The organism is Yoonia sp. F2084L (genome assembly GCF_023015625.1).
Taxonomy (GTDB): Bacteria; Pseudomonadota; Alphaproteobacteria; order Rhodobacterales; family Rhodobacteraceae; genus Yoonia.
In genome coordinates, this window is record NZ_JALKAH010000001.1 from 115,344 (window position 1) to 171,437 (window position 56,094).

Below are 56,094 nucleotides of genomic sequence, written 5' to 3' on the forward strand. Positions count from 1 at the left end.
TTCACCTATACCTGCGACGGGAAGCCGGAAACGATTGCTGAGCCGCGGTCTTGGGAACGCGTTGGCAAGGTTGCCCGTATCTTGATTGACGGCGTTCCGCGCGCATTGACCGGTGGTGCGACGCACTATCACACAAAATCCGTGAATCCGTCTTGGGCACAACGTTTTCCGCGCACCGCAGCGATTGGGTATCACTATTTCTACCGTCAACCTGTGCGCACAGCGTCCAAGTAACGTCGCATGATTGCGGGTGAGCGTCGCGCTGACGCTTGCCGCTATCTGCTCCTCTTAGTATCTGGAGAGGAGATATCTGCGATGGAACGCCACAATGACCGATGACATTCGCCTTGCCTTTGCCCACCCAAGCGAGCGTGCAGAGGCCAGCAGCCAAGCCCCTTGCGACCGCATTTCATTGCGCGATTACACTGTCGAGGTCGAAATCGGTGCGTTTCAGCAAGAGCGCGGCACTCTGCAGCGGGTCCGGTTCAATGTGGTTGTTGAAGTGCTTCCTCTCAGCGGACCTATTGACGACGATGTTGATCGCATCTTGTCCTACGACAAGGTGACCGAAGCCATTAGTATTGAGCTGGAAGCCGAACGCATCAACCTGCTTGAAACGCTCGCCGCGCGGGTGGCGGAACGGATATTGCTGGAACCGCAGGCAGAGCGCGTCTTTGTCCGCATAGAAAAATTGGATCGTGGGCCATTTTCACTGGGTGTTGAAATTGTCCGCTCGCGAGATGGTGTTGATCTGGCTGGCCAAGACCATGTGGAGGCGCCGCATCCGCGTGTGGTTTATCTGTCAAATGGGGCTGCCAGTTCACCGCATCTGACCACGTGGATTGATCAATTGGCTGCGATGGATGCCCCTTTGATTGTCTGCGTTGGTCCGGCCGATGTGGTGGCCCCGCAGGCGGGCAATGCGCTGGCGCAACGCCGGATTGATTTACTGGCGATCGAGCAAAACGCATGGGCTTTGGCCGCGCGCGACCGTCGCTGCATGGTTGTAGGTACGCGGACCGAATTGGACTGGGCGATGAAGAACGACCAGATTTGCATCTGGGCCCCGTCCAAGATTGTGTTGGATGCCGTCGATGGTCCCTCGGCCAGTCCGCGCGACGCCGTGGCGCTGGTGGCTTGGTTTGCAGGCGATATCGAGGCCAAAGAGCTGCTTGTCATTGGTGCCGATGCACCGCTGACGTCAGTTCCAGTCCGTGCAATTGGCGCGGATGCCCAAGATATAAAATGACCCGGTATTTTCGCCCCGTCACGCGATTTGGCGATGTGCCGACGCGCACCAGCCTGCCTTTGGCGGGTGGTTTGTGCTGGTTTGACACAGTTGCCATGCATGAACGCGGCGGCGGCATGACGATGGTTCCGGCCAGTGAAGCGCCAGCGGACATTCTTGATAACCTGGTCCGTGCACGGGCCCCGATTGCCGGCATGTTGATGAATGCTCCGCAAATTATGGGTATTTTGAATGTCACGCCGGACAGTTTTTCAGACGGCGGTCAGTTCAATGCGCCAGAGCGGGCGTTAGAGCGCGCGCTGGCGATGCAGACAGAAGGTGCGGCGATTATTGACATAGGCGGTGAAAGCACCCGCCCGGGTGCCGCTGAAGTGCCGGTCGCGGATGAAATTGCGCGCACCGCACCTGTCATTGGGGCAATCCGCGCGCAAAGCGACGTGCCTATTTCCATTGATACCCGCAAGGCTGCGGTCGGTGCAGCGGCCCTTGATGCAGGGGCCACACTGGTGAATGATGTGGCGGCCTTTACCTTTGATCCGACCCTTGCCGATGTTGCAGCGAAAGCAGGTGCACCGGTTTGCATCATGCACGCACAAGGCGCGCCTGCCACGATGCAGGATGATCCCAGTTACGACGATGTCTTGTTGGACGTGTATGATTTTCTGAGTGAACGGGCCGATGCAGCTGTTGCCGCTGGCATCCCGCGTGACCGAATTGTCGTCGATCCCGGCATTGGCTTTGGCAAAACGCTGGAACACAATCTGATCTTGCTGCGTGGCATAGCACTTTTTCACGCTTTGGGATGTCCGATTTTGCTGGGCGCGTCGCGCAAACGCTTTATCGGCACCATCGGCGGCGGCAATGACGCAAGCGACCGTGTCGGCGGTTCTGTGTCCGTGGCTCTTTTTGGTGCAAGGCAGGGCGTGCAAATCCTGCGGGTCCACGATATATTCGCCACCAAACAAGCATTAGACTTGGAATGGGCAATCGGCGGGGCGGCAATGACATGACACGCAAACTCTTTGGTACTGACGGTGTGCGCGGTCAGGCGAACACCTACCCGATGACCGCCGATATGGCCTTGAAGATCGGTGCGGCGGCGGGACGATATTTCCGCAACGATGGCTCAAACGGGCATCGGGTCGTGATCGGCAAAGACACACGGTTGTCTGGCTATATGTTTGAAAGTGCCCTGACCGCCGGTTTGACCAGCACGGGCATGAATGTGCTGTTGTTGGGGCCTGTCCCGACGCCTGCGGTCGGGCTGCTAACAACGTCGATGCGGGCTGATGTGGGCATCATGATCTCTGCGAGCCATAACCCGCATCATGACAATGGCATCAAATTCTTTGGGCCCGATGGGTTCAAACTATCTGACGATGCAGAGACCGAGATTGAAGCCCTGATCGCAAGCGACATTGAACCTGCGCAGGCGCAGAACATCGGTCGGGCCAAGCGGATTGACGATGGGCGCTTTCGCTATGCGGAACGGATTAAATCGACTTTCCCGGCGGGTATGCGGCTTGATGGGCTTAAGGTTGTCATTGATTGCGCCAATGGCGCCGCGCATCGCGTCGCACCCGAGGTACTGTGGGAGTTGGGTGCAACTGTTATCCCCGTGGGGGTCAGCCCGGATGGTTTCAACATCAATGAAAACTGTGGTTCAACTGATCCATCGACGGCGGCTGCTGCGATCCTGCGCGAGGGCGCGCATGTTGGTATTTGCCTTGATGGTGATGCAGACCGGGTGATGATCCTGGATGAAAAAGGCCAGGTCGCGGATGGTGATCAACTGATGGCGCTGATGGCCGGGCGCTGGGCTGATCAGGAGCGTTTACAGGGCGGCACTTTGGTGGCGACAGTGATGTCCAACCTTGGGCTTGAACGATATCTTGACGGACGCGGTTTGCGGCTGGAACGGACCGCCGTAGGTGACCGCTATGTGGTTGAGGCCATGCGTGCCGGTGGTTGGAATTTGGGTGGCGAGCAATCCGGCCATATCGTGATGACCGACTATGCGACGACGGGTGACGGTCTGTTGGCAGGTTTGCAGTTCTTGGCGGCGATGATTGAGACGGGTCAACCCGCAAGTGCGTTGACCAAGAGCTTTGAAACGGTGCCTCAGATGCTTAAGAACGTACGCTACGCTGTGGGGCAGGACCCATTGGGAGTTGATCTGGTCAAGAAATCCATCGCAGAGGCCGAAATCAAACTGGTCGGCAAAGGCCGCCTGTTGATCCGTAAATCAGGGACCGAGCCTTTGATCCGCGTTATGGCGGAATGCGAAGACGACGACCTGCTTGCGCAGGTCGTCGATGGGATCGTGGCCGAGGTTGAAGCCGCCGTTTAGGCCGGTGCAGGTTGCCCCGCGCCGCCGCTGACAGCCTCTTGCAGAAGTGCAGACACGGTGCCGCCGTCCATTTTCATGGCCTGCGCCAGACCGCCAACAAAGGCTTTCTCACGGCCATCAAGCCGTCCGTCTGAGGCCACAACCATTAAGACGGCGCGCATCATATCGAGCTGTTCAAGCTTGTTGCGCCCGTTCACAAGACGCAAGAACCCTTTTGCCTCGACCTTCTCTTCGGCCAGTTGCGCCATCTGCTGCACCAGTTCCAGCGAGATCGCCTCGCCTGTCATTTCTTGGGCGGCACGTTGAATCATTTCCACTTCGGATGGGGCAACATAGCCGTCTGCCTTGGCTGCGTGGCACATCGCATCCAGAATAGATTTCGCAGCCGGGGATGCGTGCGACACCATCGCCATGCGTTGCGATGTGCGGCGTTTGACCATCAAGGCTTTTGCGCCGATGACAGCGAGCAGGGCGACCAATGCGCCGAGGCCCCAAAAGCCTTCGGCCATCTTGCCCAATGCCAGCTTTGGCGCAGCCGGGATCCCCTCAGGGATCATGCCCGCTGCTTGGGCTGCAAGTAGTTCATTGCCGGTGAATTCATAGTATTGGTCGGTTTGGCAATTGCCGCTGGCCAGAGCATAGCCGTCCAGCGTGCGCCAGACATTGACGAAGATCACCGCGTTTGTGGTGACCAGATGACAAAGTGCCAGTGGACCCGCGTCGTCAGTCAGTTCGGTTTGACTGACAAACAGCATGCTTTGTGTCGTGCTATAGCTGCCGCGGGCTTCGGCTTGAGTGGCCATGGTGGTGGTAAGAAAGGCCGCAAATAAGCCGATGAAAAGGGTACGCATAGATATCTCCTGGGTCGCGATGGCTCAGGAGTGTCCGGGCAATATGGCCAGAATATGGGTAAAATTGTACTTATTGCGCGCGCGCGAAGAGTTTTTTCAGACTGAGCCACTGGCTGATGATCAGGCCCAACAGGATCAGACCAAGGGCAACAAAGAACCGCAGGGGCAGCACCTCACTCAGAATCCACGCGCCAAAGACCATCGACCATAGCGGGACTTGATAATTCACCAAGGTCATGAAGATCGCACCGGCGGACCGAATGGTCGCGACACGGATCAACGCGGCAAGGGCGGTGGGGATAAAGCCCAGCACGATGATCGCAATTGTGGGGCGGGCATCGCCCATGGCGGGGACCCCTTCAAAGATCAGCATGGCGGGAACGAGTGCCGCTGATCCCACCGTCAGCAATAAAGCCGCCATCGTGATCGGGTCAATGGGCGGGCAACGGCGGGTCATGATGCTTGAAACCGCATATGAGATCGACGCTGCGATGCAGGCCAATTGCCCCAAAGGTTCCATCCCTGTGCCAATCTGCAAGACGCCCGGGCCGATCAGGACGGCCGCCCCGACGAACCCCATGATCACGCCAAGGGTGTTGCGCAGGCTCATCTTTTCGTCGGTAAAAATATGCGCCAGTGGCAGGACAAAAAGCGGCAAAGCCGCCATTGAAATCCCCGCAAAGGCGGATGGCACAAATTGTTGCCCCCAGCTAAGCAGCGCAAAAGGCAAGGCCGTGTTCAACAGGCCAATCGCAATCAGATAGCCGCGCATTTGCGACGTGAAGTCGGGCAGTGGGCGTTTCAAGACAGCCATCAGCGCCAAAAGCGCGACCGCCCCCAAGGTCGTGCGTGCACAAGCCACGGTCAGCGGGCCGTACCCTTCCAACGCAATCGCCACCACCATAAAGGTCGCACCCCAGATCAAACCAAGGGCGGCGATGGACAGCCAGTTAGCTGTTGTTGGTTGGGTGGTCATGGCCGTCCTTACAAGCTGGCGTGATGCAGTCTGCTGTCTTTGGGGGCTTGCGCGCGATCATGCAAGCCGTAGTCGCGACAAACCTCGGCGATGCGCAGACGGTAGTCTGCGAATATTCCCGAACGCCCCGCCATTTGGGTGCTGCGATGGTGGTGCGTGTTGCGCCATGCAGCGACGGCTGCTTCGTCCTCAAAAAACGACAGCGACAGAAGTTTGTCGGGGTCAGCAAGGCTGCGGAACCGTTCAACCGAGATGAAACCGGGCTGCTGGTCAAGCTCTGGTCGCAGTGCAGCGGCGTGCGCAAGATATGTGTCCATTTGGCCCGCGGCTGGCTGCAACTCGAAAATGACAGCGATCATGCGGGCACCCCATGCGGCGCTGATGCCAAGCGCAGAAAGGTGCGGTCTTCGCGAAGAATGAACTTCTTTTGCTGTGCAAAGGCGTAGTTTTCTTTGCCCAAGGGATCGTCGGCCAGCCGTGCACGATAAGCTTCATATGCCGCCAGAGACGGCACGTTGTAAATCCCGTAAGCCAACGTCGATGAGCCTTCGTGTGGCGTAAAATATCCGATCAGGTCGGCCCCATTTCGCGGAATAGCCTGGCCCCAGTTTTGCGCATAGGTGGCGAAGTTGTCTTCTTGTGTGGGGTCAATTCGGTAGCGGATGACGCAGGTCAGCATGTGACAGTTCCTTTTCGCGTTTGTCTGAGACGGTTCTACCAGATTGATTGGTGCGAATGCTTCGGTTAACGTCGAACTATGCGAGAAGGACCAGATATTGCACGCGTCGCCACTTTGATAGGGGATCCCGCACGCGCTAATATGCTGACGGCGTTGATGACCGGGAAGGCTTTGACCGCGTCGGAACTGGCCGCAGAGGCGGGCGTGACTGTGCAAACGGCGAGCACGCATTTGGCAAAGCTGCTGGATGGTGAACTGCTGCAAATGCGCAAGCAGGGGCGGCACAAGTATTTCGCATTGGCCCATGCAGATGTCGCGGCAACGATAGAAGCGCTGATGGGGTTGGCTGCCGGGCAGGGTGCCACGCGCACGCGGACAGGCCCAAAAGACGCGCAGATGCGGCAGGCGCGGGTGTGCTACAATCATTTGGCCGGACAGATGGGTGTTCAGATGTTCACCAGCATGCGGGATCGCAATTTTATTTGGGAGCGGGGCGAAGACCTCGGGCTTACGCCACAGGGTGAGACGTTTGTTACCGGTTTTGGTGTGGCCCTTGATGGGTTGACCGCCGCCCGCGCTCCTCTTTGCCGCCGCTGTCTGGATTGGAGCGAACGGCGCACGCATCTGGCGGGATCACTGGGCCGTGCGATGCTGGCCCAAATGGAAGCGCTGGCTTGGGTGCGGCGGGACAAGGGGAGCCGGGCGCTTTTGTTCAGTCAAGCGGGACAGCGGGCATTCACGGCGGCATTTCCAAACTAGAAAGGGCACCCGAAGAACCGGGTGCCCTTTTGGCGTAAGGTGGATCAAGATCCACCTTACCTGCCGATCAGTTCTTCGCTTTATCAACCATTTTGCCTGCGGAAATCCAAGGCATCATGTCACGTAGCTTGCCACCGACGATTTCGATCTGGTGTTCGTCATTGGCGCGACGGGATGCTTTCAGCGTTGGCTGGGCCACCGCGTTTTCCAGCATGAAGTCACGCACAAATTTGCCGGACTGAATGTCGGACAGCACGTCTTTCATGCGCTTTTTGGTCTCGTCATAAGGCAGGATGCGCGGACCGGATACATACTCGCCATACTCAGCCGTGTTCGAGATTGAGTAGTTCATGTTTGCGATGCCGCCTTCGTAGATCAGGTCGACGATCAGCTTGGTTTCGTGCAGGCATTCGAAATACGCCATCTCTGGCTCGTAACCCGCTTCGACCAATGTTTCAAAGCCCATGCGGATCAGCTCAACAATACCGCCACACAGAACCGCCTGTTCACCAAAGAGGTCGGTTTCGCATTCCTGACGGAAGTTTGTTTCAATGATGCCGGAGCGCCCGCCACCGATGGCCGAACAATAGGACAGACCGATTTCCATCGCCTTGCCGCTCTCGTCACGATCTACAGCTACGAGGCATGGCACGCCGCCGCCTTTGGTGTATTCGCCGCGCACGGTGTGGCCGGGGCCCTTGGGTGCCATCATAATGACGTCGACGCCTTCTTTGGGCTCAATGAGGCCAAAGTGCACGTTCAAGCCGTGCGCGAATGCCATGGCGGAACCAGGCTTAAGGTTGTCGTGGACGTATTTCTTATAGGTCTCTGCCTGCAGTTCATCGGGCATTGTGAACATGATCAGGTCGCACCACGCAGCGGCTTCTGCGATGCCCATGACCTTAAGGCCCTCGCCTTCGGCTTTGGCGGCGGAAGGGGAGCCTTCGCGCAACGCCACAACAAGGTTCTTTGCACCGCTATCGCGCAGGTTCAGCGCGTGGGCATGGCCTTGCGAGCCGTAGCCGAGAATAGCGACTTTTTTGTCTTTAATCAGATTCACATCGCAATCGCGATCGTAGTAAACGCGCATGTTGGCAGTCCTTTGGTTGGTTTCTAAGGTGCGTTATAGCGAGACTTGCGTTTGATGTGAGTGATGATATCCGATTTATTTCTTCAATATGATGATTGTTATGCGTCATAATATAATTTAGCGATGTTTTCATGCTTGATGACATTGATCGCCGATTATTGCGCCTGTTACAGGCCGACCCAAACCGGGGCGCCCCCGATCTTGCGGAGGCCATGGGGCTGACGCCTGCCCGCGTCACACGCCGCATGGACCGGCTGCGCGAAGACGGGATTCTAAAGGGCAGTCACGTCGTAATCAATTGGCCGGCACTGGGATACGCCGTGTCAGTCAGCCTGCGGATCACCTTGGACAAGACCGTATCGCGCGCCTTTGATGAGTTCATCGCAGCGGCCCGCAATGTGCCTGAGGTGATTGAAATCCAAACCTTCCTTGGCCGGGTTGATGTGCGTCTGTCTTTGATTGCCAAGGACCTGCCGGACTATCAATGCATCTATCGCGAACAGGTGCTGCCTTTGCCCCATATCGCCGACATCGAAGCGCTGATGACTGTGGCCAGCGTAAAATCTGATGAAAGCCTGCCGCTATGACATTGGATGATCTCGACTTCGCAATTCTGCGGGCGCTGTCGGTCAGTGCAGAGCAATCGACCAAACAATTGGGACAAAGGCTTGGGCTGAGCCAGCCTGCGACATGGCGGCGTATCAAGCGTTTGCAGGATGCAGGGATTATCGCTGGGCGCAGGTTAGAGTTGGATGCCGAAAAGGTGGGCTTTGGTGTGACGGTGTTTCTGGGCGTAAAGCTGGCGACCAAAGGCCGGGTCAGTCTGGAGGATTTTGAGCGCGCCATTGGGGCTATTCCAGAAGTGCAAACCGTTGATCATGTCCTTGGCCTTTATGACTACCGACTGCGCGTGGTGGCGCGCGATTTGGCCGATTTCGAACGCGTGCTGCGTCGCCGGATCATGACCATGCCGGGCGTCGGGGACGTTGAGGCGAATGTGCTGCTGTCAGAAGAGCGAAGGCCAGGACCGATTTAGGCCCGGTGTTTACCGTTTACTGATCAATTAGGCGCATGAATGTCCACATGATCGAATGTGGCACGACATGAAGCGGGCTCTAAGCACTTGGACAGGCGTGTTTACAGCGTCCACCCTGACAACGGTTGCCTGTATGATCGTGTCTGAAGTGATGGTTTATCTGTTATTTCCGGGGCAGGATTTGTTGGCGGCCCTGCAGATTGCGCCACTGATCTCACTTGTCACGGCCTATCCGTTCAGCTTCTTTATCTGGTCGCAGGTGCGACGGAATATACAAATGGGCATTGAATTGCAGCGCTTGGTCAATCGTGACCGGCTGACGGATGTAGCAACGCGCGATTTCTTTTTTGCCCGGATGCGCAGTGATCCGCAAGCCTATGGGATTTCGCTGATGGTGGATATTGATTTCTTCAAAACGGTGAACGACACGTTTGGGCATATGGCGGGTGACGCCGTTATAGTGCGGGTCGCCGAGATATTGCATCAGAACACACGGGCCAATGACATTGTTTGCCGCTTCGGCGGTGAAGAGTTCGTGGTTTTCTTGCGTGAAAAGGGGTCATCGGATGGCTTTGACATCGCAGAGCGGATGCGCAAAGCGATTTCTGACGACGTAGTCGTCTTTGATGGACAAAACCTGAGCGTGACAGTGTCCATTGGCGGGTCGATGAAAGAGCGATTGGCCGATGTGAACCTCGCTATTCAACAGGCGGACAGGGCGCTTTACCGGGCCAAGTCTTTGGGGCGGAACCGAACCATCTTTTCCGAACCGACCGATTTGATGGAGGAGCGCATGACGTCATCCTTCACAGGCATATAGCGTTTCTTATGCTGTAATGGTCGGCATTGACCTGATGGCGCGGTCACAGGATCGGCGCGGCATTTAGACTAACCAGCCGTCCTTACATCGTTGTGTTCTGAACCATGCCAGACCGGCACCTGTTGCGGTATACTGAAATAGACTTTGCTTTGCGCCCACGCCCGCGTTAGCCAAGGGCACCGCATAAAGGAGGGACCTATGGACGGAGCGAACACACAGATTGACCCGGATGGGCTGATGGAGTTTTCGGTTGTCTTTACAGACCGGTCTCTCAATCATATGTCGAAGGTATTTCAAGGTGTTATGGTCGACATTTCAACCATGTTGAAAGAAGTCTATAACGCCGATCACGTGGCTTTGATCCCCGGCGGCGGCACCTATGGGATGGAGGCCGTGGCCCGCCAATTTGGTGCCGATGCCCATGCTTTTGTCGTGCGCAACGGTTGGTTTTCATACCGCTGGAGCCAGATTTTCGATGCGGGAGATTTCACCGCGAAAACAACTGTCATCAAAGCGCGTCAAGCCGGCAACGACACCCGCGCACCTTTCGCTCCAGCGCCCATCGCAGATGTCACCGCAGCCATCAAAGAGGCCAAGCCCGACGTTGTTTTTGCGCCGCATGTCGAAACTTCAGCCGGGATTATCTTGCCGGATGACTATATCAAGGCGCTTGCCGATGCGGCGCATGAGGTTGGGGCCTTGATGGTGCTGGACTGCATTGCATCAGGCTGCGCATGGGTGGATATGAAGGCCACCGGCGTTGACGTACTGATCTCGGCCCCGCAGAAGGGCTGGTCCTCTACGCCTTGCGCGGGCCTTGTCATGATGTCCGAACGAGCCGTGGTGCGGATGGCCGAGACGACATCGAATTCTTTTACTGTCGATCTGAAAAAGTGGCACAGCATCATGCAGGCCTATCTGAATGGTGGGCATGCGTATCACGCGACAATGCCGACAGACGGTTTGCGCGCCTTCCGTGATACAATGCTGGAAACGCGGGAATTCGGGTTTGAGAAACTGAAAGCGGCGCAATGGGCCTTGGGCAATGCTGTGCGCAAAGCGCTGGCAGATAAGGGTATGAGGTCGGTGGCAGCAGATGGTTTTGGCGCGCCGGGCGTTGTTGTCAGCTACACGGATGACCCCGACGTACAAAATGGATCAAAATTCGCAGCCCAAGGCATGCAAATCGCGGCAGGCGTTCCGCTGCAATGTGATGAACCCGATGACTTTCGTACCTTCCGGCTGGGTCTGTTCGGGCTTGATAAGCTCTACGATGTGGATGCGACACTGGTCCGGCTATTGCCGGTGTTGGACAAGGTTCTTTAGCGCGCGCCAAGTCCAAGTTGCATCAGTGACCTGCGTACGGGTGTGATGCCGTAAAGCGCTTCTATCCCCTTGGTGCGCAGTGATTGCATCGCGGGGTTTCCGGTGATGGAGGCACGGTTCAATGCATCAATCCCGGTCACGCGCAGCTTGATGTCGGGATGCCGCTTGCGGGCATAAGCGCGCAGCATTTCAGGGTTGCCAAGCTGATCCGGCTTAGCAATAGCAAGATCCAGCAGGCAAGACAGATCACGCAGTGACATGTTCAGCCCCTGTGCGCCGATAGGGGGCATCACATGTGCGGCCTCCGCGACCAAGGCGGTGCGTGGTGCAGTCAGCGCCTCAGCAATCTGGCTGATGATCGGCCAGACGCTACGACGGCTGGCCAGTTTCAGCGGACCATAAAGGAAAGCCGACCGGTCATTGGCTGCCGCTTCGAATTCAGCCGTCGGTAAGTCCGCAAGTTTGTTCGCGTCGGCCCCGTGTTCCATCCAAACCACAGCAGAGCAGGGTTTGCCGTCATGATCCGGCAATGGAACCAAAGTAAATGGCCCGCCAGAGCGGTGTATTTCGGTTGATACATTGTCGTGGGGTGCCGCATGCGTGACGGCAAAGGTCAGGGCTTTTTGCCCATAACGCGTTGTTTTCACGCCAATATCGGCGCTTTTCCGTACGGGTGAGCCACGTCCATCCGCACCGATGACAAGCTTCGCTGATATCTGTGTGTTGTCCGATAATGTGACAATCGCCGCGTCACTGCGTGCCAGCATCCGCGCGAAGCCGACACCAGGGCGAAAATCGACATTTGGCAATTCCGCCAGCCGTGCGACCATTTCGCGACGCAACAGCCAGTTCGGCAGATTCCATCCGAAAGGTTGGTCCGAGATATCGGCGGCATCAAAATCGCGTGTTGTATGGGCTTGCGTGCCGATATCGACGATCCGCATTACCTGTAGCGGCGTCGCATAAGGTGCAAGGCGTCCCCAAAGACCCGCTGTTTCCAGAAACCTTTGTGCAGGTTGCAAAAAAGCAGTGGTGCGCAGGTCAGACCCCGCCGCGTCAGCGGTGATGACCGGCGGCGTTGGGTCGATGATTGTGACATTGAAACCTGCCGTGCCAAAAGCCGCAGCTGCCGTCAGCCCGGCGACCCCGCCGCCCGCAATGACGATATCTGTTGATGCGCGTTCCATGAACAAAGACATAGGCCTGTTGGTGACAGGCGGAAAGGGCTACCGGGTCAGCTGTGACAAGAAATCCGCCAAATGGTCGGTGTGATGATGAATGTGATCACCATCATGCGGGTCAGCATGCACATGGACAGTGCGCATCCCCAATGCATGCGGCACCGCAAGGTTGCGCGGCTCGTCCTCGAACATCGCGGCCTTCGTCGGCGTCACCCCGTCTTTGGCAAAGACCCGGGAAAAGGCCTCATGCGTGGGTTTGGGTTTGAAATCAGCATGTTCAACGCCATAGACCGCATCAAAATGTCGGGTCAAACCACGTGCGGCCAACACCCGTTTGGCATGATTGTACGACCCGTTGGTATAGACGATTTTGCGCCCTGGCAGGGCTTTTATGGCCTTTGACAGTGCCTCATCCTCTTTCAGATGTGATATGTCGATATCGTGCACATCGGCCAGAAAATGATGCGGATCAATATCATGGTGCTTCATTAACCCGGTCAGGGTCGAACCATAAGCGGCCCAATACTCCGCGCAAAGTTTCAGTGCGCGGGCATGATCAAGCCCGGTCAATCGCATCACATAGGCCGAAAACCGGCCGTCCATCTGACCAAACAGATCAGCCGATGGCGGATAAAGCGTGTTGTCGAGATCAAAGACCCATGTGACTACATGGGCAAAGTGCTGGGCTACCATGGTCACAGATTATGCGTGGCACCGGGCAACCGCAATCGCTTTGGCTTGATTGCAGGGCGGGCAGGGGCGTATGGTTGGGCCAGCACGAAAGGTACGACCCAATGCACGACCAACGCGCGTCACAAAAAGACGCCTACGCCCTGATTCTCGAAGCGATTGACAGTCATGTCTATAAACCCGGTGATCGGCTGGTCGAAAGCGAACTGGCCGAGCGGTTCGGCGTATCGCGCACCCCGATCCGCGAGGCGCTGCAACGGCTAGAAACGCAATCGCTGCTGACGCGCGACGGGCGGTCGCTGATTGTGGCGTCGTTGGATCATTCGCAACTGTCAGAGCTTTATGTGGTGCGCGGTGAATTGGAAGGGCTGGCGGCGCGGCTGGCGGCCCGTCATGCCACACCCGAAGAGGTGAAAGTGCTACGCGATATGCTGGACGCTGATCAGCAACTGGCAGATGACCCCAAAGCGCTGAGCCGCGCCAATAGGCGGTTCCACAAACAGATACATCTTGCATCGCATAATCGTTTTCTGGTGCAGCAGTTGGATTTGGTGCATCGGTCGATGGCGCTACTGGCAACGACATCTATCGCCGCAGAGGGCCGGGGTAATGAAACGCTGGAAGAACACGCCGCTATTGTCAGCGCGATTGAGGCCGGCGATGGCGACGCGGCTTATCAAGCGCTGCGCGAGCACATTTCAGAGGCCTTCGTGACCCGTTTGAAACTGGATGCTGAAGCGGTGGAAGCTGCAGAATAGCCCTACTGCAGCCCACATAGCGAAATGCACGAAACGAACCTTAACACGTCAACTTACAACCGACTGTTCCGTAGCTGCAATTTGACCTAAATGAGTTAAGCAAAAGTTAAGCGCTCATCGCTTCGGCAAATCTTTCGAACAAATAATAACTGTCTTGCGGGCCGGGGCTGGCTTCGGGGTGATATTGCACGCTGAAAACCGGGCGGTTGGCGATTCTGATCCCGCAATTGCTGCCATCAAAAAGAGACACATGGGTTTCTTCGACCCCATCAGGCAGGGTCTGGCTGTCTACGGTAAAGCCGTGGTTCATCGACGTGATCTCGACCTTGCCGGTTTCCATGTCTTTGACAGGGTGGTTCGCACCGTGGTGACCGTGGTTCATCTTGATCGTCTTGGCACCAACAGCGAGGGCCAGCATCTGGTGGCCAAGGCAGATGCCAAAGACCGGAAGATCAGCCGCAAGCACACCTTTGATCATGGGCACAGCATATTCGCCTGTGGCGGCCGGATCGCCGGGTCCATTTGACAGGAACACGCCGTCTGGGTTCAGCGCCAATACCTCTTCGGCAGTCGCGGTCGCGGGCAGCACGGTCACATCACAGCCCGCACTGGCAAGGCAACGCAGAATGTTGCGTTTGGCACCAAAGTCGATCGCCACGACCTTATGCTTGGGGTTTGTCTGTGGGGTATAGCCTTCGGGCCAGGCCCACCGCATTTCATTCCAGCTATAGGATTGTGCGCAGGTTACATCCTTGGCAAGGTCGAGCCCTTCAAGCCCTTGGAAAGCCCGCGCTTTCTGAACCAGCGCTTCAATATCAAACTTGCCATCGGGGTCATGCGCAAGTGCGACATGCGGCGCACCTTGTTGCCGGATCGCACGCGTCAGCCGCCGGGTATCAACGCCGCCCATACCGATGCGGTTGCGTTTGGCCAACCATGCGGTCAATTCCTCAGTCGCGCGCCAGTTGGACGACTGGGTCGGATCCCATTTCACGACCATGCCTTCGGCGACCGGGTCAGCGGTTTCATCATCTTCGGGGTTTACACCAGTGTTGCCGATATGGGGGAAGGTGAAAGTCACGACCTGGCCCGCATAGGAGGGGTCCGTCATGATTTCCTGATAGCCGGTCATCGCGGTGTTAAAGCAAAGCTCGGCGACCGTTTCGCCAGCCGCGCCAAAGCCCATACCATAGAAGATCGTTCCATCCGCAAGGGCCAGACAGGCCGTCGGTTTCTGCGTCATGATCAATCTCCCCAGATGTCAAATTGGGCCGGGTGTACGCAGGGCGGCGTGTCTGGTCAAGGCCGGATTGCGCCCTTGCAAACAAGGGGTGACGTGGCGGCGATGGTCCTTGTCACTTGCAACTGTGCCCACTATGTTTGCAATTCGTTTGAAGACAAATGTACGGGACACATTATGGACATGCGCGACAGGGTCAGTTCGGCTCTTAAGGATGCAATGCGTTCGAAAGAAGCAGACCGTCTTTCCACACTGCGATTGATCAATGCAGCGATCAAAGACAAAGACATTGCCGCGCGTGGCTCTGGCGATGACGACGCTGGTGTCAGCAATGATGATATCCTTGGCATCTTGGGGCGGATGGTCAAACAGCGCCAGGAAAGCGCACGTGCCTATGAAGAAGGTGGGCGGCTTGAACTGGCAGAGAAAGAACTGTCAGAAATCAAGATCATCGAAGAGTTCCTGCCAAAGCAGTTGAGCGAAGATGAAGCGGCCAACGCCGTGGACGCCGCGATTGCTGACGTCGGCGCAACCAGCATCCGGGACATGGGCAAGGTGATGGGTGTGCTCAAGGGCAAGTACACGGGTCGCATGGATTTCGGCAAAGCCGGCCCGATGGTGAAAGATCGTCTGGGCTAGTTATCTGCCAGTGATCAGCGCGCGCTTAAGGTCGTCATAAAGTGTCAGGCGTTCTTCGGCATCCAAAAACGCCCCAATCTCAACCTCGCGGTCACCGCCGCGTAGGGTGATATAGTTTTCAACCGGCCCGCCCTTTGGATGCAGATGCACGGTCACCCAATAGCGGTTCGCTTCCCACTCTTGTGTATCGCCTTTGGGATTATGGCGGATCAACTGCGCGCGTGCCTCATCCACGGTCAGTTCTTCCAGCACTTCACCGCGCCGGTAGCTGATATGCAGCGCATACCAGATGCCTGCGATCATCAATCCAAAGAAGGGCAATAGGCCCCACATGACGGCTTGTCCGATCAACGTCAGTAGAGGCAAAGAAACCAGCGCCGCTGTACCGCCGATGAACAGCACGAAATCCTTGCGCAGCAATGACCGGTAAGGCCAAAGGCTAAGCTGCCATTGGGCGTGTTCATGTGGTGGTTCGGGGGTCCATTCGTAGGGCATAGAAGTGTTTTAACACAGCTTCGGCGGGGTCCAACCGTCAGGGTGCCGCAGGGGACGCCTTTTTAAGACATCCCACAAAAAAGCCCCGCCAGAATGGCGGGGCTCTTCAGTATCTTTCGGTCAGCTTGCGCTAGTGCGAATGCTGTTTGTCCCAGTCAGACTGCTTTGGCAGCGTCTCGAACGTGTGCTCTGGTGGTGGGGATGGCAGTGTCCACTCCAGCGTATCAGCATATTCGTTCCAAGGGTTGTTTTCGGTGACGCGCTTGCCCTTTGTCAGGGTCCAGACCAACACACCGATGAAGAACAAGAACGATGCGAATGACAGGAATGCACCCCAGCTGGAAACATAGTTCCAATAGGCAAATGCCTCAGGATAGTCGATGTAGCGGCGTGGCATGCCCTGACGACCCAGAAAGTGCTGTGGGAAGAATGTCAGGTTCGCACCGATGAACATCGCCCAGAAGTGCAGCTTACCTGCCCATTCAGGGTACATACGGCCCGACATTTTGGGCAGATAGAAGTAGATACCCGCAAAGATCGAGAAGACCGCACCAAGGCTCATCACATAGTGGAAGTGCGCCACAACATAGTAAGTGTCGTGATAAACACGGTCCACACCGGCCTGAGACAGAACGATGCCGGTCACGCCACCCAAGGTGAACAGGAACAGGAAGCCAAAGGCCCAAAGCATCGGCGTCTTGAACTCAACCGAGCCGCCCCACATTGTGGCAATCCAGCTAAAGATTTTCACACCCGTCGGCACCGCAATCACCATGGTCGCCAGCATGAAATACGATTGCTGTGTCAGCGACATCCCCACCGTGTACATATGGTGCGCCCAAACGACGAAGCCCAGCACACCAATCGCGACCATCGCATAAACCATCGGCAGATAACCAAAGATCGGTTTGCGGCTGAAGGTTGCGATGATGTGGCTGATGATACCAAAGCCCGGAATGACAATGATATACACCTCTGGGTGCCCAAAGAACCATAGGATGTGCTGATACAAGATCGGATCGCCGCCGCCTTCAGGTTGGAAGAAGGTCGTGCCAAAGTTCCGGTCTGTCAGCAGCATTGTGATCGCACCAGCCAGAACGGGCAGGGCAAGAAGGATCAACCACGCCGTCACAAAGATCGACCACGCAAACAGCGGCACTTTGTGCAGCGTCATGCCTGGCGCGCGCATGTTCAGGAACGTCGTGATCATGTTGATCGCACCAAGGATCGAGGATGCCCCTGACAGGTGAACCGCAAAGATCGCAAGGTCCATCGACATACCGGTTTCAGACGTCGATAGCGGTGCATACATAACCCAGCCAACGCCAGAGCCTGCCTGCCCGTTACCGCCCGGTGCCAACATTGAGGCAACACCAAGGGACGCACCGGCCACAAACATCCAGTATGACAGGTTGTTCAGACGTGGGAACGCCATATCCGGCGCACCGATTTGCAGCGGCATAAAGTAGTTACCAAAGCCGCCGAACAGCGCTGGAATAACCACAAAGAACATCATCAACACACCGTGGTAGGTGATCAAAACGTTCCAAAGGTGGCCGTTTGGCGTACATGTCTCGGCCTCGGATGCGAACATCCGTGCGCCTTCCAGGCACATGTATTGCACGCCGGGCTCCATCAGCTCCATGCGCATGTAGACGGTGAATGCCACCGAGATAAAGCCCAGGATACCGGCGGTAAACAGGTACAAGATACCGATATCTTTGTGGTTTGTGGACATAAACCAGCGGGTAAAGAAACCGCGCTCGTCTTCGTGTGCGTCGCCGTGGATGGCTGCGTCTGCCATTTGGCTCTCCTCGTATTGGCTACTTTGAACACCACCGAGTCGTTGCAAGGCAGCTGTTTGGCATGGTTCTAGTGTGTCAAAGCTTAAGGAGCAACAAAGGATACACCCATTTGGTTGGGTTACTTTGGCGCAGGGGCGTCTTGGGTGGACCCAGTCTGCGTAAGAAGTGCCCATCTTGCGCCATACCCCTGCACAATGGCATGAAAGGCGTGGTGCAACACCTCGACTATGCAAAGAAATGTGCACGCAATGGCAGATACAATACCCGTACCGCGCGTCCTTTGGCTGCTACAATCTGCCTGCCTGTGCATTGTCGTGTTGGGCCTTGGGCATCTGCAACTGACGACGCTGGCTGATACGATCGGCTTTTCCAGTAACCGCGACTTTTACTATGAAACCCTGCACCCGATACGCGCCATGATCCGTTTGGTGCTTTTGGTTGTGGGACTGGTCGGCGTCGCCGTTTGCATGGTGCTGTTGGCACGGCATGGGCGCAAGCCAGTATTGCGCGCCACTTTGGTCATCTCTGGTATCTGCGCGGCCTGTGTCCTTGCTAGTTTTCTGTTGTTGGCCATCGCCATGGGTTTCGCGTTGATACGCGGCGAAGTGGGGCTGATCGAGCTATCGTTGACGATCGCCTTTCTTGTACCGCCGCTGTTGAGCACGATGGACGCCATTCGCTTGTTCCGGGGCATGAGTGGCCCACAAAACCTGCGGTTGTCGGTTGTGACGATTGCTTTGCTTGGGGTGCAGGCGGTCTTTCTGCTTCAAGACGGTATGCGGGCCTTTTTTCCAACATTGATGGTCTCTTGCGCTGCCGTGACCCTTGGCATCGTTGTGTGGCAGTTGGCCCGGCGACCGTTTGCCAAACACGTCCACTGACAGTTCTTCTCGCCGAAACACGAAACGCGCGCTAACCTGAAGCGACAAGGAGGAAACAGATGGCAGGATCACCGCCCCCGTTTACGATTGGCATCGAAGAAGAATACCTGCTGGTTGATCAGCAGACCTATGCGCTGGCACATGCGCCCGACGCCCTGATTGACGCCTGCAAGAAAGACCTTGCCGGAAAGGTCAGCCCTGAATTCCTGCAGTGTCAGATTGAGATCGGCACGGGAGTCTGTCACACCATCGGCGAAGCCCGCGACGACCTTGCCCATCTGCGCCGCACAGTGGCCCGTCATGCCGCCAATTACGGGCTGGCCCCGATCGCTGCCTCTTGCCATCCATTTGCTGACTGGAAAGATCAGCACCACACCGACAAGGAACGCTACAACAAACTGCGCCGCGACCTTGCCGGGGTCGCACGGCGCATGCTGATTTGCGGGATGCATGTGCATGTGGGTATCCCTGATGAGGAGATGCGGATAAGTTTAGTTAACCAACTCAAATACTTCCTGCCTCATCTTCATGCACTTTCGACATCTTCGCCCTATTGGCAGGGTGACGATACCGGGATGAATTCCTACCGCCTTACAGTCTTTGATAACCTGCCGCGCACTGGCCTGCCGCCATACATGAAAGACTGGGCGCAGTTTTCGTCTACAGTGGACACGCTCATTGATTTGGAGTTGATCGAGGACGCCTCGAAGATCTGGTGGGATCTACGTCCTTCATCCAAATTCCCAACGATTGAATCGCGGATTTGCGATGTGGCCCCACGGATGGAAGTGACGCTTACGCTGGCCGCCTTGACGCAATGCCTGACCCGGATGCTGTGGCGTAAGTCATTGGAAGGCGACGGCTGGCGCGTGGTGCAGAATTTCATGGTTGGTGAAAACCGCTGGCGGGCGCAGCGCTATGGGGTGTCAGAGGGGTTGATCGACTTTGGACGCAAGTCGCTGATCCCTTTCTCGCAGGCGGTGGATGAAATTCTTGAGCTGGTCGCGGAGGACGCCAAAGCGCTCGATTGCGTGAAAGAGGTAGAGGCGGCGCGTGATATTCTGGCGACCGGTACCAGTTCTGACCAACAGCGCGGCGTGCATGCAGCAGCACGCAAGGCTGGCGCGAGCGACAAAGACGCACTTAAGGCCGTGGTAGCTTCGCTTGTTGCTGATTTCGAGGCTGATCTGTGATGGACACGATGTTTGAGACAACTAAAACCGAAACGCTCTTTGCCACCCCGTTTGCGCGTATCAAAGTGGCGGATCACGATATTCTGGACGCGGAACTGCTTGCTGAAGGCGCACGGATGCGGGCCGCCAGCGAAGGGGTGCAGAAATCCAATCGCGGTGGCTGGCATTCCCAAGGCAACATATTCGACAACCCCGCAGAGTGTATCCAGCATTTACGCGCCGCCGCGCAGGCCGCAATTTTCGATCTGACACGGCAAGTGACCAAGCGGGTTGATCCGGCTGACCTGCAGATGAAGCTAAGCGGTTGGATGAACGCCAACCCGCAAGGTGGGTTCAATGCACCACACACGCACCCCGGCGCGCATTGGTCGGGGGTTTATTATGTCTCTCAACCGGACGTTGCCGATGGTACCTCTGGCATGATCGAATTTCTGGACCCGCGCACCGACCTGCCCAATTGGCGTATTCTGCGCGCGAACACGTTTCGCCCCAAACGCAAGATCAGACCAGCGGCGGGCGAGATCATTTTGTTCCCATCGTATCTTGTGCATTGGGTTTATCCGAATGAAACGGACGACGAACGGGTGACGGTTGCGTTCAATGCTACGTTTCGCAAGAAACGCAGCGCGCGGAAGAAAGCATCTTGAAATGCACTAATTAACAAGTAGCGGCGTTTGAAAATTGGCGGCCGGTCTGGTTGAAAAAGAAGGAAACCTATCTATGCTCAGTAAGATAATTGTCCCGGTACGCGGTGATGGCATGGTCGAAACGGTGCTTGGGCACGCAGTGGCACTCGCCAAACATCACAACGCACACATCGTGGTCGCCCATTGTCGGGCAAGAACCGAAGACCTGATGCCTTACAGCCGGGCACTGCCAAGTTTTGCGCGTGATACGATGGTTGAACAGGCGCGCGAACTTGCCGATCAACAGGAACAGGCTGTGCGCGAGCAGTTGCATGATCTGGCGCAGTCGCTTGAGCTTATGGTAACCGACACACCTTCACAGGGCACTGCCTCTATCGAGTTTGTGGAAGAATACGGAATGATGGCCGATGTGATCAAACGCAGGGGCAGGCTCGCCGATCTTGTTGTGGTCGCCAAGCCGGATCGCGATCGCAACCTTGGTGTCAATTCACTGAAATCTGCGCTGTTTCGCGCAGGACGTCCGGTTTTGATGTGTCCGCCAAAAAGTGAAGCACCGGATGGCTTCGGAGGCCGCATGACTATCGCGTGGAACGGGTCTTTGGAAGCGTCGCGCGCTGTTGCAATGACCTTGGGGATCGCCCAAGCGGCGCAGTCTGTCACCATCCTTTCAGGTGGCAAGGGCGAGCCGCAAGGTGCGCCTGCAGAAGAGCTGGTTGCGTATTACAGTCTTCGTGGAATCACGGCTGAAATTCATCGGTTTGAGACGCGGACCCCAGCGGAATCCTTGTTGAGCATCACAACGGAACTTGGTGCGAATTTGCTTGTTATGGGGGCCTACGGCCAAAACCATGAACGCGAAACATTGTTCGGCGGCAATACGCAAGTCGTTGTAGACAAGGCGGAAATCCCGGTCATTTTAGTACACTAGGGTATTCATTGGCTGGTTAACAAAGTATTACTTGAAAAGCTTTTTGAACAAGATATCTCTTAAGTGATTTGAGCGAGTTTATTTTTTTGAGGTGCATTTTGCGGTTGTGTCAGCACCGTTGACTCTATTGCTCGGATCCATAATGGGAGAACTTTAATGAAACTAACGAAACGTTCGCTTCTCGGCCTTGTCGGCGCCTCATTTCTTGCAACAACACCGATGCAAGCCCTTGCGCAAGACTGGCAACCAACCAAACCAATTGACTTTGTGATTATGGCCGGCGCTGGTGGTGGTGCTGACCAGATTGCGCGATTTATTCAGGCAGTCGCAGAGCAGCAAGATCTGACCAACCGCCCTCTGGTGCCCAACAACAAAGGTGGCGGCTCAGGTGCCGAGGCGTTGATCCACGTCAGTACCGCCAGTGATCCTGACCACACAATCCTTGTGACATTGAACTCGTTTTTCACGACACCACTGCGTCAGGAAAACCTGGGTATCGACATCCAAACCTTTACGCCGGTTGCGATGATGGGCGTCGATCCGTTTGTACTTTGGGTGCACAAAGACAGTGGCATCACTACATTTGAAGAGTACATCAGTAAGGTCCAAGAGATGGATGGCGAATATGTCATGGGCGGCACGGGTGCCGGTCAGGAAGACAGCATCGTTATCGCCTACCTTTCGGGCGCTTATGACCTTGATATCAAGTATATCCCTTATGATGGTGGCGGCGCTGTTGCCAAGGACCTTGCCGGTCAGCAGATCATGGCAACCGTGAATAACCCAGCTGAAGCCAAAGGTTTCTATGAAGCTGGTGACTTTGTCCCGCTTCTGGCGTTTTCCGATGAGCGTATGCCAGCATATCCAGATGTGCCCACGTTGAAAGAAAAGGGCCATGACTTTTCATACTACAACCAGCGCGCCGTTGTTGGTGCGCCGGGTATGTCTGATGAGGCAGCCGCTTACTATCAGGATCTTTTCACAACGATCTACGAAAGCGAAGAATGGCAGGGTTACCTGACATCCGAAAGCCTTTCACCATTGTGGATGAATGCCGATGAGCAGCGCGACTACTGGGCGTTGCAGGTTGAAAACCACATGGAACTGCTTGCCGCACTCGGCGAGTAAGAAGACTTAAGGCACGATTGTCACACCCTATGTGTCGATCAAGAAGGAGAGCCAGATGCGTGTTGGCGAAATAGTAACCGCCGGATTTCTGGCTCTTCTTTCAATCTACCTGATGTGGAAAAGCGCCGAGCTTCCCATTGGTTATATCTCGGGAACGGGGCCGGGCGGGGGCGCATGGCCTTTCTGGCTTTCCGCTATCATGCTGATCAGCTGTGGCTGTATCGCGTTTAACTGGTGGCGTGGCACCAGCCCCGCTTCGCAGTCTGATGAACCTGTTCTTGACAGCCATGGCTGGCGGTCCTTGATCTTTGTAGGTGGGGGCATCATCGGTTTTGTGGCACTTGTTAGTGTCATCTCGATGTACGGCGCGATTGCTGTCTTCTTGTTTTACTATACGTGGTTTCTGGGGCGGCATAGTTTGTTGCTCAGCCTTTCGATGGCGTTGATCACGCCCGTCGCACTGTTCTTTTTCTTTGAGGGTGCGATGCGGATCACGATGCCAACTGGCATGTCGTTCACCGACCCGGTGTTCAACTTCCTCTATGATATCATCTACTGAGGTGCTGGCGCGCCGTTCCTAAAGAAAGTCCCTGACGATGGAAGTCCTTTCTCTACTTGGCGATGGTATGATCCTGTCGCTTCAGCCTTTGAACCTTATGATGATCCTGATCGGGGTCACTGTCGGGCTGTTCATTGGTGCGATGCCGGGGCTGGGGTCCGTCAATGGTGTGGCAATCCTGCTGCCGGTGACCTTTCTGGTGCCGCCCGGATCAGCGATCATCTTTCTTGCGGCAATTTATTATGGGGCGATGTACGGCGGTGCGGTGTCTTCCATCACCTTGGGCATACCGGGCGCATCGACGGCTGTTGCGACCACCTTTGACGGCAGACCGTTGGCGAAAAAAGGGCGGGCAAGCCTGGCGCTTGTAACGGCTGCACTTGCGTCTTTTGTTGGTGGTACGATTGCCAACGTGCTGTTCACACTCTTTGCACCGCTTCTTGCATCGGTGGCGCTGTCTTTTGGTCCGCCCGAGGTTTTTGCCCTGATGCTGCTCGCCTTTGCGACTTTCGTGGGCTTGGGTGGCGACGACATTCCCAAAACAGTTTTCTCCATTTGTCTGGGCTTGGTATTGGGTGCGGTTGGGTTTGATCAGATATCAGGTGCGCCCCGGCTGGTGCTGTTCGACTACAACGGCTTCTTACAAGGCATTGGTTTCCTCGTGCTGGCCATCGGGGTTTATGGCATCGGAGAGATGCTTTGGACCATTGACCAAACCCGCGGTGACGTGACTGCGACGACACCCAAGATGACGGTCAAAGGCATGGCGTCTGATACCAAAGAAGCAGCAAAAAAGGGCTGGAAGGGCACGATGATCGGATCGTTCCTTGGGTTCTTTGTCGGCATCCTGCCCGCAGCCGGGGCAACACCCGGATCGTTGATGTCTTACGGCGTGGCCAAGATGGTGTCACGCAAGCCTGACGAATTCGGCAAAGGATCCGTGGATGGGGTCGCGGCACCCGAGGCTGCCAATAACTCGGCCTCCACAGGGTCGATGCTGCCTATGCTGACGCTTGGTATTCCGGGTTCGCCCACTACAGCTATCTTGTTGGGCGGCATGGTGATTTGGGGGCTGGTGCCGGGGCCGCGGTTATTTGTGGATGAGCAAGAGTTCGTCTGGGGCTTGATCGGATCATTCTACATTTCAAACGTGGCGGCTTTGCTGATCAATCTGGCCTTTATTCCCGTGTTTATCTGGATGTTGCGGATGCCCTTCACCATTCTGGCACCAATGATTTTTGTCTTGTCGATTGTGGGTGGCTTTGCTGCGACGCGCGATATGTTTGATATCTGGCTTATGGTCGGTTTTGGTCTTGGTGCGTTCTTCCTGCGCAAGTTTGACTACCCCCTCGCACCTGCGGTTCTCGCGATTGTGCTTGGGCCGATTGCCGAACCCACGCTGCGTCAGTCTTTGTTGCTGTCCTCGGGTGATCCGTCGATCTTTTTCACCCGGCCCGTTGCGGGACCGATCACGATTGTCGCGTTGATTCTGATCTTTTTGCCAGCCATCAAAATGCTGCGTCGCATGCGCAACAAAAGCAAAAAGCCCGCGTAAAGACGCGGGCTTTTGAAGTTCCTCTAAGGCTGCGTCGGTTACCCGTAAAGGCCTGCAACTTTCCCGCGCAACTGGATCAATGCCAGCACGGTATCAATGGTGGGGGTAGGGGTGTTCGTCACCCGACCCAGCTCTTGCACGGACCCAACCAAAGCGTCGATTTCCATGGGACGATTGGCGTCAAGGTCTTGCAACATTGATGTGCGATGCGCACCGACATCCGCACCGCCTTGAATGCGGCGATCCACATCAATCGGAAATTTGACGCCCAGTTTTTCGGCGATGGTCTGCGCTTCAAGCATCATGTTGCGGGCCACCTCACGCGTGCCCGGCTCGGTGCACAGCACATCAAGCGTTGCGTGCGTCAGCGCCGAGATCGGGTTGAAAGACAGGTTTCCCCAAAGTTTGACCCAAATCTCATCACGGATCTTGGGGCGCACCGGCGCTTTCAAACCAGCCGCACTCAGCGCCTTTGACAGCGCCATCGCGCGTTCGGACTTTTCACCTGATGGCTCACCCAGTGAAAAGCGGTTGCCTTCTATGTGTTTGATGACGCCCGGTTCAATCACTTCAGCGGCGGGATAGACCACGCAGCCCAGCACATTGTCAGGTCCAAAGCCGTCCCATTGGGCATTGCCGGGATCGACGCTGGCAAGCCGCGTGCCTTCCAAATCGCCACCAACCTTGTGGAAATACCACCAAGGGACACCGTTCACACCGGAAACGATTGTGGTGTTTGGGCCAATCAGCGGTTTCATCTTGTCAACGACCGGAGGCACTGAATGCGCCTTCAGTGTCACGATGACATAGTCCTGAGGACCCAGATCAGCGGAATTATCTGACACTGTGACGGGAACCGTCTTTGAGACACCCTCTTCAATGAGCGTCAGGCCATTCTCTTGCATTGCCGCCAGATGCGGCCCGCGGGCGACAAGGCTGACATCAGCACCAGCCTCGGCCAGTTTTGCACCCATATAGCCGCCGATTGCGCCTGCACCAAAGATACAAATCTTCATGATGCGGCCGTATCAACAAGGCCCAGCTTTTCGGCAAGACCGATCCGCTGCATCTTGCCTGTCGCCCCTTTTGGGATTTCATCCAGAATGATCACCTTGCGCGGTACCTTGAAATCCGCCAGCCGCTCTGATGCGAAATTTCTGATGTCGCGATCTGTCACCTCTTCGCCTTCGCGCAGCACGACAGCGGCGGCCACCTCTTCGCCCAGTTTGGGATGTGGCAACGCGAATGTCACAACCTGCGCAATTGCGGGGTGGGCCGAAAGGACACCATCAACCTCCAGCGGGCTAACTTTTTCGCCGCCCCGGTTGATGATCTCTTTCAACCGCCCTGTCAGCGTCAGGTAGCCGTCATCATCAAACGTGCCTTGATCGCCAGTCCGGAACCAGCGTTTGCCATCAACCTCAAAGAAATTCTTGGCATTGGCGTCTGGGTTGTTTTCATAGCCGGGTGTCACATTGGGGCCGGATATCACGACCTCTCCTATGTCGCTGTTGCCGACCAGATTAGGCTCAACCTCATGCGCGATACGCACCTCGGGGCCCGCAGGCACACCCACCGCGCCCGGTTTTTGCAACCCGGGTTTGAGGGGGTTTGAACACATCTGATGTGCGGCTTCCGTCATGCCGTAGCCTTCGATGACAGGCACGCCAAAAGTTTCAAACAGTTTTTCCATCACCGGTCCGGGCAGTGAGGCGGAAGAAGAGCGCAAGAAACGCAGTCGCGCGCCTTCAATCACGTCCGCATTGCGTCCAGCGCGCGACAAGATCGCCTGATGCATGGTCGGAACGGCCGTATACCAGGTTGGATCGGCATCGCGCATCCATCCAAAGAACCGCAGCGCATCAAATCCGGGTGCGCACCAAACCTGTCCACCAGTTGCAAGCGTGGCTGAGACAGCGGCCAAAAGACCGTGGATGTGAAACAGCGGCATCACATTCATGCAACGATCATCCGCTGTTAGGTCAAGCGATGTCGCAATGTTCTGCGCCGATGCGGCAACATTGGATTGGAGCAATGGCACGATCTTGGGGCGCGATGTTGTGCCTGATGTGTGCAGGATCAAGGCCACGTCACCCGCGTCAGGTGCGCTCTGATCGCAGCTTGCTGTGCTGTCGGTATGCAGGGTGAACCGGCCCGCAGGCTGCGCTGGGTCGGTCTTTAGTCGCAATACGGTCACGCCAAGTTTTTCGGCTGCGGCACTTGCCGGACCGTCGTCGCCATCCATCAGGACAACAGCTTTGGCTTTCAAATCGTCAATATAAAATGCGAACTCATCTTCGCGGTAAGCCGGGTTCAAAGGTGCTGTCACCGCTGTCTGTGCAATTGTGATAAAGGCCGTCGCCATCTCGGGGCCGTTTGGCAGCACGATCGCGACCCGATCACCACGTCCGACGCCCGCGCTGTGCAGTGATGCAGCCACAGTTTCGGCAAGCGTCCGCAGGTCGCCATAGCTAAGCCAACCCCGGTCCGGCGCGCCAATTGCATTTGCGGTACTTGGGTGGTTTGCCAACAATCCTTTGAGAGTATCTGACACTTCAATTCTCCAATTAATCTAGTGAAGCAAACGTAGCGTAAATACACCCGGTTTCAACGCATTATGAAAGGGCGCACGAGAGGTTCTTTGTCGAAAGAGCGTTAGCCGTTTTGCGCAAGCGGCGTTAATCAGGCTTGACCGTCAAAATACGCATCAAACGACGCCTTCAGCGCGACATCCAGATCGTCCATTGTCACGGGCAGCCCCAGATCGACCAACGATGTCACCCCATGTTCACGGATACCGCAAGGGACGATCCCGTCAAAATGGCTCAGGTCTGGTTCGACGTTGATCGACAGCCCATGAAATGACACCCATTTGCGCAGGCGGATGCCGAGGGCCGCGATCTTATCCTCGGCCTGCGATCCGTCGGGATTGAGGGGTTTGTCAGGGCGCCCGACCCAGACACCCACACGACCTTCGCGGATTTCGCCTTTAACGTTGAAGCGGTCCAGCGTCGCAATCACCCAGTTCTCAAGATCTTTGACGAACTGGCGCACATCATGGCCGCGCTTGCCGACATCAAGCATCACATAAGCCACCCGCTGCCCCGGTCCGTGGTACGTATATTCGCCGCCACGGCGGGCCTCATAGACAGGAAAGCGGTCGGCATCGACAAGGTCTTCGGGTTTGGCCGAGGTGCCCGCAGTATAAAGCGGCGGATGTTCCAGCAGCCAGATACATTCATCTGCCGTGCCATCAACGATGCCCGCAACGCGGCTTTCCATGAAGGACAACGCCTCTTCATAGTCGGTCAGCCCATTGGTTGTGATCCATTCCACCATTGTGCTTGCGTACCCTTGCGCCGGGGCGATGAAAAGGGGGGTGATTTCCCTCTTGGCATCGCAAATGCCCTCGTCTATGAGTGCCGCACTTACCAGCCTTGGACAAGCGGTCGTGGCGGAATTGGTAGACGCGCAGCGTTGAGGTCGCTGTGAGGTAACACTCGTGGGGGTTCGAGTCCCCCCGACCGCACCAGAATTCCAGGCGATAGAGGTCAGGCCGAAATCCAAGCGCCGCTCTCTACCCCATCTAGCGTCCAGCTTCCCACACGCCACCGGACCAGCCGCAATGTCGGAAACCCGATATGTGCTGTCATGCGCCGCACTTGCCTGTTTCGCCCTTCGCTGATCGTGATCTCGATCCATGTATCTGGCACTGATTTGCGGAAACGCACCGGGGGATCACGCTCCCACAAATCTGGCGGCTCAATCGGCCGGACCTTTGCAGGGCGGGTGGGGCCGTCCTTCAGCGTTACCCCATCGCGCAGCGGTTGGAGCTCTGCGTCTGTCGGTGCGCCTTCAACCTGCACTAGATAGGTTTTGCTCATCTTGTTTTTGGGGTCTGCTATGCGGCCCTGCAACTTGCCATCGTCCGTCAAGACCAGCAACCCCTCGCTGTCGCGGTCCAGACGACCGGCGGGGTAGACGTCTGGTACATCAATGAAAGCCGACAGCGTCGGACGCGGTGTCGGGCTTTTGGCATCTGTGAACTGTGACAGAACACCGAAAGGTTTGTTGAAGAGGATTACGCGCGTCATGTGTCTGCCTAACCTGAGTTATGCAGTTTCGTCCACGCTGTTATGAAAAAGTCATCGTATGCATTTTGCATCTTGCAACGAATCCAAAACAGGCGCTTATGCGCAATTATAGACGCCAACGCACGCGCCTCTGGCCGGTGAAAAGTCAACGCACACGTGTTTACGTAGCGACGGTAACGTCTCCCTTGGAACTGAGCGGTCTTTGGTGGGACATCCCATTATGGCCGGGTCTTTTGGAGATGACCCATGACACTACATTTCGCGCCCGATGTGGCGTTCCCTGTTGCTGATCCGTATGCGCGCCTGAACAGCTTTATTGCGAACCGTCAATTTGACCGGCCAACACTGGTGATGGACCTTGACCGTGTTGCCTGCCAGTACCGGGCGCTCAAGGCAGGTCTGGGCCGGGCGGACATTCACTATGCAGTCAAGGCGAACCCCGCACGCCAGATCATCGCACGGCTGGTTGACCTCGGCTCGCATTTTGATGCGGCGTCAAAAGCCGAAATCGCGCTGTGTCTTGAAGAAGGGGCCGAACCCGCAGACATATCCTTTGGCAATACCGTCAAACGCGCCAGTGATATCGCATGGGCTTACGGGCAAGGTATCCGCTTGTTTGCAGCGGATGCAGAGGAAGAACTGCAAAAGATCGCGGCCAACGCGCCGGGGTCGTCCATCTATATTCGCCTGATTGTGGAACTGTCGCAGGCCGACTGGCCATTGTCGCGCAAGTTTGGGTGTGACCGGGCGATGGCACTGTCTTTGCTGGACCAGGCCCGCGCGCTGGGCTTGAACCCGGTTGGTTTTTCGTTCCATGTCGGATCGCAAACCCGCCAAGCGGCGATGTGGGCACCCACGCTTGATGTCTTTGCCGAGGTTTGGGCTGCGGCCAATGCAGCAGGTCATCAACTGTGTTTGCTGAACATCGGCGGCGGTTTCCCTGCCTTCTACGGCGAAGAAATCGCCGCCCCGGCAGAGTATGCAGCCCAAGTTATGGCGCTGGTCGATGCCCGTTTTCCAGGCGCCATGACAGTGATGGCCGAACCCGGACGTGGCATGGTTGCCGAAGCCGGACTGATTGTCGCTGAAGTGATGCTGGTCAGCCGTAAATCCGAACGTGACCTGCACCGTTGGGTCTATCTGGATATCGGTCGCTTTTCCGGACTGGCGGAAACCGAGGGCGAGGCGATCCGGTACCAATTTCAGACCGCACGCGATGCGGACCCGGTGGGGCCGTGTATTCTGGCTGGACCAAGCTGCGACAGCGCGGATGTGTTGTATGAAAAGCGACCTGTCTTGATGCCACTGACCTTAAAGGCAGGCGACCGGGTTTTGATCCGCAACACCGGTGCTTACACATCGACGTATTCTTCGGTTTGTTTTAACGGATTTCCTCCGCTTGATGTTGTGATCCTCTGATCTTGGCGCTGGCGTGCGGTATACGACTGTACGCCAGTAACCTATTATTATTATTCATGTTTTTGTTTACTCCCGCCGAAACGCCGCTAAGTTACTGAGCGAAGCAGTAACAAAGGCCTAGGCTATGCCGCCCATCACTGATCATCCACTGCGCTATGCCATGGCGAATGAACTGCACGCCCGGCCGTTCCCGGCGGTCGATGCACCAAGCCGCGCCGCCTATCTTGCGATTAAGCCTGCCAGTAATGCCGCTGGTCGCGACCGCGATGCGGATCGCACGCATCTGATTGATTTACTTGACCGTTTTGGCGCACAGCACCCGCAACCCGACGCGACGCATTACTTTGGCAAGATTGGCAAACATCATATTAAATGGGAAAGCCACACAGAATTTGTGACCTACACGATCTTTGGCGAAGGATTGGCGGAACGTCCTTTTGATGCTGCCACCTTTGGTGTTTTTCCCGAAGACTGGTTAGAGGCGGCCCCTGGCACGCGTGTGACGTCGGCCTTAATCCGCATCGAGGTGGCGGACGGCGATGACGGCATCATCGAAAAGGCGCGCGAATGGTTTGTGCCTGAAAGCCTGGCCATCAGTCGGGTTGTGGGTAACGACCTTGTCGTCGCGGGTGATTTTCGGATTGATCCGGCGGGCCATATGCGGTTTGCGGTTTTTGCGCGCCCGCATGTGGGTAATCGCCGGGTGGGCCGCGTTGTGCAGCGCCTGTGCGAGATCGAAACTTATAAGGCGATGTCGATGCTTGGGCTTAGTCGCGTCCGCGAGTTGGGTCCCAAACTGGGCGAATTTGACCGACAGTTGACCAGCCTTCTGGAGGATATGCGCGGCTCTGACGCTGACCCGGCCAAGGTTTTGCAATCGCTTCTTGAGGTCTCTGCCGAGATTGAGAATACGCTCGCCCAATCGTCATTTCGTTTTGGTGCAACAGGGGCTTACGAGACGATCGTCAACCAACGGATTGATGTTTTGCGTGAAGATCGTTTTGCCGGACGGCAAACATTCGGTGAATTCATGATGCGCCGTTTTGATCCGGCCATGCGCACCGTGAAGTCAACGCAACAACGGCTACAGGCTATGTCGGATCGTGCCTTGCGCGCGGGCGATCTGCTGCGGACACGTGTTGATGTCGAACGCTCTGCACAAAACCAGGAACTGCTCACCAGCATGGATAAGCGAGCCGACTTGCAACTGCGGTTGCAGCGCACGGTTGAGGGGTTGTCGGTTGTCGCAATCAGCTACTATGCCGTCAATCTGGTGCTGAATATGACCGGGCCGCTCGAAGAGTCCTTTGGCCTCAGCAAGGCGATGATGGCTGCGGTGGCGACCCCAGTTGTGCTGGGGCTGGTCTGGTTTATGGTCAACCGCATTCGCAAAAAGATGGAGTGATCTGCCGCACTTGTGCGCCGACCGATCCATGCTAACCATTCAGCGGTGAAACAAGCAGGTGAGTGATGCGGATTTTCTTGGGGTCAGTCTTGGTGATCATGGCGGCTGCGGCATGGGCCGACAATTTGCCCGCCCCATTGACCGATGCGCATTTCGCGCCTGTCGATGAGGCCGAGGCGCGGCTGGGCCAGCTGTTGTTTTATGATCCGATCTTGTCGGGTAACCGCAATGTCTCATGCGGGACCTGCCACCATCCGGCCTTTGGCACCAGCGATGGTCTGTCGCTGGGGATCGGGGACGGTGGTATCGGGCTGGGTCCTGATCGCGTGGCTGATCCTGAAAACATGCCTGAACAACGTATTCCACGCAACGCGCCCGCGCTGTTCAATCTTGGTGCGCAGGAATTCACCGTGCTTTTCCACGATGGCCGCATCGAGGTTGATCCTGACCGCCCCGGTGGTCTGCGCACGCCGCTTGATGCGGATATGGTGGATGGCTTCGCATCGCTCTTGTCGGCACAAACGATGTTTCCGGTGCTCAGCCCTGACGAAATGGCCGGACACTACAGCGAGAATGATGTCGCTCAAGCAGTACGGCGCGGCGTGATCACCGGGAAAGGGGGCGCGTGGGACACTATTGCGCGCCGCGTTGGTGACGTTCCCACCTATGCAACCGAATTCGCGGCCGTTTATGACCATATTGATGCGCCCGAACAGATTACGTTTGCCGATATCTCCAACGCGATTGCAGCGTTTATGGAATTCGAGTGGCGCTCAGATAATGCGCCATTCGATGCCGTCCTGCGCGGTGAGGCCGCCTTGCCAGAACCCGCCGCGACCGGCATGGCCGTGTTCTATGGCGACGCAGGCTGTGCGGCTTGCCACAGTGGGCCGTTTCTGACGGATCACAGCTTTCACGCGATGGGCGCCCCCCAAATTGGCCCCGGCAAAGCGGCCCGCTTTGAAAACCATGCCCGTGATGAAGGGCGGTTTCGGGTAACGGGCAATGCGGATGATCTTTATGCGTTTCGCACCCCGTCACTGCGCAATGTTGCGTTGACGGGCCCTTATGGTCATGCGGGCGCACACAGCGATCTGCGCAGTTTTGTTGCCGCACATCTTTATCCTGTGACGGGGCTGGACAGCTATGATCTAAGTCAGGCGGTTTTGCCCGATTTGCCGGTTGATGATGCGCGCGGATTGGATGACCGTGCAGCGATTGCCACTGCGGTACGCTATGAGCCGCGCAACATTTCCGATGCGCAAGTCACTGCTTTGATTGCATTTTTAGATGCATTGACGGACCCAGCAGCAATTGAGGGGCGTTTAGGCATCCCCGATGCGGTCCCAAGCGGTCTGCCGATAGACCGCCCACGCTAGCGGTTGATGTTCAAAACGCCATTCGCGGCACCTTGATGCGTTGTCACTGTGCCGTCGGGCCAAGTCACCTGCACGCGCGCCTCTGTTGCGTCACCCAGACCGAAATGCAGTGGCAAGGCCTTGCCACCCGCGTGCCCGCCTCCGACGGTCAGTTGCTGGCTTTGCCGGATATCACCCGCCACGACCACCACCGTCGCGCCAACCGCGTTCACGTTGCCACCGGGTTGGTTAAGTGCCACCGCCAACCAGTTGCCCGTATCCGGGCTGATGTTGCGATAAAGCTCCATCGGTGCGCGGCGATTCATCACCACCAGATCAAGCCGTCCGTCGCCGTCGAAATCCGCCAGTGCAGCACCACGTGAGCGGTCCTTGGTGGCAATACCCGCCGTCGCTGCCGTTTCGCGAAATGTGCCGTCGGCGTTTTGCATCAACAGGTTATTGGGGTCTTTGATGGCAAGGCCGGGCATCTGGTCGACATTACCCTTGGCGATGAAAAGATCGGCCCGTCCATCGTTGTCGACATCCGCAAACTCCGCATGCCATCCGGTCGAAGGGCGACCATCGTCGCCGGTATGCGGACGCTGCGCATAGGTGCCTATGGTGAAAGGGGCGGCGGCATAGGTGCCGTCGTCGCCTGCGATCTGCATCAGTTGATCACCCATCGACGTCAGCATCACCTCATCCCGGCCATCGCCTGTCAGATCACGGCTGGCGATGCCCATGCCCCAAAGCGAGACAGTCTCCCAGCCATCCTCGGCCCCAAGGAAACGCTGCTCCGCGATATCCCACATCTGCTCATACCCACCGCGCACATAGTAGTGGCGGTCGTTGGAAATACGTAAGGTCGGGCGACCGCGTGCATCGTTGGCGGCAAGCATGGAAAGGGGACAGAAGCCGGGGGTAAGCGGCGTTTGGACATAGTCGCCGTCACCGGGCCAAAGCAGGTAATTGTCATCGCAAGCACCAAACGGCCCTTCGGGATCGTCCCGATCGACATAGTTGCCAATCGCCATAACGATGCGGTCGTCCGTATCCCACCATGCCGAAAACGCTGTCGTCCAATCGTCATTTGGAGGGAGTTCGCGGTCGCGTGTAAACTGGCAGTTGCCGTCGCCCATCATTATTTGGTTTTGGCCCACGCGCATGACGAAAAGATCAAGCGCGCCATCTGCGTTGATGTCCAATGGGTAGGCGCCCGTCACACCTGTCATTTCAGCAATCGGGGCCGCGCTGAACTGAAAGTTGCCTTGGTTTACGAGTAGTTTCGCAGGGTTTTCACCGCCTGCCGCGAACATATCAGGCAAAGCATCCCCGTTGCAATCAAACACGGCAACGCCACCGCCGACGAAATGTTCCCAACCGCCGCCATAGATGTGTTCGGGCAATCCCGATGAGCGATCCTCAAACAGTGGATCAGCCGCGACAGGCATTGCTGCAAACAGGCAAAACAGGGTGCGTATCACGCGCGCGCCTCACCCAATGCATCGTCGGTCACGGCGGCGAGTGCGAGTGCGGTCGCACCCCGCGCCCAGATCATGTCGCCCCATGCGTGAATTTCGACCTTACAGGGGGTGCGCCCATCGCTCAGGGTCAGTTTCTGCATCTCCGCCAGAACCTCTTCGGCATAAAGATAGTCATACTGCATGCGCGCGCCTGACAGGATGATCAGACCAGGATCAAAAAGCTGGACAACATTGGACAGGCCCACGGACAGATACCGCCCGGCGCGGCGAAAGATCGTGCGCGCGGCTTCATTGCCGGATTTAGCCTGGGCAAAAAGATCATCCAGCATCGCTTTTGGACTTTGCAGGTTGCGTGGATTGCGGTGCAGGGCGGTCGCGGCTTCGCGGGCCAATGCATAATCGGCCAAATACGCCTCAAGACAGCCACGTTGACCGCATCGGCAAAGCGCGCCATCAAGCTGCACCTTGGTGTGTCCGACCTCCAGCCCCATGCCGCGCGCGCCCCGGAACAGCCGGTTATCAAGCACAAGACCCATGCCCACACCGTTTTCGATCGTGACAACGGCAAAGTCAGAAATCGACCGTCCCGCTCCGAACCAAAGTTCTGCAAGTGTCAGCACATTGGTGTCATTGTCGACATGCACCGGTACGCCGAAGCGTTCAACGAATGCGCGGCGCAAATCAACGTCAGGCTCTGCCATCAAGGGGGACCACGGCACCGTGCCGCTGTTGTGGTCAATGATGCCCGACATACCGATGCCAACGGCCGAGATATCGGGGAGCGTCTTTTGCCCATCGGTCAGTACAAGGTCTATCAGACCGCTAATTTCATCGAGCAACGCATCAACCGTTTTGCGCATCGGTGCGGAAGGCAGGGTGGCATTGGCCAGGATATGACCGGCGAAGTCGGTCAGCACAGCTGAGTGGGTGTCATCTGAAAGCTTGATGCCGATGACATAGCGGGCCTCCGGGACGACCTCCAAAGCGACGGGCGGGCGGCCCCGGCCTGCTTCGCGCGGCAGACCTTCAACCTCGCGTAAAAGACCTGCGCTAATCAGGTCAGCCGTCAGTGTTGTCGCGGAACCAGCGCTGATCCCCAGTGCGCGGGTGACATCAGCGCGCGCGGCACGGCCCGATGCGCGGACATGCTCAAACACTTGTTGGCGCAAAGGCTTGCTGTCAGAGGTATCCGTCAGCAACAATGGACCGCAGCCAGATGCGGCCTCTGATTCGTTACTTTCTGGTTCAATGACGTCATACATAGTTTAAGCCTTGAAGTAATTGGGCTGGCGAAATCACCAGATAATCCCGATATTTCTAGACTGCCCAATAAATTCGCACGTTCAAAGCACTATTTTTGCTTTTTCTAGCGATTTTTATTTTGACAACTGAATTTAATGCGTCATCCTGAGCGACGTAGGGTCAAAAGACCCACGCCCCATGCATGGGGCACACTATGGGAGGAAAACATGCATAAATCCGTTATCGCGGCAGCCATTGTTGCTGCTGGTCTAAGCTCAGCCGCTTTTGCTGATGGCCACGGCGTCACAGTTGGCGTCAGCTGGTCCGACTTTCAGGAAGAGCGTTGGAAAACAGACGAAGCTGCCATGTTGGGCGCGCTTGACGCTGCTGGTGCTTCATATTTGTCCGCAGATGCGCAGTCTTCTGCGACAAAGCAACTTGCTGACGTTGAAAGCCTGATCACACAAGGCGTCGATGCGCTGATCATCCTGGCACAGGACGGTGCATCCATCGGCCCGGCACTGGATGCTGCCGAAGCGGCTGGCATTCCTGTCATCGGCTATGACCGCCTGATCGAAGATCCACGCGCGTTCTACCTGACATTCGACAACGTCGAAGTGGGTCGCATGCAGGCACAGGCTGTTTTTGATGTGCAGCCAGAGGGCAACTATGTGTTCATCAAAGGCTCGCCAACAGACCCGAACTCTGACTTCCTGCGTGGCGGTCAGCAAGAGGTGCTGCAAGCAGCCATCGACAGCGGTGCAATCACTGTTGTGGGCGAAGCCTATACGGATGGCTGGCAGCCATCCAATGCACAGCGCAACATGGAGCAGATCCTGACGCAGACCAACAATGAAGTTGATGCGGTTGTTGCCTCCAACGACGGTACTGCCGGTGGTGTTGTGGCGGCGCTTGCCGCACAGGGTATGGACGGCATTCCAGTGTCTGGTCAGGACGGCGACCATGCCGCGCTGAACCGTGTCGCACTTGGCACACAGACCGTATCTGTCTGGAAAGACAGCCGTGAGCTGGGCCGGAATGCAGGCGAAATCGCTGTCGCATTGGCCGGTGGTTCTATGATGAAGGACGTTGCAGGTGCGGCTGAATTCACTTCACCCGGTGGCGTGACTGTAAACTCTATGCTGTTGGCTCCACAGCCGATCACACAGGACAACCTGAACCTGGTTCTTGAAGCTGGCTGGATCGAAAAAGACGTCCTTTGCCAAGGCGTTTCTGGTCTCGCAGTCTGCGAATAAGCTGACGCAGTAAGACATAGGCCCCATCCGCCATGTGCGGGTGGGGCTTTCTTTTAAGTCGGCTCTGCCACGGGCCATAGGGGAGGAAACCAATGTCGGGCGGACTTGGGAATTTAATCAAAACACTACAGATTGATACGCGATTGCTGGGCATGATCGGTGCCTTTATCGTGATCTCTTTGGTGTTTCACGTCGCAACCGGGGGCACGTTTCTGACCCCGCGGAACTTATTTACACTGACGCTGCAAACAGCCTCGGTTGCTGTGATGGCTACCGGCATGGTGTTTGTCATCGTCACCCGCAATATTGATCTGTCCATCGGGTCACTGCTGGGTATCGTCGGTATGCTGATGGGCGTTATTCAGGTGCAAATCTTGCCCGATATCGTTGGTTTCGGTAGCCCCTCTATCTGGATCATCACAGTCACTATCGGCATTTTGCTGGGTGCCGCGATTGGTGCGTTCCAAGGGTGGCTGATCGGTTATCTGGTGATCCCATCCTTTATCGTGACACTTGGCGGTCTCTTGATCTGGCGCGGTGGCGCATGGTGGGTATCTAAGGGCACAACCATTTCCCCGCTTGACCCGAACTTTGTCATGCTGGGCGGCGCGTCTGGGACAATCGGCGTCACAGCAAGCTGGGCACTGGCGATTGTCGGATCCATCCTTACCGTTCTTTTCTTGATCAACACACGTCGCAAGCACGTCAGCCATAACTTTGCAGTTAAGCCGCTTTGGGCCGAATACGCGCTGGGTGCGATCCTTGTCAGTGCAATCTGCGGGATCACGGCCGTGATGAACGCCTATCTGGTGCCGACCCGCATCTTGGAGCGCCGCTTTGCTGCGGAAGGTTTGGAAATGCCCGAAGGCTATACCGAGGCTTACGGCTTCCCGATCTCGGTCCTGATCGTTCTGTTTGTGACTATCGCAATGACTATCGTGGCAAAGAAAACCCGTTTCGGTCGCTATATCTTTGCGATGGGCGGCAACCCTGATGCGGCTGAACTGTCCGGTATCAATACGCGTATGCTGACTGTCAAAGTCTTCGCCTTGATGGGCGCGCTGACTGCTATCGCCGCGGTGATCGCTTCGGCCCGGCTTGGCTCTGCCGGTTCATCCTTGGGTGAATTGGACGAACTGCGCGTGATTGCAGCGGCCGTGATTGGCGGCACCGCATTGGCGGGAGGCGTCGGCACGATTTACGGCGCAATCCTTGGTGCCTTGATCATGCAGGCGCTTGTGTCCGGTATGGGCATGGTGGGCGTTGATTCACCTTTGCAAAACATGATCGTGGGTGGCGTGCTTATCATCGCTGTCTGGATCGACATCATCTACCGCCGCAAAACAGGAGACGCATAATGAGCACCCCACTTTTGGAAATGCGCAATATCTCGATCCATTTTGGCGGGATCAAAGCGGTAGACGATGTGTCCATCGACGTGATGCCGGGTGAAGTTGTGGGCCTATTGGGCCATAATGGGGCCGGTAAATCGACCCTCATCAAGATCCTGTCGGGCGCCTACAAGAAGGATGCAGGCGAGATCTACGTGGACGGCAAAAAGGTTGAGATCAACAGCCCGATTGATGCCCGTCAGCATAACATCGAGACGATTTATCAGACACTTGCCTTGTCCGATAATCTTGATGCCGCGTCGAACCTGTTTCTGGGCCGCGAGATCACGACCAAGTTTGGTCTGGTCGATGACACAGCCATGGAGGCGGAATCGCGCAAGATCATGGCGCGGTTAAACCCGAATTTCCAACGCTTCTCTGAACCGGTTCGGTCCTTGTCTGGTGGTCAACGCCAGTCTGTTGCGATTGCGCGCGCAGTCTATTTCAACGCCCGTATCCTGATCATGGACGAACCAACAGCGGCCTTGGGCGTGCATGAAACGGCTATGGTTGCGGATCTGATCAAAGAGCTGAAAGCCCAAGGCCTTGGTATCTTCCTGATCAGCCACGACACCCGTGAGATGATGGACCTGTGTGACCGTGTATCAGTGATGAAAAACGGCCAACTGATCGGGACTGAGCGGGTCGAGGATGTCACCGAAGATGACATCCTGTCGATGATCATCATGGGTAAGAATCCTAAAAAGGCAGCGTAATGTATATCGGTCTTGATCTGGGCACATCCGGTCTCAAGGCTGTTTTGATCAACGACGCACAGGCGATTGTGGCAGAAGCCACAGCGCCGCTTGAGGCCACACGGCCTGCGCCCGGTTGGTCGGAACAAGCCCCAGCGACATGGTTGGATGCGGCGGATACAGTGATGCAAACGCTTGGCGCGCAGGCGTCACTGGCATCGGTACGCGGCATCGGCTTATCGGGGCAGATGCATGGTGCGACGCTGGTCGATGCGGATGATGCGGTCTTGCGCCCATGCATCTTGTGGAATGATACGCGGTCTGCCGTCGAAGCGGCCGCGTTGGACGCTGATCCAAAGTTTCGCGCGCTGACCGGCAACATCGTGTTCCCCGGATTTACCGCGCCGAAACTGGCGTGGGTCGCAAGGCATGAACCCGATATTTTCGCCAGAGTCGCACGCGTTCTTTTGCCAAAGGATTATCTGCGCCTTTGGCTGACGGGTGAAGCCGTGGCTGAGATGTCGGATGCAGCAGGCACCAGTTGGCTTGATGTAGGCAAACGCGATTGGTCTGATGAGTTGCTGGCCGCGACAGGCATGACCCGCGCGCAGATGCCACGGCTTGTCGAAGGGTCAGAAGTGTCTGGCCACGTCCGCGATGAATTGGCTGCGCGCTGGGGGGTGCCAAAAAGCGTCGTCGTTGCGGGCGGGGGCGGAGACAACGCCGCCAGCGCTGTCGGTGTCGGTGTTGTGAAAGCGGGCGATGCATTTGTATCGCTTGGGACTTCGGGCGTGCTGTTTGCTGCCTCAGACGCCTATCAACCTGATGCCGCAACTGCAGTGCATACGTTTTGTCATGCCTTGCCAGATACTTGGCATCAGATGGGCGTGATTTTGGCGGCGGCGGATGCCCTGAACTGGTTTGCCAAGATCACCGACAAACCCTCGGCCACCCTGACGGGTGTTCTCGGTGAACTCGAAGCGCCCGGTCGGTCGCTGTTCTTGCCCTATCTGGGCGGTGAGCGCACCCCGCACAATGACGCCAGTATTCGTGGGTCTTTCTTGCATCTGGGTCACAGTACCGATCAGGCCGCAATGACCCGCGCTGTTTTGGAAGGCGTCACACATGCCATCCGCGACAGCTATGATGCGCTTTCGGCCACTGGTACGCAGATCAACCGCTTGATTGCTGTCGGTGGTGGGTCAAAATCCGACTACTGGGTGAAGGCGATTGCGACCTCCTTGGACTTACCAATTGAACTGCCCGTTGCCGGTGACTTCGGTGGCGCATTCGGTGCAGCACGCCTTGGCATGATGGCGGCGACCGGGGCAGGGGTTGAGATTGCAACCGCCCCGCAAATCGCCCGCAGGATTGACCCCGACACATCACTCACCAGCGCTTTTGTCGAGGCGCACGCAAGATACCGCGCCAGTTATGACGCGTTGAAAGGACTGACATGACCGATTTTTTCAAAGGCATTCCCGCCGTCAAATATGAAGGCACCGCCAGCGACAATGACTTCGCCTTCCGTCATTACAATCCGGACGAGGTCGTGATGGGCAAGGCGCTGAAAGATCATCTGCGCTTTGCCGCTGCCTATTGGCATTCCTTCGCGTGGCCTGGTGGCGACCCTTTTGGCGGACAGACCTTTGACCGCCCGTGGTTTGGTGACAGCATGGATGCGGCGCGGCTTAAGGCCGATGTCGCGTTTGAGATGTTCCAGATTTTAGGTGTGCCGTACTTCTGTTTCCATGACGCGGACGTGCGCCCAGAGGGGGCGACATTCGCTGAGAACACGAAAAACCTAGAGCAAATCGTTGATTATTTTGGCGAAAAGATGGATGCGACCGGGGTAAAACTGCTCTGGGGCACGGCGAACCTGTTTTCGCACAAACGCTTCATGTCTGGGGCAGCGACAAACCCGGACCCTGATGTCTTTGCCTACTCTGCCGCGACGATCAAAACCTGCATGGATGCGACCATGAAACTGGGCGGTGAAAACTATGTCCTTTGGGGGGGGCGCGAAGGGTATGAAACGCTACTCAACACTGACATGGGCCGCGAGAGGCAGCAGGCAGGTGCCATGTTGCAGATGGTCGTCGACTACAAACACAAGACAGGTTTCAAAGGTGCGATCCTGATCGAACCCAAGCCGCAGGAACCCACCAAGCACCAGTATGATTATGATGTGGCTACGGTTTATGGCTTCCTCAAGGATTTTGGTCTGGAAGGCGAAGTGCAGGTGAATATCGAGCAAGGACACGCGATCCTGGCAGGCCACTCGTTTGAACATGAGTTGGCCTTGGCCCGCGAGCTGGGTATCTTCGGGTCCATCGACATGAACCGCAATGACTATCAATCCGGCTGGGACACCGACCAGTTCCCCAACAATGTGCCCGAGATGGCATTGGCCTATTATGAGGTTCTGCGCGCGGGTGGTTTCACCACTGGCGGCACCAACTTTGACGCGAAACTACGGCGCCAGTCACTTGATCCAGAAGACCTGATCCTGGCCCATGTTGGCGGGATGGATGCCTGCGCTGCTGGTCTGAAAGCGGCGGCTGCCATGCTGGAAGATGGCAAGCTGGAAGCGGCGCGTGATGCGCGCTATGCCGGATGGGACACCGTTGCGGGCAAGGCTTTGCTGAGCAGCGATCTTGATAGTATCGCAGCAAAGGTAGTCGCAGATGGCATTGACCCCCAACCACGCTCGGGTCGTCAGGAACGGCTGGAAAACGTCGTGAACCGTTACCTCTGAGCCAGTCCACTTGTGCCTTATCCCTGCCGCCCCTAACGTGGGCCCGGTGGGGATAGGTATGGCAAGGTGATCAGCACAATTTTTAAGGCGCTTGGGCGCAACTACATGGACGTGACCCTGCGCACCGGGGCCGATTATGTCGTGCGGATCGTCGAACGCCCCGGTCTTTGGATGGATGGCGTCGCACTTGCCGAACTCAGCGCGCAATTGCGGGTGATTGCCGCCCGCACCTTGGAGGCTGGGACCCTGACCTATGGTGTGTTTTCAGGCGACAAAGCGCGGATGGGCGCGGTGATCATCACCCTTGTGACACGGCGCGACGGCACGCCTGTGGCCTTCAACGCCTTGGCGGTGATGGAACTGGATACCGCCCCGCAGCCAACGGATGTACTGCATCTTGGCCTTGTGATGGTGGACCCTGATGAGCGATCCAAGAGCCTGTCTTGGGTGCTTTATGGGCTGACCTGTTTTTTGATCTTCTTTCGCCGCCAGTTCCGACCCATTTGGGTGTCCAATGTCACGCAGGTCCCCGCCGTTGTTGGCATGGTGTCCGAGATGTTTTCCGATGTCTGGCCCAACCCGCGCGAAGGGCGACGCAGTCTGAACCACGTGCTTTTGGCGCGCGAGATCATGGCCAGCCACCGCCATGTTTTCGGGGTCGGGGCAGAGGCGGGCTTTGAGGAAGACCGCTTTGTGATCACGGATGCCTATACAGGCGGGTCTGATGATCTGAAAAAGACGTGGGATCAAGCGGCAAAGCATCGTGACGACCGCTACAACGACTATTGCAAGGACGCGCTGGATTATGTGCGCGGCGATGACGTGCTCCAATTGGGGCGCATGGATTTGGCGGCGATCCGCACCTATCTGACGCGCGAGGTACCAAAGTCTGCGGTGATCGGTCTTTTGCTGACCGGGGGCATGGTCGCACTGCGTCGCATTGTTCTGCCTGCGGTCCATTGGGCGGATACATCGCGCACATGGTCCATTCTGCGGCCCTATAAGGTGCGCAAGAAATGATCGCAGCGGCCACGGTTATTACCCAGCTTTTCTTATCCTGTGCGGCTTTGCTTGGGCTGTTTGTCTTGCAAACCGTGCTGGTACGGCGCGACCCGTGGGAGCCGATCAACCGCCGGTTCCTGTTTGGCGTGCGGATCACGATGGTGCTGTTTGCCGGGCGGGTCTTGATGATCCTGACGGGGATCGAGGCGTTTCGCATCCTGATCCTTTTTGCGGCGGCGATTATCCCGCTGGCGGTGTTGATCCTGACCGAAGGGTTGTTGCGACGCCATGCGCCACCCGCGATCAAGGCGGTGATCGGCGGCGGTGCGATCCTGTTCGCGATATCCTCGCTTTGGTATTCTGATAGCATCGACCCCGCACGCTTGTTTGCCTTGCTGGGCTTTCAGTTGCTGGGGTTTATCCTGTCCGGCTGGCTGGTCGTGACACGTGACCGCGCATCGCTGTCATCCAATGAAAATGCGATGGTCGTGCGACTTGGCTTGTCGCTGATCCTGTTTATTCCGTTGGCCGCCGGGGACTTCTTGTTGCTTTACATCGGCTTGCCGATCCAGTTTTCGGCGCTTGGTGTGCTGATCCTGTGCTGGCTCGCGATTGGGCTGGGGCGCACTTATCTGGGCCACCGCGCAACCTTGGTGAACCTTGCGGTGATGGTTATGGCTGCGGTTTTGGTAGGCTTCATGATCGCGACCTTCGCGAGCCTTGGTCGAGATGGGTATCTGCTGACGATTGCGGCCATCATGACAACGCTCTTTGTCGTGGCCATCCTCAGCGATGCGCGTGCGCTGCGGCTGGAAGAGCAAAGCCTGGGGCTGTTACGTCAATTGGCCGTCGCAAAAACGGATGATCCAATGGTGTTTCTGCGGGACTTGCAGGATCACCCGCTGGTGGACGGTGCGGTTGTGGTCAGCGAAGACAGCCTTGCCGGGTTGCAAGACGACGTCCTTGATCAGATATTTGATGCAGCGCCGGTCTTGCGCCGCGTTGATCCGCCGCAATTGGGGCCGGTTGCAGATGATCACATCGCCTATCTATTTGAACGCTACTCTGCGACCCATGTGATGCTGGCGGTGCCGAAACCGCGTACGCTTGTCGCACTGTCGATGCCATCGCTGAGCGCATCACCATCTGCGGAACTGGAGCTACAAGTCGTGCAGCGTATGGCGGCACTGATCGCAAAGTAGAAGGACACGGTGATGCAGGACGCCCGACAAGAGGCTTTGCGGATTTTCCAAGCGGGTGTGAAGGCGGCTGATCCATATGCTGCTGTCGCGAGCGCTTTGGATGATGTGGCTGCACCGTCGTTAATTGTCGCGGTCGGCAAGGCTGCGCGGTTGATGGCCAAAGCGGCGTTGGAGCGGTGCGCGGGCGTGCCCTGTCTGATTGTGACGAACTATGAAAATGCAAAGCCGCTGGCCGGTGCCAAGGTCGTGGCGGCGGGCCACCCTGTACCCGATGAAAATGGGGCGATTGCCGCACGGGAAGTGATCAAGGCCTTGAAGGCAGCTAAAGGCCCAGTCCTGGCGCTGATCTCTGGTGGTGGATCAGCGCTGCTGCCGGCACCTGCGGGTGCGTTGACCTTGGCGGACAAAGCGCGGGTGAGCGATCTGTTGCTGGCTTCGGGGCAGGATATCGTAGCGATGAATCTGATCCGACAGCAACTGTCTGATCTGAAGGGTGGCGGGTTTCTGCGTCAGGCGGCACCGCACCCGGTGACCGCGCTGATCTTGTCTGACGTGATCGGGGATGATCTTTCCGCTATTGCCAGCGGGCCAACGGTTGCGCCACTGGGGACGGCGGCTGAAGCGGTCGCGGCTTTGCAAGACGCCGGACTTTGGGACGAGCTGCCATCTGCCGTGCGTGCACATTTGCAAGACGCGCAACCACTTGCTGCGCTGCCGAAGGCGCGCAACCGTCTTGTGGGGTCGAACAGTCAAAGCGTGATGGCGATGGCGGCGGCTGCGCGCGATGCGCATGTGATTGCTGATCCGGTTGTGGGCGATGTCGCCGACGCCGCCCGCATGATCTGTGACCAGTCCGTAATCGGCACGACCGTTTGGGGCGGTGAAACCACTGTTGTCTTACGCGGAACGGGACGTGGTGGCCGCAATCAGGAACTGGCGTTGCGGATCGCGCAAGAGGCGGCCCAGCGGGGGTGGACCCAGTGGACGTGTCTGCAAGGCGGTAGCGATGGTCGCGATGGGCCAACGGATGCCGCAGGTGGGTTGGTGGATCAGGATACATTAAGCAAGATCAGCGATCTCGACGGGCTTTTGGCGAACAACGATAGCTATGCTGCCCTGAAAGAAGCGGGCGATTTGCTGATGACGGGTGCGACGGGCACGAATGTGGCTGATCTGGGCGTGATGATACGGACCGGTTGAGCCTTCGGCTGGTGTCCGAGCCTCCGACGGGGGTTTATCGGGCAAGATGATAAGTGGCTTGGCGATCAGTCGACGGGTAACCCGCTTGGCACTGTTGCGGGGCGACCCAATGGACGGGTCATCGCAGTGTCTCCTGTCAGCGCGTTCAGGAACGCGACAAGATCGGCGATTTCCGCGTCGTTCAACGCAATAGGGCGCATGTTGATGGCCGCCGTCTGGCGGGCCATTTCGCGCGCGTCTTGGCGGATTGCAAAGTCAGCAGCTGCGAACCAAGGCACGTTGGGCAAGTTCGCTTTGTCGGTTGTCCATGCATTGCGCGCTGCTGTTGGGTCGGCATGATGACGGATCACATCAGCAAGCGTGGGATAGGCCCCGTTGTGCCCGTAAGGTGCGGTGAGGGCCACGTTGCGCAGGCTGGGCGTTCTGAATTTATAGGCATCCTCCAGCAGGTTGGTTTCCGCCATACGCCCCACATCGCGCGAGATCTGATCCCATCGTCGCGTGCGCCCGGGGCCGAAGGCAGGCAGGCCAAGCGCGTGAAAATCTTGATCAGTGAACAGATCGCCTGCGTGGCAGGATGCACATCTGTTGTTAAAGAAAAGTTGGCGGCCCCGCTCGGCGTCATCGGGCAAAGGCGTGCCGGTCAGCCATTTGTCGTAAGCGCTGTCGTAGGATTGCCATTCGCTGATAATAAAGGCCCCCAGCGCGTTACCGATTTCGACGATCGTCACATCTGCGGGTTCCTCAATATGATCAAAGGCTTGTACGAACATCGCGCCATAGGCGGGGATCGTGCGCACGCGCTTGGCGATGATCGGCCAGGCTACGTCAATACGGTCGTGGGTGGCCCCTGCGATTTCGTTTTCGCGTGGGTTTCCAGCCATTTCGAATTGCGCAACCAAGGGAAACAGGGCTTGGGCCGCGACAAGGTTGTCGAGGCCCTCGGGAAGCCATTCTTCTGCCGGTGAGTCGAAGCCGTTGCCGTAAATGTCAGAGCGCGTCAGTCGCCCGTCATGAAACAGCACCTCAATGTCATTATGCCCAAGATTCCAAAGGCTTGGCGCATTGCGGGGGATGCGTTTGCGGATCGCGTCGGCCCCTGTGCCAGCGGTGCGTTCTGGACCTACGCCAACGCCGCCTTCGCCGATGCCAAGTGACAGACCGTCACCGCCCGCATGATCATGGTGGTGGCAGGTGCCGCAAGAGATATTTTTGTTACCTGACAGTATCTTATCGTAAAACAGCAGCTGCCCGATGCGGGCTTGATCCGGGTCTGTGGGGATGTAATCATCTGCTGAAATTCCCTGCGCCGTCGCCAGATTGGCGCCGAGCACGAGCCCAAGGAGGCCTGTATGCAACCTGTACATAAAGCGTACAGAACCTGCACATACATCTGTGCGGCCATACTGTTTTTGGCGGCCCCTGCGCGCGCCGATATGGAGGTCGCGCGCGATCTGATGGAGGCGGGCGAATACGCCGAGGCCCGCGCGCTTTTTGAGGTTTACGCGCGCTCCGGCAATGCCGAAGCCGAGGAATTGATCGGGGTGATGTACGCCCTTGGCCTTGGCGTCGACCGCGACGACGAGCGGGCCTTTGACTGGTATCTGCGGGCGTCTTTGAAAGGGCATCCGGGGGCGCAATCGGGGCTAGGGTGGTACTATGAAGTTGGCCGGGGCATCCCCGCGCCTGATATGGTGCGAGCCTATCTTTGGTATGCTTTGTCGGCAATAGGCGGGGACCCGGACGCGCTGGATTCACTGGAGTTGATCACGCCACGGTTGACGTCGGATGAGCGGGCGCGGGCGGAGGTGCTGGTGGATGATTACAAGGAGTGGATGTATCCGTTTCGGTGAGAGGGTGTGTCTGGGATGAATTGTGCGAAGGTCCGGGTTGAGCCCATTTTGACCGATGCTGCGCTAAGCACCAAGGTCAGCTTTTGCGATGACGTTATGCCGCTAAAGTTGCTAGGCTTATCGCATGACTAGAGAATCCACCTACAACTTTCAGCGAGCGACTTCGGATGATCTTGCTCTGCTAGCAACATGGCAGTCGGCCTCACATGTGCGCGAATGGTGGGATTCAGATGAGCCTTATGACTCAAGTGACTTGACCGACCCTAAGGTGGCGCGTTGGATAGTCTCTTTCGCGAACCAACCTTTTGCGTTCATGCAAGACTACGCAGTGCACGGATGGGGCGACCACCATTTCGCTTATCTGCCCGAAGGATCGCGCGGTATTGATCAATTCATCGGAGAACCAGATATGGTCGGCTGCGGGCATGGATCGGTGTTCATCAAACAGCGAATGGATGATATCTTCGATGGTGGTGCACCAGTCATTGCAACCGATCCACACCCGGACAACAAGAGAGCGATTGCCGTTTACGGGAAGGTGGGTTTCAAACCGTTAGGGCCGACCCAAGAAACCAAATGGGGTTTGATCCTTCCGATGGCTGCAATGCGGTAGCTGTACCTCGACACCCTTACAATGTGCGCCAAGGAGCAAATTACGATGATTGATACTAAGTATGCGCGGACAATGGCGCGGTATGATAGGTGGCAGAACAAGTCGCTCATCGTGGCGGCAGATAAGATGACGGATGAAGATCGGTGGAAGAATAGGGGCACATTCTTTGGTTCAATTGCTGAAACGCTTAACCATGTCCTTTGGGATCATCGAGTCTGGCTTGCCCGTCAGCGGGGCGACAGTGTTACCGCTCGTGAGATTGGCGCACGCCATCCTTATACAGACGCCCCGCAGGACTGGTCTGACTACAAGCGCCAGCGAGAAGCGTTAGACGAAGAAATCAGGTTATGGGGCGACAGCCTGACTGATGCGGACGTATCACGAGAGGTTCAATGGATGAAGGGCGACACGTCTGTACAGACGAATTTCGGTTTCAATCTCGTCCATATGTTCAATCATGCCACACACCATCGCGGGCAGGTCCATGCCATGCTCACGAGTGCGGGTATTGATCCGGGTTCTACAGACCTGCCAATGCTCCCTGACGATGTCTGAACAAGAACAGGCGGATTTTCAGTGACCAAAGCAAAGCCGCCATTTGCGCACCCGCCGCGAAATGGCGATATGTCCGCATACTCGCCTTTGCCCATCACCCCATTGCCGCGTTAATCACGTAGAAAATGACTGCCGAGAGGGTCGCCGCCGCTGGCACGGTGATCACCCATGCTGCGATGATTGTCAGGAAATGGGACCTGCGGACCAGTTTGCGTCGCCGCCGTTCCTCGGGTGCGTAGGTCGCGCGGTTGGGCATCTCAAGGCGTGCCTTGCGGATGCGCCGCTCTGCGTCCCATTCGCGGAAGAAACCGACGCCAAAGACACCACCGACCGCGATGTGGGTTGAGCTGACGGGCAGGCCAAGCCAACTGGCCACGATCACGGTGAAGGCCGCAGATAATGCCACGCAATAGGCGCGCATGGGGTTCAGTTTCGTGATCTGACCGCCGACCATGCGGATGAGTTTGGGTCCGAAAAGGAACAACCCGAATGAAATACCAAAAGCTCCGATCACCATCACCCAAAACGGGATGGAGACGGCTTGTGTGAAATCACCCGATTGTGAGGCTTGCACAATGGCGGCGAGCGGGCCCACCGCATTGGCAACGTCATTGGCACCATGCGCAAAGCTGAGGAGGGCTGCAGAAACCACCAGTGGAATGCCGAAAAGGATCTTGAGCGATTTGTTGCGGTTTTCCAGCCCCTGCGATTGTTTGCGGATGGTTGGTATCATCACCAGCCAGACGATTGCACCAATCGCAGCCCCAATGAGCAGCGCCGTGGGCATGTCGATCTTGATGATCTTTTTCAGACCCTTCAGCGCCAGATAGGATGCAAATGCCCCCGCCATGATACCCACAAGGATCGGGACCCATGTGCGGGCCGCTGCGATCTTATCCTCGCGGTAGATGATCCGCGATTTGATGACCCACAGGAAAAACGCGGCGATGGCACCGCCCAACACGGGTGAGATCACCCAACTGGCGGCAATCGCGCTCATCGTGGGCCAATTGACTGCGGCAAAGCCAGCAGCGGCGATGCCGGCACCCATCACACCACCCACGACTGAATGGGTGGTTGAGACCGGCGCACCAACCCAGGTGGCGAGGTTCACCCAGAGCGCCGCCGAAAGAAGTGCCGCCATCATCGCCCAGATAAAGACGGATGCGGTGCCCATGCTTTCAGGCGCGATAATCCCCTTGGCGATTGTTGACACGACGTCACCGCCAGCAATCAATGCGCCAGCACTTTCGAAGACCACCGCAATCGCAATGGCAGCCCCCATCGACAGCGCATTTGCGCCCACAGCGGGCCCCATGTTGTTGGCCACGTCATTGGCGCCGATGTTCAGCGCCATATAGGCCCCAAGGCTGGCCGCGATAACGACGATGATCGTGTTGTTTTCATGTCCAAAAAACAACATTGCAGCAAGGCCTGCCAAAACCACAAACAGAAACGAAATGCCTATTCCAACCATAGGACGTGAGGCATAATTCGTGGCATTTTCGAGGTTTGAAAAGCGCGCCAGATCGCGGTCGAGCGTTTCGAGATGGCGTGCATCGCCCTGTTGGTCAGTCATTGTTGGTCGTTCCCTGAATTCGGGACAGACCTAACGCCGAGACAGGCGCGAAAGCAACAACGCAGTTAACGATCTACCAAGATTTACTGGCTGCGGAACAGCGACTTCAACTCGGCCTCATTCACCATCTCGGCTGCTGCGTCGGCATCGACCCAACGCCGTTCGCGTTCCTTGGCTTCGGGGAAGTCTTCGGACAGGTCGTTGACCGCCACCGAATACACCAGCGTTTCCACAGGAATTTCGACCCCGTTGTCCTGCCTTTTGAGGTAAGTGTAGCGGCCCACAGGATCTTTTGCAGTTGTGCGGCCTTTGACCCCAGCTTCTTCCCACGCTTCTTGCAACGCCGTTTCATTGGAATTCAACCCACGGATAGGCCAGCCTTTTGGAATGACCCAACGGCCTGTGTCGCGGCTGGTGACCAGCAGGTATTCCTTGTTTTCCCCTTCGCCACGATGACACAGGGCCGCCATTTGCAACCCTTTGGGACGTTTTAACATTGGACTGAGAACAGAGTTCCAGACCGATCTGAATTGGGCGTACATTTTTGAAACCACTCAATGCGTATTTTTTGCTTTTGTAATACGTACTTAAGTCATCCAAGCGAGATTTGCAAATTGGGTGGGTTGTATCGGGCGATGCGTGGCCTAGCCAAGCCGCCCATAAAACGTCATTCGCGCGTTCTCGGACAGGGCGACACCGGGCTCTGCATTGTAGGCCAAAACGGCCAACATGCGGGTCTTGTCGCTTTCATTTGGGGACACACGGTGGATTGAATTGCGGCCACGGAAAAGCACCAGCGTTCCCGGTTCCATTGTCAAAACCTGCGGTGCCACATCGCCCTGCAACAGCGCCCCGACGCCTTCATAGTTCATCTCGCCCGCATCTGCGTCGCGCAGATCCTTGACATACTCAAAGCGACCACCTGCATCCGGCTTCTCGATCAGTAATGTGATCGCGAATGTGGAATTGTCGAAATGCCAGCCCAATTCCTGCCCGCGACCGGCGTAGTGGATGTTGATGGATGACAGCGGGTCGGCGTAGGGGTGCAATTCGGGTTGCCCTGTCACATGGGCGACAAATGCGCGGAAGTCGCGACTGTCATAGAGCGTGCGGAGTGGGGATTGGGCGTCAATCACATCGTCACAGATGCATCCTTTGGATGAGACGACCTGTCGGTTTTGCGGGTGATCATCGGGGAAATTGGAATCGTGTGGTGTTAGGTAGACGGAGTGATTTTGCGCACAGAAATACGCTTGCGACAGGCCTGCGGTCGCTTCGTATTTCATTGCTTGCAATGCGGCCGCGCCAATGAAATCTGGCAATACCAAAACACCTGTTTCATTCAATGTGCGTTGGCATTGATCGGCAAAGTCGCTGTCACTGATAGGGTAGGTGGCGAGGTCGATTGTATCTGCAATTGTCATAGCGCGTAGGGGTTCCTTGATTTGGCGATCATTGAAACCTGGTTATGTTGACAATGGAAGACCACAGCATTGCACAGGTCAAAAAGAAAAGGGCCGCCCTTGGGACGGCCCTTTCGTAGATTGGTTTGGAAACCTTAGTTCAGGTCGCTGGCGTAGGCGCTCTCCAACTCGGCCTCGACTTCGGCTGTTGCGGCCAGCAATGCGTCAAGCATTTCGCTGCCACCGTCCACGTTTTCGCGGAACCATGCGTTCACTGGCTCAGCCGCTGCTGCGAATGCGGCTTTCTCTTCGGGTGTTGGTACGTAGATGTCGCCGCCACCTTCAACAAAGGCTTCATAGGCTTCGATCGACTTGCGCTTTGGTGATGCGAATGTCGCTTGCTGCAGGGCCGAGAATCCGTCCACGACAACGCGGCGCAGGTCTTCGGGCATCGCCATGAAGTTTTCATTGCTCATCCACCACAGCGCACCCATGTAAGAATGCCCGTCAAGCGTGAGGTACTGCAGGCCCGCATCTGGGAATTTCATGCCCATGATGTCGGTGATGCCGTTTGCCGTGCCTTCTACAACGCCAGTTTGCAGCGATGTGAACAGCTCTGGCCACGGGATCGGTGTCGCGGATGCGCCCATTGCTTCGACCAGTTGCACTGGCAGATCGGCCACAACAGTCCGCAGCTTCAGGCCCGCCATATCATCAGGACCCGTCACGCGGCGTTCGGTGTTGGCAAAGTTGCGCCAGCCGCCGGTGTTACCTACTGTCATCAGGCGCAAAGTGTTGCCGCTGTCTTCAAGCGCTTTGGCGCGCAGAGTGCGGACGAAATCACCAGAGAGTACTGCCTCGGCGACGCGGTCGCTGGACATCAGATAGGGCAGGTCGAGGACTTGCACGTATGGGAAGATCCCGGCAGCACCACCTGAGGTGGAGATATAGACGTCAATTGACCCTTCAGACACACCTTCGAGGCATTCCGCACCGGTGGCGCAAAGCTGTGTGCCGATGAAAAGCTCGACCGCGATGCGCCCGTTAGAGGCGGCTTCGACGTAGTTTTTAAAGACAACCAGACCGTCATAGTCTTCGTCATTCTCGTTTGAGTTGGCGGTCGCGCGGATTGTGAACTCCGTATGGCCGTCAGCCCAAGCAGCCAGCGGTGCCGCCAGCAATGCAGCGGTTGCCGCTATTCTTGTAAGGTGTTTAATCATTAGTCTCTCCCTAAGTAGTGGTCGTTAGTTGATGCCCGGTGGTGGGCTAATGCAAGCGCTAAACCCGATCTCTGGGGCGCAGCCCAAGAAGCCGGCGAGGTATGGCACTGTCATGGAAATGGCGGGGATATAGGTGATCAGGAAGATCACCAGAATTTCTACCGCAAGGAATGGCAGGATGGCTTTGGCGATGGTTTCCACCTTTTCGCCCGAGACCGTACTGGCCACGAATAACACCAGCCCCATGGGTGGCGTTGCCAGCCCCACGGTCAGGTTCACGGACATGATGATCGCGAAGTGAACGGGGTGGACCCCAAGGTCCACAAATATCGGCCCCAGGATCGGGCCGAGGATGATAATGGCTGGGCCTGCGTCGAGGAACATGCCGACGATGAAAAGCAGCAAGTTGATCAGGAACAGCAGGATCAGCGGGTTTTCGGACAGCGACAGGATGTAGTCGCTGAGGATCTGTGGCGCGTAGCTGAGGCTGACGACGGTTTTGAAAGCCACTGCGGCACCAACCAAGAAAAGGACCGCCGATGTTGCGAGGGCGGAGCGAGTCAGCACCTCGCCGAGGTCTTTCATTTTCATCGACCGTAGCACGAAGAAGCTGACGATCAGGGCGTAGGCGACGGCGACGGCAGAGGCTTCGGTTGGAGTGAAGACACCGACGAGGATGCCGCCCAAGATGATGATCGGGGTTTGCAGGGGCGCGACCGCCTTTTTGCAGACCATGCGGAAGTCGTTGCTGACGCGGCCACGGTAGCTCATCAGCATGAAATGTGATGCGGCGAGCAGGGCTGCGAAGACAATCCAGAGGCTGAGGTTATGTACCTTATCGCCAGCCTCATTGATGGACGCGAGGCCCACAAAGGTCGACAAGCCGCTGTAGATCGCCATCAGGATGCCCGCGAAGTTTATGCGGATCAGTGCAAAGCTGACCCAATACTCGACGGGCGTGATCTCTTGATTTTTGGTGACGATCCGCTCGGCCTTGGGCAGGTCGTAGCGGTCAGCCATCAGGCGGACCATGACCATCAGGCCCACGCCAACCATAATGCCTGGCACGATGCCCGCAAGAAATAGCGAGGCCACACTTTCGCCCATGACATAGGCGTAGATGATCATGATGCCGGATGGTGGAATGATTGGGCCAATGACGGATGAGGCGGCGGTAATCGCGGCGGCGAATTTGCGGGTATAGCCGTTTTTCTCCATCGCGGGGATCATGGTGGATCCGATGGCAGAGGTGTCAGCGACAGCAGACCCGGACAGACCCGCAAACAGCATGGATGACAGAATGTTCACGTGCGCAAGGCCACCGCGCAGGTGGCCCATGAAGGCTTGGGCGAATTCAACAAGGCGCAGGGTAATACCGCCGCGGTTCATAATCTCACCCGCCAGCATAAAGAAGGGCAGCGCCATCAACGGAAAGCTGTCCATGCCGTTGTAAAGGTTGCGATAAAGACCAGCAACGACGTTGCGATTGTCGCCTTCGAGCATGATCAATGCGAAGGGGGATGCCAGCAGGGCAAAGACCACCGGCAGGCCGATCATAATCAGGATGAGGAAGAGAGGGAGGAACCACAAAAGCATCAGTCAGCTCCCGCAAAGTCATCGGCGCTGAGCGGCTTAAGCCGGTCGCCTTGGCCCAGAAGCTTGATCACTTGGCGGATCATCAACTCGATATTCACGAGGATCAGAAGGTTCACACCCACCCAGAGCGAGGCGTATTGGTAGTTATTCTGGAACTTGTCACCGCATTTGCCGATCTCGATCCCAAAGGGCCATTTCAGCGAGGAAGAGCAGCCGCGACCGGAAAGCGTATCGACGTGGTTGTTCAGGCCCCGTTCCCAAGCAATGACAAGGACCCAAAGCATGATGGCAAGCAGGAGCAGCGTCAGTGCGGCAGAAACAATCCGGGGCAGGGCCCGTTCCAGCATGTCGATGGAGACGAAACCACCCATCCGGTAGGCCAGCGGCGCCATAAGCCCGGTCATCCAGAGCATACCAAAGCGCGCGCCTTCTTCTGTCCAGTTGGGCGCATCGCTGAGCACATAGCGGAAGAAGACCTGCCCGAGGATCAGGGCGACCATAATCGCAAGGGCAATCACTGCGATGACCCTGCCGACGGCAAGGATAGCGGTGTTAAACCGTTCTAGTGGCCACAAAAGGCCAAACAGGACCGACATCGGCTCCTCCCCTGTTTATGTTGCGGGTTTTCCCCGCGTTATTTGGGGCGTTGCCCCCGCCGCTTTGCGGCTCTCCCAGAGTTTTTCTGGCAAGATGATAAGGTTTAAGTCGCGTGAAACTGTCCATACTTGCCAGCGTGAAACACAAGCGGGTCGCCGCCACGGTGGTGTGCTTTGGTCACAAGACCTACGACAATGACGTGGTCGCCTGCGTCATGGGTGGTCGCGAGGTTGCATTCGAATGTGGCGAGCGCGCCTTCGATAATGGGCATACCGCAGTGTGACAGATGCGTTGGCACGTCGCTGATTGCGGTTTTTGACTTGATGATCGCGGCACAGATATCACGTTGATCAGCACCCAGAACATGCACAGCAAAACGGCGCGAGCCCGCGAAATGCTCGAACCGTTTGGATGACTTCGCAGGTGACCACAGCACCAAAGGCGGGTCGAGTGATACGCTCGCAAAGCTATTGGCAACGATGGCGACCGGTCCTTCGGGACTGTCTGTTGTGACCACTGTGACACCTGTTACGAATGTGCCAAGCGCGCCGCGAAAGCTGTCGCTGTCGGTACTTGGGTCGAATGTCGCGATAGTGCCTGCGTCCATTATGGGACCTCCGTGCCGCGTGCGGCTGTATAAAGTTCGAACCACATTTCGCGGCTCATGTTGACTTTCAAAGCGTCTGATAGCGCTTTGATACGATTTACATTATTGGTGCCCATCACTGGCATGATGTTGGCAGGGTGCGCAAGCAGCCATGCGACGGCAACAGCACCGATATCAACGTCGTTTTTGCGTGCAACATTGGTCATCACCGTGCGCAGTTCTGCGTTGCCTTGTCCACTGACAAGGCTGCCGCCGCCCAAGGGTGACCATGCCATGATGGGGATGTTGCGTTCTTGCAGATAGGCGACGTCACCGTTGGTGAACCCCTGGTGTGCAGCCAACGAGACTTCGATCTGATTGGTGATCAGCGGCGTCTTCATTGCCGATTGCAAAAGCGTCCAGTCGTGCAGCTTGAAGTTGGACACGCCAACCGTGCGGACTTTGCCGGAGGCCACGACTTCGTCGAGTGCCGCACCCGTTTCATGGTGGTCCATCATCGGATCAGGGCGGTGGATCAGCAGCGTGTCGATCTTGTCGATGTTCATCAAACGCAGCGAATGGTCGACTGATGCGAGAATATGCGCACGGCTGGTGTCGTAGTATTTGACCCGCGCGTCGCTGTATCGTCCGGCAGGGGCCACGATATCGCATTTGGTGACGATCTCGATCTGGTCTTTGAGTGCGGGAGCGGCTTTGAGCGTATTCCCGAGGACTTCTTCTGCTTCATAGC

The 56,094-nt window shown here is 56.9% G+C and carries 56 protein-coding genes, 1 tRNA gene and 1 pseudogene (2 of these 58 running past the window's edge); 33 read left to right on the forward strand and 25 right to left on the reverse strand.

The genetic code is table 11. The features are described 5' to 3' along the window. From MWU60_RS00465 to glmM, 4 genes are all read left to right on the forward strand, one after another. Positions 1 to 234 carry the 3' portion of a cell wall hydrolase gene (locus tag MWU60_RS00465; protein WP_247225077.1) on the forward strand. 435 nt of this gene lie to the left of the window's left edge, so only the last 234 of its 669 coding nucleotides appear in the window; its start codon lies beyond the left edge, outside the window; the stop codon is at positions 232 to 234. A 94-nt stretch (positions 235 to 328) separates the two neighbouring features. Then, on the forward strand, positions 329 to 1,249 hold the full coding sequence (locus MWU60_RS00470) for a dihydroneopterin aldolase (protein ID WP_247225078.1): 921 nt from the start codon (positions 329 to 331) through the stop codon (positions 1,247 to 1,249). Continuing rightward, positions 1,246 to 2,259, forward strand: coding sequence for a dihydropteroate synthase (gene folP, locus MWU60_RS00475; protein ID WP_247225079.1), 1,014 nt, complete (start codon positions 1,246 to 1,248; stop codon positions 2,257 to 2,259). Before MWU60_RS00470 ends, folP begins: the two co-directional genes overlap by 4 nt. Then, positions 2,256 to 3,599: a phosphoglucosamine mutase gene (gene glmM / locus MWU60_RS00480; protein WP_247225080.1), complete on the forward strand. Its 1,344-nt coding sequence runs from the start codon at positions 2,256 to 2,258 to the stop codon at positions 3,597 to 3,599. The genes folP and glmM overlap by 4 nt, the downstream gene beginning before the upstream one ends. Here the strand turns inward: glmM and MWU60_RS00485 are convergent. The 4 genes from MWU60_RS00485 to MWU60_RS00500 form a co-directional block, all read right to left on the reverse strand. Then, positions 3,596 to 4,450, reverse strand: a complete 855-nt coding sequence (locus MWU60_RS00485) for a DUF533 domain-containing protein (protein ID WP_247225081.1) — start codon at positions 4,448 to 4,450, stop codon at positions 3,596 to 3,598. The genes glmM and MWU60_RS00485 overlap by 4 nt on opposite strands. A gap of 70 nt (positions 4,451 to 4,520) precedes the next feature. After that, the gene (locus MWU60_RS00490; RefSeq protein ID WP_247225082.1) at positions 4,521 to 5,426 is read right to left on the reverse strand and encodes a DMT family transporter; all 906 of its coding nucleotides are present in this window, start codon (positions 5,424 to 5,426) and stop codon (positions 4,521 to 4,523) included. A gap of 8 nt (positions 5,427 to 5,434) precedes the next feature. After that, positions 5,435 to 5,785 (reverse strand): antibiotic biosynthesis monooxygenase, encoded by a 351-nt coding sequence (locus MWU60_RS00495; protein ID WP_247225083.1) that lies wholly within the window; start codon positions 5,783 to 5,785, stop codon positions 5,435 to 5,437. Further along, a complete protein-coding gene (locus MWU60_RS00500) occupies positions 5,782 to 6,105 on the reverse strand; it encodes an NIPSNAP family protein (protein WP_247225084.1) in 324 nt (107 codons plus the stop codon). The genes MWU60_RS00495 and MWU60_RS00500 overlap by 4 nt, the downstream gene beginning before the upstream one ends. A 78-nt stretch (positions 6,106 to 6,183) precedes the next feature. Between MWU60_RS00500 and MWU60_RS00505 the strand changes: the two genes are divergently transcribed. After that, positions 6,184 to 6,864: a winged helix-turn-helix domain-containing protein gene (locus MWU60_RS00505; protein ID WP_247225085.1), complete on the forward strand. Its 681-nt coding sequence runs from the start codon at positions 6,184 to 6,186 to the stop codon at positions 6,862 to 6,864. A 67-nt stretch (positions 6,865 to 6,931) separates the two neighbouring features. Here MWU60_RS00505 and ilvC read toward each other — a convergent pair. Further along, positions 6,932 to 7,957 (reverse strand): annotated as a pseudogene (ilvC, locus tag MWU60_RS00510) (ketol-acid reductoisomerase); the annotation flags it as partial. 128 nt (positions 7,958 to 8,085) lie between these two features. On the opposite strand from ilvC, the gene MWU60_RS00515 reads away from it, so the two are divergent. The 4 genes from MWU60_RS00515 to MWU60_RS00530 all read left to right on the forward strand — a co-directional run bounded on the left by MWU60_RS00515 (position 8,086) and on the right by MWU60_RS00530 (position 11,136). Beyond that, positions 8,086 to 8,541 carry an Lrp/AsnC family transcriptional regulator gene (locus MWU60_RS00515; RefSeq protein ID WP_247225087.1) on the forward strand — a complete coding sequence of 152 codons (456 nt, stop codon included), beginning with the start codon at positions 8,086 to 8,088 and terminating at the stop codon, positions 8,539 to 8,541. Then, entirely contained in the window at positions 8,538 to 8,990 is a 453-nt protein-coding gene (locus MWU60_RS00520) for an Lrp/AsnC family transcriptional regulator (protein ID WP_247225088.1), read from the forward strand. The genes MWU60_RS00515 and MWU60_RS00520 overlap by 4 nt, the downstream gene beginning before the upstream one ends. 67 nt (positions 8,991 to 9,057) lie before the next feature. Then, a complete protein-coding gene (locus tag MWU60_RS00525) occupies positions 9,058 to 9,810 on the forward strand; it encodes a GGDEF domain-containing protein (RefSeq protein ID WP_247225089.1) in 753 nt (250 codons plus the stop codon). Between the two features lie 198 nt (positions 9,811 to 10,008). Beyond that, positions 10,009 to 11,136, forward strand: coding sequence for an aminotransferase class V-fold PLP-dependent enzyme (locus MWU60_RS00530; protein ID WP_247225090.1), 1,128 nt, complete (start codon positions 10,009 to 10,011; stop codon positions 11,134 to 11,136). Here the strand turns inward: MWU60_RS00530 and MWU60_RS00535 are convergent. Together MWU60_RS00535 and MWU60_RS00540 are read right to left on the reverse strand one after the other, a co-directional pair. Then, positions 11,133 to 12,323: a UbiH/UbiF family hydroxylase gene (locus MWU60_RS00535; RefSeq protein ID WP_247225091.1), complete on the reverse strand. Its 1,191-nt coding sequence runs from the start codon at positions 12,321 to 12,323 to the stop codon at positions 11,133 to 11,135. The two genes, MWU60_RS00530 and MWU60_RS00535, sit on opposite strands and share 4 nt — an antisense overlap. Before the next feature lie 39 nt (positions 12,324 to 12,362). Continuing rightward, positions 12,363 to 13,010, reverse strand: coding sequence for a pyrimidine 5'-nucleotidase (locus MWU60_RS00540; RefSeq protein ID WP_247225092.1), 648 nt, complete (start codon positions 13,008 to 13,010; stop codon positions 12,363 to 12,365). 101 nt (positions 13,011 to 13,111) lie between these two features. On the opposite strand from MWU60_RS00540, the gene MWU60_RS00545 reads away from it, so the two are divergent. Further along, complete coding sequence (locus tag MWU60_RS00545) at positions 13,112 to 13,765, forward strand: GntR family transcriptional regulator (RefSeq protein ID WP_247225093.1); 654 nt, start codon at positions 13,112 to 13,114, stop codon at positions 13,763 to 13,765. 106 nt (positions 13,766 to 13,871) lie between these two features. On the opposite strand, the gene carA is transcribed toward MWU60_RS00545, so the two are convergent. Further along, complete coding sequence (gene carA, locus MWU60_RS00550) at positions 13,872 to 15,008, reverse strand: glutamine-hydrolyzing carbamoyl-phosphate synthase small subunit (RefSeq protein WP_247225094.1); 1,137 nt, start codon at positions 15,006 to 15,008, stop codon at positions 13,872 to 13,874. Positions 15,009 to 15,182: 174 nt separating this feature from the next. Between carA and MWU60_RS00555 the strand changes: the two genes are divergently transcribed. Beyond that, positions 15,183 to 15,644 (forward strand): GatB/YqeY domain-containing protein, encoded by a 462-nt coding sequence (locus MWU60_RS00555; RefSeq protein WP_247225095.1) that lies wholly within the window; start codon positions 15,183 to 15,185, stop codon positions 15,642 to 15,644. On the opposite strand, the gene MWU60_RS00560 is transcribed toward MWU60_RS00555, so the two are convergent. After that, positions 15,645 to 16,139: a DUF2244 domain-containing protein gene (locus MWU60_RS00560; protein WP_247225096.1), complete on the reverse strand. Its 495-nt coding sequence runs from the start codon at positions 16,137 to 16,139 to the stop codon at positions 15,645 to 15,647. 130 nt (positions 16,140 to 16,269) lie between these two features. Then, the gene (gene ctaD, locus MWU60_RS00565) at positions 16,270 to 17,943 is read right to left on the reverse strand and encodes a cytochrome c oxidase subunit I (protein WP_247225097.1); all 1,674 of its coding nucleotides are present in this window, start codon (positions 17,941 to 17,943) and stop codon (positions 16,270 to 16,272) included. A 249-nt stretch (positions 17,944 to 18,192) separates the two neighbouring features. On the opposite strand from ctaD, the gene MWU60_RS00570 reads away from it, so the two are divergent. The 7 genes from MWU60_RS00570 to MWU60_RS00600 all read left to right on the forward strand — a co-directional run bounded on the left by MWU60_RS00570 (position 18,193) and on the right by MWU60_RS00600 (position 24,835). Continuing rightward, on the forward strand, positions 18,193 to 18,825 hold the full coding sequence (locus MWU60_RS00570) for a hypothetical protein (protein WP_247225098.1): 633 nt from the start codon (positions 18,193 to 18,195) through the stop codon (positions 18,823 to 18,825). A gap of 59 nt (positions 18,826 to 18,884) precedes the next feature. After that, on the forward strand, positions 18,885 to 20,018 hold the full coding sequence (locus MWU60_RS00575; RefSeq protein WP_247225099.1) for a carboxylate-amine ligase: 1,134 nt from the start codon (positions 18,885 to 18,887) through the stop codon (positions 20,016 to 20,018). An 8-nt stretch (positions 20,019 to 20,026) separates the two neighbouring features. Next, positions 20,027 to 20,665 (forward strand): TIGR02466 family protein, encoded by a 639-nt coding sequence (locus MWU60_RS00580; protein ID WP_247225100.1) that lies wholly within the window; start codon positions 20,027 to 20,029, stop codon positions 20,663 to 20,665. A 73-nt stretch (positions 20,666 to 20,738) separates the two neighbouring features. Beyond that, positions 20,739 to 21,593, forward strand: coding sequence for a universal stress protein (locus MWU60_RS00585; protein WP_247225101.1), 855 nt, complete (start codon positions 20,739 to 20,741; stop codon positions 21,591 to 21,593). A 156-nt stretch (positions 21,594 to 21,749) separates the two neighbouring features. Beyond that, entirely contained in the window at positions 21,750 to 22,721 is a 972-nt protein-coding gene (locus MWU60_RS00590) for a tripartite tricarboxylate transporter substrate binding protein (RefSeq protein ID WP_247225102.1), read from the forward strand. 55 nt (positions 22,722 to 22,776) lie between these two features. Beyond that, complete coding sequence (locus tag MWU60_RS00595) at positions 22,777 to 23,280, forward strand: tripartite tricarboxylate transporter TctB family protein (RefSeq protein WP_247225103.1); 504 nt, start codon at positions 22,777 to 22,779, stop codon at positions 23,278 to 23,280. A gap of 37 nt (positions 23,281 to 23,317) precedes the next feature. Continuing rightward, entirely contained in the window at positions 23,318 to 24,835 is a 1,518-nt protein-coding gene (locus MWU60_RS00600; RefSeq protein WP_247225104.1) for a tripartite tricarboxylate transporter permease, read from the forward strand. Between the two features lie 38 nt (positions 24,836 to 24,873). Here MWU60_RS00600 and MWU60_RS00605 read toward each other — a convergent pair whose 3' ends face one another. From MWU60_RS00605 to lipB, 3 genes are all read right to left on the reverse strand, one after another. Beyond that, positions 24,874 to 25,851 (reverse strand): 2-dehydropantoate 2-reductase, encoded by a 978-nt coding sequence (locus tag MWU60_RS00605; protein ID WP_247225105.1) that lies wholly within the window; start codon positions 25,849 to 25,851, stop codon positions 24,874 to 24,876. Then, complete coding sequence (locus MWU60_RS00610; RefSeq protein ID WP_247225106.1) at positions 25,848 to 27,389, reverse strand: acyl--CoA ligase; 1,542 nt, start codon at positions 27,387 to 27,389, stop codon at positions 25,848 to 25,850. The genes MWU60_RS00605 and MWU60_RS00610 overlap by 4 nt, the downstream gene beginning before the upstream one ends. Positions 27,390 to 27,517: 128 nt before the next feature. After that, the gene (gene lipB / locus MWU60_RS00615) at positions 27,518 to 28,174 is read right to left on the reverse strand and encodes a lipoyl(octanoyl) transferase LipB (protein WP_247225107.1); all 657 of its coding nucleotides are present in this window, start codon (positions 28,172 to 28,174) and stop codon (positions 27,518 to 27,520) included. A gap of 106 nt (positions 28,175 to 28,280) precedes the next feature. Here lipB and MWU60_RS00620 point away from each other — a divergent pair. Beyond that, a tRNA-Leu gene (locus tag MWU60_RS00620) sits at positions 28,281 to 28,367 on the forward strand. Positions 28,368 to 28,386: 19 nt separating this feature from the next. On the opposite strand, the gene MWU60_RS00625 is transcribed toward MWU60_RS00620, so the two are convergent. Then, positions 28,387 to 28,929 (reverse strand): pseudouridine synthase, encoded by a 543-nt coding sequence (locus MWU60_RS00625; protein ID WP_247225108.1) that lies wholly within the window; start codon positions 28,927 to 28,929, stop codon positions 28,387 to 28,389. Between the two features lie 246 nt (positions 28,930 to 29,175). On the opposite strand from MWU60_RS00625, the gene MWU60_RS00630 reads away from it, so the two are divergent. The 3 genes from MWU60_RS00630 to MWU60_RS00640 all read left to right on the forward strand — a co-directional run bounded on the left by MWU60_RS00630 (position 29,176) and on the right by MWU60_RS00640 (position 33,132). Further along, positions 29,176 to 30,348: a type III PLP-dependent enzyme gene (locus MWU60_RS00630; RefSeq protein ID WP_247225109.1), complete on the forward strand. Its 1,173-nt coding sequence runs from the start codon at positions 29,176 to 29,178 to the stop codon at positions 30,346 to 30,348. Between the two features lie 124 nt (positions 30,349 to 30,472). Continuing rightward, positions 30,473 to 31,753 (forward strand): DUF3422 domain-containing protein, encoded by a 1,281-nt coding sequence (locus tag MWU60_RS00635; protein WP_247225110.1) that lies wholly within the window; start codon positions 30,473 to 30,475, stop codon positions 31,751 to 31,753. A gap of 65 nt (positions 31,754 to 31,818) precedes the next feature. Beyond that, the gene (locus MWU60_RS00640; RefSeq protein WP_247225111.1) at positions 31,819 to 33,132 is read left to right on the forward strand and encodes a cytochrome c peroxidase; all 1,314 of its coding nucleotides are present in this window, start codon (positions 31,819 to 31,821) and stop codon (positions 33,130 to 33,132) included. Here the strand turns inward: MWU60_RS00640 and MWU60_RS00645 are convergent. Both MWU60_RS00645 and MWU60_RS00650 read right to left on the reverse strand, forming a co-directional pair. After that, positions 33,129 to 34,562, reverse strand: a complete 1,434-nt coding sequence (locus MWU60_RS00645) for a CRTAC1 family protein (RefSeq protein WP_247226132.1) — start codon at positions 34,560 to 34,562, stop codon at positions 33,129 to 33,131. The genes MWU60_RS00640 and MWU60_RS00645 overlap by 4 nt on opposite strands. A 29-nt stretch (positions 34,563 to 34,591) precedes the next feature. Continuing rightward, a complete protein-coding gene (locus MWU60_RS00650; RefSeq protein ID WP_247225112.1) occupies positions 34,592 to 35,857 on the reverse strand; it encodes an ROK family protein in 1,266 nt (421 codons plus the stop codon). 207 nt (positions 35,858 to 36,064) lie between these two features. On the opposite strand from MWU60_RS00650, the gene xylF reads away from it, so the two are divergent. The 8 genes from xylF to MWU60_RS00690 all read left to right on the forward strand — a co-directional run bounded on the left by xylF (position 36,065) and on the right by MWU60_RS00690 (position 45,341). Beyond that, entirely contained in the window at positions 36,065 to 37,093 is a 1,029-nt protein-coding gene (gene xylF, locus MWU60_RS00655) for a D-xylose ABC transporter substrate-binding protein (RefSeq protein ID WP_247225113.1), read from the forward strand. Between the two features lie 92 nt (positions 37,094 to 37,185). Next, positions 37,186 to 38,451, forward strand: coding sequence for a sugar ABC transporter permease (locus MWU60_RS00660; protein ID WP_247225114.1), 1,266 nt, complete (start codon positions 37,186 to 37,188; stop codon positions 38,449 to 38,451). Then, on the forward strand, positions 38,451 to 39,200 hold the full coding sequence (locus MWU60_RS00665; RefSeq protein ID WP_247225115.1) for an ATP-binding cassette domain-containing protein: 750 nt from the start codon (positions 38,451 to 38,453) through the stop codon (positions 39,198 to 39,200). The genes MWU60_RS00660 and MWU60_RS00665 overlap by 1 nt, the downstream gene beginning before the upstream one ends. Next, a complete protein-coding gene (xylB, locus tag MWU60_RS00670; protein WP_247225116.1) occupies positions 39,200 to 40,639 on the forward strand; it encodes a xylulokinase in 1,440 nt (479 codons plus the stop codon). The genes MWU60_RS00665 and xylB overlap by 1 nt, the downstream gene beginning before the upstream one ends. Further along, the gene (gene xylA / locus MWU60_RS00675) at positions 40,636 to 41,937 is read left to right on the forward strand and encodes a xylose isomerase (RefSeq protein WP_247225117.1); all 1,302 of its coding nucleotides are present in this window, start codon (positions 40,636 to 40,638) and stop codon (positions 41,935 to 41,937) included. Before xylB ends, xylA begins: the two co-directional genes overlap by 4 nt. Before the next feature lie 66 nt (positions 41,938 to 42,003). Beyond that, on the forward strand, positions 42,004 to 42,957 hold the full coding sequence (locus tag MWU60_RS00680; RefSeq protein WP_247225118.1) for a hypothetical protein: 954 nt from the start codon (positions 42,004 to 42,006) through the stop codon (positions 42,955 to 42,957). Continuing rightward, positions 42,954 to 44,141 carry a hypothetical protein gene (locus tag MWU60_RS00685; RefSeq protein WP_247225119.1) on the forward strand — a complete coding sequence of 396 codons (1,188 nt, stop codon included), beginning with the start codon at positions 42,954 to 42,956 and terminating at the stop codon, positions 44,139 to 44,141. Before MWU60_RS00680 ends, MWU60_RS00685 begins: the two co-directional genes overlap by 4 nt. A 12-nt stretch (positions 44,142 to 44,153) precedes the next feature. After that, complete coding sequence (locus MWU60_RS00690) at positions 44,154 to 45,341, forward strand: DUF4147 domain-containing protein (protein WP_247225120.1); 1,188 nt, start codon at positions 44,154 to 44,156, stop codon at positions 45,339 to 45,341. A gap of 65 nt (positions 45,342 to 45,406) precedes the next feature. Here the strand turns inward: MWU60_RS00690 and MWU60_RS00695 are convergent, their stop codons facing one another. Beyond that, complete coding sequence (locus MWU60_RS00695; RefSeq protein WP_247225121.1) at positions 45,407 to 46,708, reverse strand: cytochrome c peroxidase; 1,302 nt, start codon at positions 46,706 to 46,708, stop codon at positions 45,407 to 45,409. On the opposite strand from MWU60_RS00695, the gene MWU60_RS00700 reads away from it, so the two are divergent. The 3 genes from MWU60_RS00700 (at position 46,694) to MWU60_RS00710 (ending at position 48,362) form a co-directional block, all read left to right on the forward strand. Next, positions 46,694 to 47,194 carry a tetratricopeptide repeat protein gene (locus tag MWU60_RS00700; RefSeq protein ID WP_247225122.1) on the forward strand — a complete coding sequence of 167 codons (501 nt, stop codon included), beginning with the start codon at positions 46,694 to 46,696 and terminating at the stop codon, positions 47,192 to 47,194. The two genes, MWU60_RS00695 and MWU60_RS00700, sit on opposite strands and share 15 nt — an antisense overlap. 124 nt (positions 47,195 to 47,318) lie before the next feature. Further along, positions 47,319 to 47,807: a GNAT family N-acetyltransferase gene (locus MWU60_RS00705; protein WP_247225123.1), complete on the forward strand. Its 489-nt coding sequence runs from the start codon at positions 47,319 to 47,321 to the stop codon at positions 47,805 to 47,807. A gap of 45 nt (positions 47,808 to 47,852) precedes the next feature. Then, a complete protein-coding gene (locus tag MWU60_RS00710) occupies positions 47,853 to 48,362 on the forward strand; it encodes a DinB family protein (protein ID WP_247225124.1) in 510 nt (169 codons plus the stop codon). Between the two features lie 94 nt (positions 48,363 to 48,456). Here the strand turns inward: MWU60_RS00710 and MWU60_RS00715 are convergent, their stop codons facing one another. The 8 genes from MWU60_RS00715 to MWU60_RS00750 form a co-directional block, all read right to left on the reverse strand. Next, positions 48,457 to 49,941 (reverse strand): inorganic phosphate transporter, encoded by a 1,485-nt coding sequence (locus MWU60_RS00715; protein WP_247225125.1) that lies wholly within the window; start codon positions 49,939 to 49,941, stop codon positions 48,457 to 48,459. 83 nt (positions 49,942 to 50,024) lie between these two features. After that, complete coding sequence (locus MWU60_RS00720; protein ID WP_247225126.1) at positions 50,025 to 50,438, reverse strand: NUDIX hydrolase; 414 nt, start codon at positions 50,436 to 50,438, stop codon at positions 50,025 to 50,027. A gap of 147 nt (positions 50,439 to 50,585) precedes the next feature. Continuing rightward, positions 50,586 to 51,365 carry a 2OG-Fe(II) oxygenase gene (locus MWU60_RS00725; RefSeq protein WP_247225127.1) on the reverse strand — a complete coding sequence of 260 codons (780 nt, stop codon included), beginning with the start codon at positions 51,363 to 51,365 and terminating at the stop codon, positions 50,586 to 50,588. Positions 51,366 to 51,499: 134 nt separating this feature from the next. Further along, the gene (gene dctP / locus MWU60_RS00730; RefSeq protein WP_247225128.1) at positions 51,500 to 52,564 is read right to left on the reverse strand and encodes a TRAP transporter substrate-binding protein DctP; all 1,065 of its coding nucleotides are present in this window, start codon (positions 52,562 to 52,564) and stop codon (positions 51,500 to 51,502) included. A 24-nt stretch (positions 52,565 to 52,588) separates the two neighbouring features. Further along, entirely contained in the window at positions 52,589 to 54,160 is a 1,572-nt protein-coding gene (locus MWU60_RS00735; protein WP_247225129.1) for a TRAP transporter large permease, read from the reverse strand. Further along, positions 54,160 to 54,756 (reverse strand): TRAP transporter small permease subunit, encoded by a 597-nt coding sequence (locus tag MWU60_RS00740; protein ID WP_247225130.1) that lies wholly within the window; start codon positions 54,754 to 54,756, stop codon positions 54,160 to 54,162. The genes MWU60_RS00735 and MWU60_RS00740 overlap by 1 nt, the downstream gene beginning before the upstream one ends. Before the next feature lie 104 nt (positions 54,757 to 54,860). Beyond that, positions 54,861 to 55,364, reverse strand: a complete 504-nt coding sequence (locus MWU60_RS00745; protein ID WP_247225131.1) for a flavin reductase family protein — start codon at positions 55,362 to 55,364, stop codon at positions 54,861 to 54,863. Next, positions 55,364 to 56,094: the 3' portion of an aldo/keto reductase gene (locus MWU60_RS00750; protein WP_247225132.1), read on the reverse strand. 166 nt of this gene lie beyond the right edge of the window; the window shows 731 of its 897 coding nt (coding positions 167–897); its start codon lies beyond the right edge, outside the window; it ends in the stop codon at positions 55,364 to 55,366. The genes MWU60_RS00745 and MWU60_RS00750 overlap by 1 nt, the downstream gene beginning before the upstream one ends.

Bases quoted from the DNA above. Each gene is read 5' to 3' on its own strand.
- MWU60_RS00695 (WP_247225121.1), bottom strand. From the start codon at position 46,708: ATGTACAGGTTGCATACAGGCCTCCTTGGGCTCGTGCTCGGCGCCAAT.
- MWU60_RS00470 (WP_247225078.1), top strand. From the start codon at position 329: ATGACCGATGACATTCGCCTTGCCTTTGCCCACCCAAGCGAGCGTGCA.
- MWU60_RS00525 (WP_247225089.1), top strand. From the start codon at position 9,058: ATGAAGCGGGCTCTAAGCACTTGGACAGGCGTGTTTACAGCGTCCACC.
- glmM (WP_247225080.1), top strand. From the start codon at position 2,256: ATGACACGCAAACTCTTTGGTACTGACGGTGTGCGCGGTCAGGCGAAC.
- ctaD (WP_247225097.1), bottom strand. From the start codon at position 17,943: ATGGCAGACGCAGCCATCCACGGCGACGCACACGAAGACGAGCGCGGT.
- dctP (WP_247225128.1), bottom strand. From the start codon at position 52,564: ATGATTAAACACCTTACAAGAATAGCGGCAACCGCTGCATTGCTGGCG.
- MWU60_RS00545 (WP_247225093.1), top strand. From the start codon at position 13,112: ATGCACGACCAACGCGCGTCACAAAAAGACGCCTACGCCCTGATTCTC.
- MWU60_RS00625 (WP_247225108.1), bottom strand. From the start codon at position 28,929: ATGACGCGCGTAATCCTCTTCAACAAACCTTTCGGTGTTCTGTCACAG.
- lipB (WP_247225107.1), bottom strand. From the start codon at position 28,174: ATGGTGGAATGGATCACAACCAATGGGCTGACCGACTATGAAGAGGCG.
- MWU60_RS00645 (WP_247226132.1), bottom strand. From the start codon at position 34,562: ATGCCTGTCGCGGCTGATCCACTGTTTGAGGATCGCTCATCGGGATTG.
- MWU60_RS00690 (WP_247225120.1), top strand. From the start codon at position 44,154: ATGCAGGACGCCCGACAAGAGGCTTTGCGGATTTTCCAAGCGGGTGTG.
- MWU60_RS00720 (WP_247225126.1), bottom strand. From the start codon at position 50,438: ATGTTAAAACGTCCCAAAGGGTTGCAAATGGCGGCCCTGTGTCATCGT.
- carA (WP_247225094.1), bottom strand. From the start codon at position 15,008: ATGACGCAGAAACCGACGGCCTGTCTGGCCCTTGCGGATGGAACGATC.
- MWU60_RS00725 (WP_247225127.1), bottom strand. From the start codon at position 51,365: ATGACAATTGCAGATACAATCGACCTCGCCACCTACCCTATCAGTGAC.
- MWU60_RS00575 (WP_247225099.1), top strand. From the start codon at position 18,885: ATGGCAGGATCACCGCCCCCGTTTACGATTGGCATCGAAGAAGAATAC.
- MWU60_RS00530 (WP_247225090.1), top strand. From the start codon at position 10,009: ATGGACGGAGCGAACACACAGATTGACCCGGATGGGCTGATGGAGTTT.
- MWU60_RS00700 (WP_247225122.1), top strand. From the start codon at position 46,694: ATGCAACCTGTACATAAAGCGTACAGAACCTGCACATACATCTGTGCG.
- MWU60_RS00605 (WP_247225105.1), bottom strand. From the start codon at position 25,851: ATGAAGATTTGTATCTTTGGTGCAGGCGCAATCGGCGGCTATATGGGT.
- MWU60_RS00740 (WP_247225130.1), bottom strand. From the start codon at position 54,756: ATGTCGGTCCTGTTTGGCCTTTTGTGGCCACTAGAACGGTTTAACACC.
- MWU60_RS00600 (WP_247225104.1), top strand. From the start codon at position 23,318: ATGGAAGTCCTTTCTCTACTTGGCGATGGTATGATCCTGTCGCTTCAG.
- MWU60_RS00630 (WP_247225109.1), top strand. From the start codon at position 29,176: ATGACACTACATTTCGCGCCCGATGTGGCGTTCCCTGTTGCTGATCCG.
- xylF (WP_247225113.1), top strand. From the start codon at position 36,065: ATGCATAAATCCGTTATCGCGGCAGCCATTGTTGCTGCTGGTCTAAGC.
- MWU60_RS00515 (WP_247225087.1), top strand. From the start codon at position 8,086: ATGCTTGATGACATTGATCGCCGATTATTGCGCCTGTTACAGGCCGAC.
- xylA (WP_247225117.1), top strand. From the start codon at position 40,636: ATGACCGATTTTTTCAAAGGCATTCCCGCCGTCAAATATGAAGGCACC.
- MWU60_RS00710 (WP_247225124.1), top strand. From the start codon at position 47,853: ATGATTGATACTAAGTATGCGCGGACAATGGCGCGGTATGATAGGTGG.
- MWU60_RS00735 (WP_247225129.1), bottom strand. From the start codon at position 54,160: ATGCTTTTGTGGTTCCTCCCTCTCTTCCTCATCCTGATTATGATCGGC.
- MWU60_RS00485 (WP_247225081.1), bottom strand. From the start codon at position 4,450: ATGCGTACCCTTTTCATCGGCTTATTTGCGGCCTTTCTTACCACCACC.
- MWU60_RS00490 (WP_247225082.1), bottom strand. From the start codon at position 5,426: ATGACCACCCAACCAACAACAGCTAACTGGCTGTCCATCGCCGCCCTT.
- MWU60_RS00715 (WP_247225125.1), bottom strand. From the start codon at position 49,941: ATGACTGACCAACAGGGCGATGCACGCCATCTCGAAACGCTCGACCGC.
- MWU60_RS00595 (WP_247225103.1), top strand. From the start codon at position 22,777: ATGCGTGTTGGCGAAATAGTAACCGCCGGATTTCTGGCTCTTCTTTCA.
- MWU60_RS00705 (WP_247225123.1), top strand. From the start codon at position 47,319: ATGACTAGAGAATCCACCTACAACTTTCAGCGAGCGACTTCGGATGAT.
- MWU60_RS00570 (WP_247225098.1), top strand. From the start codon at position 18,193: ATGGCAGATACAATACCCGTACCGCGCGTCCTTTGGCTGCTACAATCT.
- MWU60_RS00500 (WP_247225084.1), bottom strand. From the start codon at position 6,105: ATGCTGACCTGCGTCATCCGCTACCGAATTGACCCCACACAAGAAGAC.
- MWU60_RS00495 (WP_247225083.1), bottom strand. From the start codon at position 5,785: ATGATCGCTGTCATTTTCGAGTTGCAGCCAGCCGCGGGCCAAATGGAC.
- MWU60_RS00540 (WP_247225092.1), bottom strand. From the start codon at position 13,010: ATGGTAGCCCAGCACTTTGCCCATGTAGTCACATGGGTCTTTGATCTC.
- MWU60_RS00580 (WP_247225100.1), top strand. From the start codon at position 20,027: ATGTTTGAGACAACTAAAACCGAAACGCTCTTTGCCACCCCGTTTGCG.
- MWU60_RS00535 (WP_247225091.1), bottom strand. From the start codon at position 12,323: ATGGAACGCGCATCAACAGATATCGTCATTGCGGGCGGCGGGGTCGCC.
- MWU60_RS00560 (WP_247225096.1), bottom strand. From the start codon at position 16,139: ATGCCCTACGAATGGACCCCCGAACCACCACATGAACACGCCCAATGG.
- xylB (WP_247225116.1), top strand. From the start codon at position 39,200: ATGTATATCGGTCTTGATCTGGGCACATCCGGTCTCAAGGCTGTTTTG.
- MWU60_RS00640 (WP_247225111.1), top strand. From the start codon at position 31,819: ATGCGGATTTTCTTGGGGTCAGTCTTGGTGATCATGGCGGCTGCGGCA.
- MWU60_RS00590 (WP_247225102.1), top strand. From the start codon at position 21,750: ATGAAACTAACGAAACGTTCGCTTCTCGGCCTTGTCGGCGCCTCATTT.
- MWU60_RS00520 (WP_247225088.1), top strand. From the start codon at position 8,538: ATGACATTGGATGATCTCGACTTCGCAATTCTGCGGGCGCTGTCGGTC.
- MWU60_RS00635 (WP_247225110.1), top strand. From the start codon at position 30,473: ATGCCGCCCATCACTGATCATCCACTGCGCTATGCCATGGCGAATGAA.
- MWU60_RS00650 (WP_247225112.1), bottom strand. From the start codon at position 35,857: ATGTATGACGTCATTGAACCAGAAAGTAACGAATCAGAGGCCGCATCT.
- MWU60_RS00555 (WP_247225095.1), top strand. From the start codon at position 15,183: ATGGACATGCGCGACAGGGTCAGTTCGGCTCTTAAGGATGCAATGCGT.
- folP (WP_247225079.1), top strand. From the start codon at position 1,246: ATGACCCGGTATTTTCGCCCCGTCACGCGATTTGGCGATGTGCCGACG.
- MWU60_RS00745 (WP_247225131.1), bottom strand. From the start codon at position 55,364: ATGGACGCAGGCACTATCGCGACATTCGACCCAAGTACCGACAGCGAC.
- MWU60_RS00585 (WP_247225101.1), top strand. From the start codon at position 20,739: ATGCTCAGTAAGATAATTGTCCCGGTACGCGGTGATGGCATGGTCGAA.
- MWU60_RS00685 (WP_247225119.1), top strand. From the start codon at position 42,954: ATGATCGCAGCGGCCACGGTTATTACCCAGCTTTTCTTATCCTGTGCG.
- MWU60_RS00505 (WP_247225085.1), top strand. From the start codon at position 6,184: ATGCGAGAAGGACCAGATATTGCACGCGTCGCCACTTTGATAGGGGAT.
- MWU60_RS00665 (WP_247225115.1), top strand. From the start codon at position 38,451: ATGAGCACCCCACTTTTGGAAATGCGCAATATCTCGATCCATTTTGGC.
- MWU60_RS00660 (WP_247225114.1), top strand. From the start codon at position 37,186: ATGTCGGGCGGACTTGGGAATTTAATCAAAACACTACAGATTGATACG.